This window comes from Sphingobium wenxiniae (assembly GCF_007830065.1).
Classification (GTDB): domain Bacteria; phylum Pseudomonadota; class Alphaproteobacteria; order Sphingomonadales; family Sphingomonadaceae; genus Sphingobium; species Sphingobium wenxiniae.
The window spans coordinates 1-51,595 of record NZ_VLKK01000019.1; the positions used below are offsets into that span (position 1 = coordinate 1).

General features: G+C 63.9%; 50 protein-coding genes and 1 pseudogene. 38 read left to right on the forward strand and 13 right to left on the reverse strand.

From position 1 onward, the window contains the following. Window positions 1–271 (reverse strand): transposase (locus IQ35_RS17005; RefSeq protein WP_145072078.1); only part of this gene is annotated, 271 nt, incomplete at its 3' end. Between the two features lie 113 nt (window positions 272–384). Here IQ35_RS17005 and IQ35_RS17010 point away from each other — a divergent pair. The 5 genes and pseudogenes from IQ35_RS17010 to IQ35_RS17030 form a co-directional block, all read left to right on the forward strand. After that, window positions 385–528, forward strand: a complete 144-nt coding sequence (locus IQ35_RS17010; protein WP_158636696.1) for a hypothetical protein — start codon at window positions 385–387, stop codon at window positions 526–528. A gap of 99 nt (window positions 529–627) precedes the next feature. Continuing rightward, entirely contained in the window at window positions 628–1,215 is a 588-nt protein-coding gene (locus tag IQ35_RS17015; RefSeq protein ID WP_145075233.1) for an SRPBCC family protein, read from the forward strand. Next, on the forward strand, window positions 1,215–2,405 hold the full coding sequence (locus IQ35_RS17020) for a zinc-dependent alcohol dehydrogenase (protein WP_021243135.1): 1,191 nt from the start codon (window positions 1,215–1,217) through the stop codon (window positions 2,403–2,405). Before IQ35_RS17015 ends, IQ35_RS17020 begins: the two co-directional genes overlap by 1 nt. A 15-nt stretch (window positions 2,406–2,420) precedes the next feature. Continuing rightward, the gene (locus tag IQ35_RS17025) at window positions 2,421–2,981 is read left to right on the forward strand and encodes a DUF4142 domain-containing protein (protein WP_021243134.1); all 561 of its coding nucleotides are present in this window, start codon (window positions 2,421–2,423) and stop codon (window positions 2,979–2,981) included. Between the two features lie 68 nt (window positions 2,982–3,049). Then, window positions 3,050–3,169: pseudogene (locus IQ35_RS17030) on the forward strand (SDR family NAD(P)-dependent oxidoreductase); the annotation flags it as partial. A 59-nt stretch (window positions 3,170–3,228) separates the two neighbouring features. On the opposite strand, the gene IQ35_RS17035 reads toward IQ35_RS17030, so the two are convergent. The 3 genes from IQ35_RS17035 to IQ35_RS17045 form a co-directional block, all read right to left on the reverse strand. Further along, entirely contained in the window at window positions 3,229–3,414 is a 186-nt protein-coding gene (locus IQ35_RS17035) for a hypothetical protein (RefSeq protein WP_145075236.1), read from the reverse strand. Continuing rightward, window positions 3,411–3,962 (reverse strand): CinA family protein, encoded by a 552-nt coding sequence (locus IQ35_RS17040; RefSeq protein WP_021243131.1) that lies wholly within the window; start codon window positions 3,960–3,962, stop codon window positions 3,411–3,413. The genes IQ35_RS17035 and IQ35_RS17040 overlap by 4 nt, the downstream gene beginning before the upstream one ends. 149 nt (window positions 3,963–4,111) lie before the next feature. Beyond that, window positions 4,112–4,618, reverse strand: a complete 507-nt coding sequence (locus tag IQ35_RS17045; RefSeq protein ID WP_145075239.1) for a hemerythrin domain-containing protein — start codon at window positions 4,616–4,618, stop codon at window positions 4,112–4,114. A gap of 206 nt (window positions 4,619–4,824) precedes the next feature. Between IQ35_RS17045 and IQ35_RS17050 the strand changes: the two genes are divergently transcribed. From IQ35_RS17050 to ligA, 14 genes are all read left to right on the forward strand, one after another. Further along, complete coding sequence (locus tag IQ35_RS17050; protein ID WP_021243128.1) at window positions 4,825–6,555, forward strand: acyl-CoA dehydrogenase family protein; 1,731 nt, start codon at window positions 4,825–4,827, stop codon at window positions 6,553–6,555. Window positions 6,556–6,693: 138 nt separating this feature from the next. Continuing rightward, window positions 6,694–7,218, forward strand: coding sequence for a ribosome maturation protein RimP (gene rimP, locus IQ35_RS17055; protein ID WP_021243127.1), 525 nt, complete (start codon window positions 6,694–6,696; stop codon window positions 7,216–7,218). A 12-nt stretch (window positions 7,219–7,230) separates the two neighbouring features. Continuing rightward, window positions 7,231–8,802, forward strand: coding sequence for a transcription termination factor NusA (gene nusA / locus IQ35_RS17060; RefSeq protein ID WP_021243126.1), 1,572 nt, complete (start codon window positions 7,231–7,233; stop codon window positions 8,800–8,802). Window positions 8,803–8,808: 6 nt separating this feature from the next. After that, window positions 8,809–9,060, forward strand: coding sequence for a tautomerase family protein (locus IQ35_RS17065; protein WP_021243125.1), 252 nt, complete (start codon window positions 8,809–8,811; stop codon window positions 9,058–9,060). Window positions 9,061–9,153: 93 nt separating this feature from the next. Next, on the forward strand, window positions 9,154–9,810 hold the full coding sequence (locus tag IQ35_RS17070; protein ID WP_021243124.1) for a DUF448 domain-containing protein: 657 nt from the start codon (window positions 9,154–9,156) through the stop codon (window positions 9,808–9,810). Window positions 9,811–9,879: 69 nt separating this feature from the next. Next, window positions 9,880–12,462, forward strand: coding sequence for a translation initiation factor IF-2 (gene infB, locus IQ35_RS17075; RefSeq protein ID WP_145075243.1), 2,583 nt, complete (start codon window positions 9,880–9,882; stop codon window positions 12,460–12,462). 65 nt (window positions 12,463–12,527) lie between these two features. Further along, the gene (gene rbfA / locus IQ35_RS17080; RefSeq protein ID WP_031290592.1) at window positions 12,528–12,923 is read left to right on the forward strand and encodes a 30S ribosome-binding factor RbfA; all 396 of its coding nucleotides are present in this window, start codon (window positions 12,528–12,530) and stop codon (window positions 12,921–12,923) included. Between the two features lie 60 nt (window positions 12,924–12,983). Further along, window positions 12,984–13,928, forward strand: a complete 945-nt coding sequence (truB, locus tag IQ35_RS17085; RefSeq protein WP_145075282.1) for a tRNA pseudouridine(55) synthase TruB — start codon at window positions 12,984–12,986, stop codon at window positions 13,926–13,928. A gap of 17 nt (window positions 13,929–13,945) precedes the next feature. Beyond that, window positions 13,946–14,215, forward strand: coding sequence for a 30S ribosomal protein S15 (rpsO, locus tag IQ35_RS17090; protein ID WP_021243745.1), 270 nt, complete (start codon window positions 13,946–13,948; stop codon window positions 14,213–14,215). Window positions 14,216–14,390: 175 nt separating this feature from the next. Further along, window positions 14,391–16,697: a polyribonucleotide nucleotidyltransferase gene (pnp, locus tag IQ35_RS17095; RefSeq protein ID WP_145075246.1), complete on the forward strand. Its 2,307-nt coding sequence runs from the start codon at window positions 14,391–14,393 to the stop codon at window positions 16,695–16,697. A gap of 201 nt (window positions 16,698–16,898) precedes the next feature. Next, on the forward strand, window positions 16,899–17,927 hold the full coding sequence (locus tag IQ35_RS17100; RefSeq protein ID WP_145075249.1) for a sensor histidine kinase: 1,029 nt from the start codon (window positions 16,899–16,901) through the stop codon (window positions 17,925–17,927). A gap of 48 nt (window positions 17,928–17,975) precedes the next feature. After that, entirely contained in the window at window positions 17,976–18,749 is a 774-nt protein-coding gene (locus IQ35_RS17105; RefSeq protein WP_031290593.1) for an outer membrane protein assembly factor BamD, read from the forward strand. 44 nt (window positions 18,750–18,793) lie between these two features. Then, the gene (gene recN / locus IQ35_RS17110; protein WP_145075252.1) at window positions 18,794–20,455 is read left to right on the forward strand and encodes a DNA repair protein RecN; all 1,662 of its coding nucleotides are present in this window, start codon (window positions 18,794–18,796) and stop codon (window positions 20,453–20,455) included. 43 nt (window positions 20,456–20,498) lie between these two features. After that, entirely contained in the window at window positions 20,499–22,640 is a 2,142-nt protein-coding gene (gene ligA / locus IQ35_RS17115) for an NAD-dependent DNA ligase LigA (RefSeq protein WP_145075255.1), read from the forward strand. Between the two features lie 28 nt (window positions 22,641–22,668). Here the strand turns inward: ligA and yghU are convergent, their stop codons facing one another. Together yghU and IQ35_RS17125 are read right to left on the reverse strand one after the other, a co-directional pair. Continuing rightward, on the reverse strand, window positions 22,669–23,541 hold the full coding sequence (gene yghU / locus IQ35_RS17120; protein ID WP_021243751.1) for a glutathione-dependent disulfide-bond oxidoreductase: 873 nt from the start codon (window positions 23,539–23,541) through the stop codon (window positions 22,669–22,671). Window positions 23,542–23,626: 85 nt separating this feature from the next. Beyond that, window positions 23,627–24,061 carry a universal stress protein gene (locus IQ35_RS17125; protein ID WP_021243752.1) on the reverse strand — a complete coding sequence of 145 codons (435 nt, stop codon included), beginning with the start codon at window positions 24,059–24,061 and terminating at the stop codon, window positions 23,627–23,629. A 364-nt stretch (window positions 24,062–24,425) separates the two neighbouring features. Between IQ35_RS17125 and groES the strand changes: the two genes are divergently transcribed. The 3 genes from groES to IQ35_RS17140 all read left to right on the forward strand — a co-directional run bounded on the left by groES (window position 24,426) and on the right by IQ35_RS17140 (window position 28,606). Then, the gene (gene groES, locus IQ35_RS17130) at window positions 24,426–24,713 is read left to right on the forward strand and encodes a co-chaperone GroES (protein WP_021243753.1); all 288 of its coding nucleotides are present in this window, start codon (window positions 24,426–24,428) and stop codon (window positions 24,711–24,713) included. Window positions 24,714–24,766: 53 nt separating this feature from the next. Beyond that, on the forward strand, window positions 24,767–26,410 hold the full coding sequence (gene groL, locus IQ35_RS17135) for a chaperonin GroEL (RefSeq protein WP_021243754.1): 1,644 nt from the start codon (window positions 24,767–24,769) through the stop codon (window positions 26,408–26,410). Between the two features lie 255 nt (window positions 26,411–26,665). Beyond that, on the forward strand, window positions 26,666–28,606 hold the full coding sequence (locus tag IQ35_RS17140; RefSeq protein ID WP_145075258.1) for a putative bifunctional diguanylate cyclase/phosphodiesterase: 1,941 nt from the start codon (window positions 26,666–26,668) through the stop codon (window positions 28,604–28,606). 13 nt (window positions 28,607–28,619) lie between these two features. On the opposite strand, the gene IQ35_RS17145 is transcribed toward IQ35_RS17140, so the two are convergent. Beyond that, window positions 28,620–29,573 (reverse strand): crotonase/enoyl-CoA hydratase family protein, encoded by a 954-nt coding sequence (locus tag IQ35_RS17145; protein WP_031290595.1) that lies wholly within the window; start codon window positions 29,571–29,573, stop codon window positions 28,620–28,622. 268 nt (window positions 29,574–29,841) lie between these two features. On the opposite strand from IQ35_RS17145, the gene IQ35_RS17150 reads away from it, so the two are divergent. Together IQ35_RS17150 and tgt are read left to right on the forward strand one after the other, a co-directional pair. Continuing rightward, entirely contained in the window at window positions 29,842–29,982 is a 141-nt protein-coding gene (locus tag IQ35_RS17150) for a hypothetical protein (protein ID WP_236614716.1), read from the forward strand. A gap of 59 nt (window positions 29,983–30,041) precedes the next feature. Further along, window positions 30,042–31,172 (forward strand): tRNA guanosine(34) transglycosylase Tgt, encoded by a 1,131-nt coding sequence (tgt, locus tag IQ35_RS17155; RefSeq protein ID WP_145075264.1) that lies wholly within the window; start codon window positions 30,042–30,044, stop codon window positions 31,170–31,172. A 1-nt stretch (window position 31,173) separates the two neighbouring features. Here tgt and IQ35_RS17160 read toward each other — a convergent pair whose 3' ends face one another. Both IQ35_RS17160 and IQ35_RS21760 read right to left on the reverse strand, forming a co-directional pair. Next, window positions 31,174–32,748: a sensor histidine kinase gene (locus IQ35_RS17160; protein ID WP_021243759.1), complete on the reverse strand. Its 1,575-nt coding sequence runs from the start codon at window positions 32,746–32,748 to the stop codon at window positions 31,174–31,176. A 43-nt stretch (window positions 32,749–32,791) separates the two neighbouring features. Next, window positions 32,792–32,944, reverse strand: coding sequence for a NepR family anti-sigma factor (locus IQ35_RS21760; protein WP_021243760.1), 153 nt, complete (start codon window positions 32,942–32,944; stop codon window positions 32,792–32,794). A 374-nt stretch (window positions 32,945–33,318) separates the two neighbouring features. Between IQ35_RS21760 and IQ35_RS17170 the strand changes: the two genes are divergently transcribed. The 8 genes from IQ35_RS17170 (at window position 33,319) to IQ35_RS17200 (ending at window position 42,502) form a co-directional block, all read left to right on the forward strand. Then, window positions 33,319–34,113 carry a response regulator gene (locus IQ35_RS17170; protein ID WP_021243761.1) on the forward strand — a complete coding sequence of 265 codons (795 nt, stop codon included), beginning with the start codon at window positions 33,319–33,321 and terminating at the stop codon, window positions 34,111–34,113. Between the two features lie 74 nt (window positions 34,114–34,187). Beyond that, window positions 34,188–34,319: a hypothetical protein gene (locus IQ35_RS21765; protein ID WP_031290597.1), complete on the forward strand. Its 132-nt coding sequence runs from the start codon at window positions 34,188–34,190 to the stop codon at window positions 34,317–34,319. 57 nt (window positions 34,320–34,376) lie between these two features. Beyond that, a complete protein-coding gene (locus IQ35_RS17175) occupies window positions 34,377–35,069 on the forward strand; it encodes a sigma-70 family RNA polymerase sigma factor (RefSeq protein WP_236614717.1) in 693 nt (230 codons plus the stop codon). A gap of 45 nt (window positions 35,070–35,114) precedes the next feature. Next, entirely contained in the window at window positions 35,115–35,372 is a 258-nt protein-coding gene (locus IQ35_RS17180; protein ID WP_021243764.1) for a hypothetical protein, read from the forward strand. A gap of 303 nt (window positions 35,373–35,675) precedes the next feature. Next, the gene (locus tag IQ35_RS17185) at window positions 35,676–37,064 is read left to right on the forward strand and encodes a TIGR03013 family XrtA/PEP-CTERM system glycosyltransferase (protein WP_031290598.1); all 1,389 of its coding nucleotides are present in this window, start codon (window positions 35,676–35,678) and stop codon (window positions 37,062–37,064) included. 11 nt (window positions 37,065–37,075) lie between these two features. Continuing rightward, entirely contained in the window at window positions 37,076–39,157 is a 2,082-nt protein-coding gene (prsK, locus tag IQ35_RS17190; protein WP_145075267.1) for an XrtA/PEP-CTERM system histidine kinase PrsK, read from the forward strand. Then, window positions 39,157–40,527 (forward strand): PEP-CTERM-box response regulator transcription factor, encoded by a 1,371-nt coding sequence (gene prsR / locus IQ35_RS17195; RefSeq protein WP_145075270.1) that lies wholly within the window; start codon window positions 39,157–39,159, stop codon window positions 40,525–40,527. The genes prsK and prsR overlap by 1 nt, the downstream gene beginning before the upstream one ends. A 4-nt stretch (window positions 40,528–40,531) precedes the next feature. Then, window positions 40,532–42,502 (forward strand): tetratricopeptide repeat protein, encoded by a 1,971-nt coding sequence (locus IQ35_RS17200; protein ID WP_145075273.1) that lies wholly within the window; start codon window positions 40,532–40,534, stop codon window positions 42,500–42,502. Between the two features lie 15 nt (window positions 42,503–42,517). Here the strand turns inward: IQ35_RS17200 and IQ35_RS17205 are convergent, their stop codons facing one another. Then, window positions 42,518–42,862: a GntR family transcriptional regulator gene (locus IQ35_RS17205; protein WP_021243769.1), complete on the reverse strand. Its 345-nt coding sequence runs from the start codon at window positions 42,860–42,862 to the stop codon at window positions 42,518–42,520. A gap of 72 nt (window positions 42,863–42,934) precedes the next feature. Next, a complete protein-coding gene (locus IQ35_RS17210; RefSeq protein ID WP_145075276.1) occupies window positions 42,935–43,528 on the reverse strand; it encodes a nitroreductase family protein in 594 nt (197 codons plus the stop codon). Window positions 43,529–43,643: 115 nt separating this feature from the next. Between IQ35_RS17210 and IQ35_RS17215 the strand changes: the two genes are divergently transcribed. Beyond that, complete coding sequence (locus tag IQ35_RS17215; protein ID WP_145075279.1) at window positions 43,644–45,452, forward strand: peptide MFS transporter; 1,809 nt, start codon at window positions 43,644–43,646, stop codon at window positions 45,450–45,452. A gap of 73 nt (window positions 45,453–45,525) precedes the next feature. Here the strand turns inward: IQ35_RS17215 and IQ35_RS17220 are convergent, their stop codons facing one another. Continuing rightward, window positions 45,526–45,990, reverse strand: a complete 465-nt coding sequence (locus IQ35_RS17220) for an SH3 domain-containing protein (RefSeq protein ID WP_021243772.1) — start codon at window positions 45,988–45,990, stop codon at window positions 45,526–45,528. A gap of 126 nt (window positions 45,991–46,116) precedes the next feature. Here IQ35_RS17220 and IQ35_RS17225 point away from each other — a divergent pair, with 126 nt between their 5' ends. From IQ35_RS17225 to IQ35_RS17235, 3 genes are all read left to right on the forward strand, one after another. Beyond that, a complete protein-coding gene (locus IQ35_RS17225; RefSeq protein ID WP_021243773.1) occupies window positions 46,117–47,115 on the forward strand; it encodes a 2-hydroxyacid dehydrogenase in 999 nt (332 codons plus the stop codon). A 179-nt stretch (window positions 47,116–47,294) separates the two neighbouring features. After that, window positions 47,295–47,480, forward strand: coding sequence for a DUF1328 domain-containing protein (locus IQ35_RS17230; RefSeq protein ID WP_021243774.1), 186 nt, complete (start codon window positions 47,295–47,297; stop codon window positions 47,478–47,480). Window positions 47,481–47,484: 4 nt separating this feature from the next. Further along, complete coding sequence (locus IQ35_RS17235; protein WP_021243775.1) at window positions 47,485–47,688, forward strand: DUF5818 domain-containing protein; 204 nt, start codon at window positions 47,485–47,487, stop codon at window positions 47,686–47,688. Window positions 47,689–47,709: 21 nt separating this feature from the next. Here the strand turns inward: IQ35_RS17235 and IQ35_RS17240 are convergent, their stop codons facing one another. Further along, entirely contained in the window at window positions 47,710–47,979 is a 270-nt protein-coding gene (locus IQ35_RS17240; protein WP_021243776.1) for a hypothetical protein, read from the reverse strand. Window positions 47,980–48,285: 306 nt separating this feature from the next. On the opposite strand from IQ35_RS17240, the gene acnA reads away from it, so the two are divergent. Both acnA and IQ35_RS17250 read left to right on the forward strand, forming a co-directional pair. Beyond that, complete coding sequence (gene acnA, locus IQ35_RS17245; protein ID WP_021243777.1) at window positions 48,286–50,955, forward strand: aconitate hydratase AcnA; 2,670 nt, start codon at window positions 48,286–48,288, stop codon at window positions 50,953–50,955. Between the two features lie 451 nt (window positions 50,956–51,406). After that, on the forward strand, window positions 51,407–51,595 hold a 189-nt coding region (locus IQ35_RS17250; RefSeq protein WP_199739982.1), incomplete at its 3' end, for a transposase.

Sequence of the window (51,595 nt, forward strand, 5' to 3'; positions counted from 1 at the left end):
GCAGGATCTCGTTGGCCTGACGTAACTCCCGGTTCTCGCGTTCCAGGGCTTTGAGGCGGTCAGCCATCTCGGTCGGCACGCCAGCACGCTTGCCGCTGTCCACCTCCGCCTTCTTTACCCACTCAAATAGCGTCTGCGGGACGCAGCCGATCTTCTCTGAGATCGACACGATGGCCGCCCAGCGTGATGAATGCTCGGCTTCGTGATCCTGCACCATCCGCACCGCCCGTGCGCGAACCTCGGGTGCAAACTTGTTCGTCGTCTTGCTCATATCGACTCCACTTACTCAGAAGTTGGAGCCTCCGGCAAACCCGGGGCGGTTCACTTCTATCCAGCTACGTGGCTATTACCCAGGTTAGGAAGATGCACCCAAACGGGGCTTTCTTGCCGGAAAAGGCTGTTAACGCTTCATCGGCGCAAGAGGCGGCCTGGATCGCTTCTGACAACTTCCCCGATACGCGGGAACTTTCAACGACGCCGCGCGATAACCATTATCTTGATTTAATTCCCGGCGCGGCGATGACGTGAACTGCGCTATTTTTCTGTTGAGACGTTGAAGAACACAGGAACGGCCGCCCGCGCGTTCCGTTCGGTTCCTAATCCAATACAGGACAGGAGAGCGCCGTCATGGTTGAACCGCACGACGATGCACCGCCCACGACATCCAAGCGTTCGGGCAAGCGTTCAGGTGCCGGCGAACAGGCGGCGGCGGAACTGGTGGAGCACAAGGGCGATACCCTGATCGGGCGTTCGGTCACGATCAACAGGGCGCGCGACGAACTCTATGCGGTGTGGCGGGACTTCGGCAATCTGCCGCGCTTTCTGGACAATGTCGAACGGGTGGACGTGATCGACGACCGCCGCAGCCATTGGGTCGTGAAGGCGCCGGGCGGAAAGACCGTCGAATGGGACGCCGTCATAACGCAGGAGCAGCCGGGCGAGATGATCGCCTGGGCTTCGACGGAAGGCGCGGAGGTCCCCAACAGCGGACGCATCGACTTTCGCGATGTGGGCGGGCGGGGAACGGTGGTCAGCGCGACCATCGTCTACGATCCGCCCGCTGGGTTTATCGGCAAGGTCATCGCCAAGATGTTTCAGCGCGAACCCGCCATCCAGGCGCGTCGCGATCTCAGGCGCTTCAAGCAACTCATGGAAACCGGCGAAATCGCAACCGCCGCGCGAACCCGCGAAATGCTAGGCAAGGAGAAGGATTGATGCGCGCGCTCACATGGCACGGCAAGCATGACGTCCGCATCGAAACCGTGGACGATCCCGAAATCCTCAATCCGCGCGACGCGATCATCAAGATAAGCTCGACCGCGATCTGCGGGTCCGACCTGCATCTTTACGACGGCTATATCCCGACGATGCAGGCGGGCGACATATTGGGCCACGAGTTCATGGGCGAAGTGGTCGAGGTGGGCGCCGGTTCGACGCTTCGGAAGGGGCAGCGGGTCGTCGTCCCGTTCACGATCGCCTGCGGCAACTGCTACCATTGCGGCAAGCAGCAATATTCGGCCTGCGACAACGGCAATCCGGCGGACAATCAGGACATCGCCCAGACGCTTTACGGCCATCCCATGTCGGGCCTTTTCGGATACAGCCACATGACGGGCGGCTATGCCGGCGGGCAGGCCGAATTTGTACGCGTGCCGTTCAGCGATGTCGGACCCATCGTCGTCCCCGAGGGCGTGGAGGACGACAGGGTGCTCTTCCTTTCCGACATTCTTCCGACCGGGTGGCAGGCCGCCGAATATGCGCAGATCGAGCCAGGCGACACGGTCGCCGTGTGGGGCTGCGGCCCGGTCGGGCTTTTCTCGGTGCAGAGCGCTTTCCTCATGGGCGCGGAACGGGTGATCGCCATCGATCATTTCCCGCATCGGCTGGAACTGGCGAAGCGGTTCGGCGCGGAGACGATCAATTTCGAGGAAAGCCAGACCTATGAGGCGCTGATGGAAATGACGGGCGGAATCGGTCCCGATGCGTGCATCGACGCTGTTGGACTGGAAGCGCATGGCTTTTTCGTCGACAACATCATCGACCAGATCAAGGCGTCGACTTTCCTTGGAACCGACCGGACCCATTCGATCCGTCAGGCCATCATCGCCTGCCGGAAGGGAGGGCGCGTTTCGATGCCCGCCGTCTATGGCGGCTTCGTGGACAAGTTCCCGCTGGGCGCCTTCATGGAGAAGGGGCTGACGCTCAGGACCGGGCAGACCCATGTCCAGCGCTACCTGCCCGCTCTCCTCAACGCCATTATGGAAGGGAAGATCGACACGACCTTCCTCATCAGCCACCGCCTGCCGCTGGAGCAGGCGCCGGAGGGCTACAGGATGTTCCACGACAAGCAGGATGAAGTGACGAAAGTGGTGCTGAAGCCCGGTCTCGACCGGATCGCAGCCTGAGAAAGGAACGAGAGGATGATACGCCATCTACTGATTACGCTGCCCGTCGCGCTGCTCGCGGCCTGCAACAATAATAACCGCGAACCCGTGATGCCGCCGGAGAACAACATCGCGAACGGCATGACGATGACCCCTCCGGCTCCCGCCCCGGCCGACGGGAACGCCGCCTATCTCGCCAAGGCGGGAGCAGGCGACCTGTTCGAGATTGAATCCTCGCGCGCGATCCTTGCCAAGACCGACGACAAGGCGGTCAAGGACTTCGCGAACATGATGATCGATGCCCATGGAAAATCGACCGCAAAGCTCAAGGCGGCGGCGGCCCAGGCTGGCATCGCGGTGGCGCCGCCCAGGCTGGAACCCGATCAGCAGGCGAAACTTGAAAGCATCAAATCGGCTTCGGCGGCAGAGGCGACGCGCGACTATCTGACGGCACAGCGGGAGGCCCATGCGGCCGCGCTCGCCCTGCACCAGGGATATGCGCGCAATGGCCCGACGCCCGCGCTCAAGACCGCCGCCGGTGAAATAGCGGGCGTGGTCCAGCAGCATATCGACAGGCTGGCCAAGCTGCCGAAATAAGGAGGTTCGCAATGGCGGAGAAATTCGGAATCGTCACCGGCGCTTCGACCGGCATCGGCTTCGAACTCGCCCACATCGTCTCCGGCTGGAAGAACAAGGTTCAGGCCGCCGCCGCGCATGTGACGCCGGCCTCGACGCTTGCCGAGCAACACCGCAAGATAGCCGACCCCGGAACCGCGAAGGATTAAAAGCGCATGGTGCCCCTGCCTTCGCAGGAGCACCATGTCGTAACTGGGATAGGAATGCCCTAGCTTCCCGCCTCGATATTGATTGGCGGCGCCAGAGGGTTGGTCTTTTCGGGCTTTCCTTTTTCGACCCGCTTGGCTGTCTTGTCGTCAACCTGCTGTTCGAGTTTCCGGGGAGCTTGTTTCCGGCTTTTTTTCATCGCAGCCTCCTTTCCTGCTTCAACCAACCGGGACGCCGCCTGGTTCACTCAGGCGCTCCCTTCCCGACAACATTCCGCATCATATCCAGCGCCACGCCAAGGGTGCCGATTCGTATCGGCCCCCGGCCGACATCGCCGAAATGCACTGCCTTGTGGATTGTCCCGCCATTCCTGACCGCGCAGGCGAGATGCACCAGTCCTGCCTCCTCGCCCTCCGGCGCTTCACCGGCATAGCCCGTCACCGCCAGCGCTATATCCGCATGGGATCGTTTGATCGCGCCCTCCGCCATCGCGACGGCCACGTCGCGGCTGACGGCGCCGCACGTTTCCACACAGGCGCGGGTGAGGCCCAGAAGCTCGCACTTGGCTTCCTTGCTGTAGACCACGAAGCCCCGTTCGAAGGCATGGCTGGCCCCTTCCACATCCGTAAGCAGGGACGCCAGCAAGCCGCCCGTGCAGCTTTCCGCCGTGGCGATCCGGAGCTTCTTTTCGCAGCAGGTCCGGAGCAGATCCTCCGCCGCCTCCTCGATGGAGGCCGGCAGGGCAGGGGAGAGAGTCTCGGTTGCCCCTTCACCCGTTTTCTTGCCAGGATTCATGCCGCCTTGCCCGCTTTGCCATGACGTGTTTCCGGATATCGATCCTCAACGAGAAGCCGGCCGGCATGTTCCGTCAGGGCCAGTCGATCCCGACTCTGAGGGCCGCAACGGCCGACGCAACCGGGTAAGGCTTCATGGCCAGGCGGCATTCATGCCACGTGGACGGCGCTGGGCTTTGCCATCGGCAATCCCGCAGCCTTGGCCTCGCCCAGCAATTCTTCCTTGCGGGCCAGCATCCGGTCGCGCAGGGCGATGAGGTCTACGTCCGTCCGGCGGCACTGGGCGAACATGCCTTCGGTAGGCATTTCCTCCTCGTGCACATGATGCTTTATCTCTTCGGACAGAACCTTCACCTTGGCATCATAAAAGTCCTCGCCAGGCGTTCCGGCCTCGATATCGTTGACGAGTATTTTCGCGCCGTCATGCTCTACATAGGCTTCGTCCAGCGTACTATCCTTTATCTTGCCCCTGAAAGCCGGATAAAAGATTTCCTCTTCGATGGTCGTGTGAATTTTAAGTTCGTTGCATATCTCATGCGCCAATTTCTGCTTGCGGTCCGCAGATCGCGCTTTCTCGAACTGGGCGAACAGATCCTCGACTGTCCTGTGATCGGCCTTGAGCAGGGCAATCGCGTCGGTAAAATTGGAGGTGGCCATGATTACTCTCCTCGGTTTCGAATGACCTAGGAAGATTCGAACCTCTGGAGAGTTCCTTGCTAACGATTCGCAGCGCGACGAACGGAGAGAAAACCGGACAAGGATCGGGTCCTCAAGCTGTTTCCGACGCGCCTTATTTCGCTTATGCCGTGGCTCATGGGGAGCTGTTTGGTATATTTGCCTCTCCCGCAGAAAAGGCCTGTTCCATGCAGAATTATGTTCCGCCCGTTGACGATTATCGCTTCCTGATGACGCAGGTGCTGGGGTTCGACGGCGCCATGGCGGAAATGGGGCTGGAGGTGGACAGCGACCTTGCGGCGACCGTGCTGGAGGAAGCGGGGCGCCTGTGCGCGGAACGGCTCCACCCGCTCAACCGCACGGGGGATGAGGAGGGCAGCCGCCTGATCGACGGCGTGGTGACGCTGCCGCGGGGTTTTGCCGATGCTTATCGGGAATTTCAGGAGGCGGGCTGGGCATCGCTGTCATCGGACCCGGAACATGGCGGGCAGGGGCTGCCGTTCATCCTGCAACTCTGGCTGGACGAGATGCTGTCGGCGACCAACCTGTCCTTCGGCCTCATCCCCGGCCTGACGCGCGGCGCGTGCGAGGCGATCAAGGCCCATGCGAGCGAGGAACTGAAAGCGGTCTACCTGCCGCCCATGGTGCGCGGCGAATGGACCGGCGCGATGGCGCTGACCGAAAGCGGAGCGGGCACCGACCTTGCCTTGCTCAAGACCAAGGCGGAACCGAGCGGCGAGAACGGCTATGCGGTGACGGGGACCAAGATATTCATCTCATCGGGCGATCACGACATCGGCGGCAATATCGTGCATCTCGTGCTGGCGCGCCTGCCCGACGCGCCCGCGGGCGTGAAGGGCATCAGCCTGTTCCTCGTGCCCAAATTCCTGCCCGATGCATCGGGCGGCTTCACCGTCCGCAACGCCATGTCCGTGGGCGCGCTGGAAAAGAAGATGGGCATCCACGCCCAGCCCACCTGCGTCATGAACTATGACGGCGCGACCGGCTGGCTGGTGGGCGAGCCGCATAAGGGCCTCGCCGCCATGTTCACCATGATGAATGCGGAGCGGCTGATGGTCGGCATTCAGGGGCTGGGCATAGCGGGCGGCGCTTATCAGCAGGCCGCCGCCTATGCCCGCGACCGCTTGCAGGGGCGCAGCGCCGATGGGTCGCGCGGTCCCGTGGCCATCATCGAACATGCCGATGTGCGGCGGATGCTGCTGGGCGTCCGCGCCTTTGTGGAGGCAGGCCGGGCGCTGGCAGGCTGGACCGCGCTGCAACTGGATCGCGCCCATCGCCATCCGGACGGAGCGGAGCGGGCCAGGGCGGATGCCCTCGTCGCGCTGCTTACCCCGGTCGTGAAGGCGGGCTTCACCGATTTCGGCTTCGAAAGCGCGGTGCAGGCGCAGCAGGTGTTCGGCGGCCATGGCTACATCCGCGAATGGGGCATGGAGCAATATGTCCGCGACGCGCGCATCGCCCAGATCTACGAAGGCACCAACGGCGTGCAGGCGATGGACCTTGTGGGCCGCAAGCTGCCGCTGGGTGGTGGCGCGGTGGCGCAGGGCTTTTTCGATATGATCGCCGCCGATCTGGAGGGGCAGGCCACGCCGGTCGCCGCCGGCACATGCGAAGCCCTGCAATTGCTCCGCGACGCCACCGCTGCCCTGCACGGGGCCGATGCGGATAGGCTGGGCGCGGCGGCGGTCGATTATCTGCGCCTCTTCGCGCTCGTCTCGATGGGGTGGATGTGGGCGCGCATGGCTGCTGCCGCGAAGGACGGCACGTCGGCCCATAGCGGCAAACGCGCGGTCGCGGATTTCTTCGCCCGGCGCATGTTGCCGCAGGCCAAGGGGCTGGCGGCGGCGCTTTCCGCCGGGGCGGAGCCGATCATGGCCTTGCCCGCCGACGCTTTCTGATCGCCGGACGAAACTTGTTGCAGGGGCGTCGCAACACGCTTATAGCGCGATTGCTTCCTTACATCGTCAAACATGTCGGGGTCGCGGGCGGGAACGCCTGCGGCGCGGAAGCCGCACATATTTGTTCCTGGAGACACCATGGCGGATATCGCCGAACTGACAGCGCTGATCGAACCGGAGGTGAAGGCCCTCGGCTTCGACCTCGTGCGAATCAAGCTGTTCGGCTCCGGCGACGAACATACGCTTCAGATCATGGCCGAACGGCCCGAAACGAAGCAGCTCGTCATCGAGGATTGCGCTGCCATCTCCCGCCGGCTGTCGGACGTGCTGGACGAAGCCGACCCGATCGAGGAGGCCTATCGCCTCGAAGTCAGCTCGCCGGGCATCGACCGTCCGCTGACCCGCCTGCACGATTTCATCGAATGGGCCGGGCATGAAGCGAAGATCGCGGCGACCGAAACCGTCGCGGGCCGCAAGAGCTTTCGCGGCCTTCTCCAGGGCGTTGACGGCGACAATATCCAGTTCAAGGACGTGAAGGCGGGAGAGGTTTCTATCCCCTTTGCGCTGGTGGGCGACGCGAAGCTGCTGCTGACCGACGCGCTCCTTTCTGCTACCATGCCGCTCTCCTCCGATGGAGCGGACGAGTTCGAAACCGAAGAGTAAGGGTTCACGACCATGGCCAACGCCATTTCCGCCAACAAGGCCGAGCTGCTCGCCATCGCGAACAGCGTTGCCAGCGAGAAGATGATCGACAAGGCGATCGTCATCGAGGCGATGGAAGATGCGATCCAGCGCGCCGCCCGTGCGCGTTACGGCGCCGAAAACGACATCCGCGCGAAGCTGGACCCGGAAAGCGGCGACCTGCGCCTGTGGCGCGTGGTCGAAGTGGTCGAGACGGTCGACGACTATTTCAAGCAGGTCGACCTCAAGCAGGCGCAGAAACTCAAGAAGGATGCCGTGGTCGGCGACTTCATCGTCGATCCTCTGCCCCCGATCGACCTGGGCCGCATCGACGCGCAATCCGCCAAGCAGGTGATCTTCCAGAAGGTCCGCGATGCCGAGCGCGAGCGTCAGCATGAGGAATTCAAGGATCGCGTGGGTGAGATCATCACCGGGGTCGTCAAGTCCGTCGAGTTCGGCCATGTCGTCGTGAACCTGGGCCGCGCCGAGGGCGTCATCCGCCGCGACCAGCAGATTCCTCGCGAAGTCGTCCGCGTCGGCGACCGCATCCGCTCGGTGATCCTGAACGTGCGCCGCGAAAATCGCGGGCCGCAGATTTTCCTCAGCCGCGCGCATCCCGAGTTCATGAAGAAGCTGTTCGCGCAGGAAGTGCCCGAAATCTATGACGGCGTGATCGAGATCAAGGCCGCCGCCCGCGATCCGGGCAGCCGCGCCAAGATCGGCGTCATCAGCCGCGATTCGAGCATCGACCCGGTCGGGGCCTGCGTCGGCATGAAGGGCAGCCGCGTGCAGGCCGTCGTGCAGGAAATGCAGGGCGAGAAGATCGACATAATTCCATGGAGCGAGGATACGGCGACCTTCGTCGTCAACGCGCTCCAGCCCGCGCAGGTCAGCCGCGTCGTCATCGATGAAGAGGAGGAGCGGATCGAGGTCGTCGTGCCCGACGATCAGCTTTCGCTCGCCATCGGCCGTCGCGGCCAGAATGTCCGCCTCGCCAGCCAGCTCACCGGCAAGGCCATCGACATCATGACCGAGGCGGACGCGAGCGAGAAGCGCCAGAAGGAATTCGTCATCCGCTCCGAACTGTTCCAGAACGAACTGGACGTTGACGAGACGCTTTCGCAGCTTCTGGTGGCCGAAGGCTTCGGCGAGCTGGAAGAAGTGGCCTATGTCGGCGTCGACGAATTGGCCGCGATCGAAGGTTTCGACGAGGATCTCGCCGCCGAACTGCAAAGCCGCGCGCAGGAAGCGCTCGACCGCCGCGAAGCCGCCGCCCGCGAAGAGCGTCGCGCTCTGGGCGTCGAGGATGCGCTGGCCGACATGCCGCACCTGACCGAAGCCATGCTGGTGACGCTGGGCAAGGCGGGCATCAAGACGCTTGACGATCTGGCCGACCTCGCCACCGACGAGCTGATCGCGAAGAAGCGCGTCGACCAGCGCCGCCGCCGTAGCGAAACGTCGGAGGACAAGGGCGGCATCCTGGCCGAATATGGCCTGTCCGAAGAGCAGGGCAATGAGATCATCATGGCCGCCCGCGCTCATTGGTTCGAGGGTGAGGAAGCGTAAAGCCTGATGCCCTTTGTCGATATCCGTCTGGCGGGAAACGCCACCCGTGAACAGAAGGCCGCGATCGTGGCTGACGTGACCCGGTCGCTCGTGGAGCGGCTGGGCAAGTCGCCTGCGGCTGTTCAGGTGGTGATTTCCGAAGTCCCGACGGAAAATTATGGAGCCGGCGGTCAATTGATCGCCGACCGAGCGGCTGTCTCGCAAGATATTGGGCCGCCAAGAGGGGAGGACGCCAATGCTGCGGTCACTTCCCGATGAGAGGCTAAGCGCCGACATCGCTGTCCGGGAAATGCGCTCCTGCGAAGGCAGGGGTGCAGCCCTGCCGTCCCATGCTTATGGAGAGGCGCGGGCATGACCGAACGCAAGTGCATAGTGTCGGGCGACCGCGCCGACCCGGACATGCTGGTCCGCCTGGCCCTCGGCCCGGATGGCGAAGTGCTGCCCGACATCCGCGCGAAAGCGCCGGGGCGGGGCGCATGGATAGGCGTCACCCGCGCCGATCTTGAAACCGCGCTGGCCAAGGGCAAGCTGCGGGGCGCGCTCGCCCGCGCGTTCAAGACCGGCGAATTGCAGATTCCGGACACGCTGCCCGACCTCATTGAAACGGGCCTTCGCAAGGCTTTGCTCGACCGGCTGGGGCTGGAGGCGAAGGCGTCGATGGTCCTCACCGGCTCGGAAAAGATCGAGGTTGCCTGCCGCAAAGGCATTGTCAATCTGCTCCTCCACGCCGCCGACGCGGCGGCGGACGGCAACCGGAAACTGGATCAGGCGCTGCGCGTCGGTAGGCAAGCGGAAGGCACGGATTTGGCAGGCATCGTCTTGCCTGTGGACCGCAGCGCCCTATCTATGGCAATGGGGCGGGACAATGTCGTCCATATCGCAGTGACCGACTCGCGAGCCGCGTCGCGTCTGCGTGCGGCTCTTGGCCGCTTGGAAAGCTATCTGGGTTGCGCTACCGGGGCGCCGGTGCATGGGGAGAGGGACTCCGCCAATGCGCTGGGCGCCTGAGCAATATGGAATAATGGCGCCGGCGGGCCTCTCCGGCCGGATTGGAAGTGAAGGGTTAAGTTCAGTCGTATGAGTGACAGCAAGGAAGACAAGCCGGTTCTGGGCCGCAAGCCGCTGGGGATCAAGCGCACGGTCGAGTCCGGTCAGGTGCAGCAGCAGTTCAGCCATGGCCGCAAGAATACGGTCGTGGTTGAGGTGAAGCGGCGCCGCGTCCTGGGCAAGCCGGGCGAAAGCACCGGCGCAGCCGCGCCTGCGCCTCAGCCCGATCCCACGCCCGCGCAGGCCCCCGCCGCGCCCGCGCCGCAGCAGCAGCGTGCGCCGCAACCCGCCGCGCCCGCTCGCCAGGCCCCGCCGCAGAACCTGATGTCGCGTCAGGAATTGCAAGCCAAGCTGCTGCGCGAAGCGGAGGAGGCGCGCATGACCGCGCTGGAGGAAGCGCGCCGCCGCGAGGACGCCCAGCGTCAGGCCGCGAGCGAGGAAGAACGCCGCCGCGCCGAAGAAAACCGCGCCGCCGCGCAGGCTGCCGAAGCGCAGGCCGCGCGCGTTGAAGAAGAGCCGAAGGGCGCACAGGACGCCGCGCAGGCAGCGGCTGCGCCTGCCGCGCCGGAAGAGCCCGCAACGCCCGCCCCGGCTCCTGCCGAAGCGAGCGAGCGTCCGGCGCAGTCCGCGCCGCCGCCGCGCCGTTTCACGCCGGTCACGCCTGCCAAGCGCCCCGAACCGGCCAAGCCCGACCGCGCCAAGCGCGGCGACGACAACCGCCGCCAGTCCGGCAAGCTGACCGTCACCCGCGCTCTGGCGGACGACGACAGCGCGCGCGCCCGCTCGCTCGCCGCGTTGAAGCGCGCCCGCGAAAAGGAACGCCGCGCCCATTATCAGGGCGGCGCGCAGCAGCGTGAAAAGCAGGTCCGCGACGTGGTGGTGCCCGAAAGCATCACCGTGCAGGAACTCGCCAACCGCATGGCCGAAAAGGGCGCGGACCTGGTGAAGGCCCTGTTCAAGATGGGCACCGCCGTCACGCTCAACCAGCCGATCGACCAGGATACGGCGGAACTGCTGGTGGAAGAATTCGGCCACCGCATCCAGCGCGTATCCGAAGCCGACATCGAAATCGGCATGGAAGGCGAAGCGGATGCGCCCGAAACGCTGAAATCCCGTCCTCCCGTGGTCACGATCATGGGCCATGTCGACCATGGCAAGACCAGCCTTCTGGACGCTCTGCGCGGCACGGATGTCGTGGCGGGCGAAAGCGGCGGCATCACCCAGCATATCGGCGCCTATCAGGTGAAGACCAAGGGCGGCGACACGATCACCTTCCTCGATACGCCGGGTCACGAGGCTTTCTCGGAAATGCGCGCGCGCGGCGCGAACGTCACCGATATCGTCATCCTGGTGGTGGCTGCGGACGACGGGCTGATGCCGCAGACGATCGAGGCGATCAACCACACCAAGGCCGCCGGCGTGCCGATGATCGTCGCGATCAACAAGGTCGACAAGCCTGAAGCCAATCCCCAGCGCGTGCGCGAGCGCCTGCTGGAGCATGAGGTCGTGGTCGAGGATATGGGTGGTGAAGTGCAGGACGTCGAAGTGTCCGCGCTCAAGAAGACGGGCCTCGATGAACTGATCGAGAAGATCCTGCTTCAGGCCGAACTGATGGAACTGACCGCCAACCCGGATCGCGCGGCCGAAGGCAATGTGATCGAGGCGCAGCTCGACAAGGGGCGCGGCGCGGTCGCGACCGTTCTGGTCCGCCGCGGCACGCTCAAGGTTGGCGACACTTTCGTCATCGGCGCGGAAAGCGGCAAGGTCCGCGCTCTGGTCAACGACAAGGGGCAGCAGGTGAAGATCGCTGGCCCGTCGACTCCGGTCGAGGTGCTGGGCCTGTCGGGCGTTCCGCTCGCGGGCGATCAGCTGACCGTCGTGGAAAACGAAGCCCGCGCCCGCGAAGTCGCCGCCTATCGTCAGGAACAGGCGACGCGCAAGCGGACGACTGCGGCTCCGACCAGCTTTGAACATATGTTCTCGGCGCTCAACACGACCGTCATCGAATATCCGGTGGTGGTGAAGGGCGACGTGCAGGGATCGGTCGAAGCCATCGTGTCCTCGCTCAACCGCATCTCGACCGACGAGATCAAGGTCCGCATCCTCCATTCGGGCGTGGGCGCGATCACCGAAAGCGACGTCACGCTGGCCGCGGCCAGCCGCGCGCCGCTGATCGGCTTCAACGTCCGTCCCAATGCGAAGGCGCGCCAGTTGGCGGAGCGCGAAAAGATATCGCTGCGCTATTATGACGTGATCTACGACCTCTTGGAGGAAGTGCGCGGCGAAATGGCGGGGCAGCTTGCGCCTGAACGTATCGAAACGATCGTCGGCCGCGCCGAGGTGCTTCAGGTCTTCCCGGCGGGCAAGAAGGACAAGGCGGCGGGTCTGCTGGTGCTCGACGGCATCATCCGCAAGGGGCTGTCCGCGCGTCTCACCCGCGACGATGTCATCGTTTCGCGCACGCACATAGCGTCGCTGCGCCGCTTCAAGGACGATGTGTCCGAAGTCCGCGCGGGCATGGAGTGCGGCGCCGTGCTCCAGGACACGAACGACATCAAGCCCGGCGATACGCTGGAGCTGTTCGAGGTCGAGGAACGCGCTCGCACATTGTAAAACATGAAGTGCGTCATCCCGGCGGCGCGAGCCAAGGCCTGCCGCCGGGATGACGAGGATTTGCTATGGCTCAACAACCAGAAGGCCCCTCCGTCCGCCTGCTTCGCGTGGGTGAACAGGTGCGTCATGTCTTGTCCGAAATCCTGACGCGCGGCGACGTGCATGACGATGTGCTGGCCAGCCATGTGGTCAGCGTCACCGAAGTCCGTATGTCCCCGGACTTGCGCCATGCGACGGTGTTCGTGAAATCCCTGCTGGGGACGGATGAGGAAGCGGTGCTCAAGGCGCTGCGGACCAACACCGCCTATCTCCAGCGGGAAGTCGCGCATCGCATCCGCCTCAAATATGCGGCGAAGCTCAAATTCCTCGCGGATGAGAGCTTCGACGAAGGCAGCCATATCGACCGGCTGCTGCGCGATCCCAAGGTTGCCCGCGATCTGGAAACGCCCGAAGAGGATTGATCCGTCCGCGCGTGAGGCCGGGGGCTGACAGCGCCGCTCATGCACGATAGAGGCGCGCGGATGCACGGCTGGATCATCCTCGACAAACCCCATGGTCTCGGTTCGACGCAGGCGGTGAGCGCTGTCAAGCGCGCCTTGCGCCAAAGCGGCTCGGGCAAGATGAAGGTCGGCCATGGCGGCACGCTCGATCCGCTGGCGACGGGCGTGCTGCCGGTCGCCATCGGGGAAGCGACCAAGCTCGCCGGGCGGATGCTCGACAGCGACAAGATCTACGATTTCACGGTGGCGTTCGGCGCGCAGACCGACACGCTCGATCTGGAAGGGCAGGCGATCGCGACCAGCGCCATTCGCCCGACGCTGGCGCAGGTGGAGGCGATCCTTCCCCGCTTCACCGGTCCCATCGAACAGGCCCCGCCCGCTTACTCCGCGATCCTGATCGACGGCCGGCGCGCCTATGACCTCGCCCGCGCGGGACGGGATGTGGAGATGAAGACGCGGGCGGTGACGATCCATTCCCTGCTTGTTTCAGCATCCATCGCGCCTTCAGGAGCGGAATTGCGCGAGGAGGAATGGACCCTGAACCAGGGTCAGGGTGACGATCCGATTGAGGCGATCACTCTCACCGCCCATGTCTCCAAGGGCACCTATATCCGCAGCCTCGCGCGGGACATTGCGCTGGCGCTGGGCACGGTGGGGCATGTCACGATGCTGCGCCGGGTCAAGGCGGGGCCGTTCACCCTCGCAACCGCGATTTCGCTGGACAAGTTGGACGAAGCTGCTAGGGGCGGCGGCATCGGCGGGCTTATGCTGCCGTTGACGGCGGGGCTGGACGACATCCCGGCTCTCCCCGTCTCTCCCGATGAAGCGCTGATGCTCCGGCAGGGGCGGGTGCTGATCGGGAAACCGCATACCGGCTTGTTACTGGCGATGGAGGGCGGCACGCCCGTCGCGCTGGTGGAGGCCAGTGGCCCGGAGATCCGGGTGGTGCGCGGCTTTAATCTCTAGTTGAAGAAAGGAAGCCGATGTCGATCACTGCGGAGCGCAAGGAAGCGCTCATCAAGGAACATGCCCGCGCCGAAGGCGATACGGGTTCGCCCGAAGTCCAGGTCGCGATCCTCTCCGAGCGTATCGCCAACCTGACCGAGCACTTCAAGGGTCATCACAAGGATAACCACAGCCGTCGCGGCCTGCTGATGCTGGTCAACAAGCGCCGTTCGCTGCTGGATTACCTCAAGAAGAAGGATGAGGGCCGCTATACCGACCTCATCTCCAAGCTGGGCCTGCGCAAGTAAGCCTGCTATAGAAGGGACGGCCCCCCAGCGGGGCCGTTTCCGATTCCGGGGCCATTGCAATCCGGCAATGGTGCCGATCAAGGGGCCAGACGATGCTCCGAAACCGCCGCGGGCCGGCTTTGTCCGCATATGAGGCCCCGCCGGGCAATAGGGCCAGGCGGGCGAAGGAAATCACATGTTCGACGTAAAGAAAGTATCCATCGAGCTGGCGGGCAAGACCCTGACTCTCGAAACCGGCCGCATTGCGCGTCAGGCCGACGCCGCCGTGCTGGCGACCTATGGCGAGACCGTGGTGCTGTGCGCCGTGACCGCCGCCAAGTCGGTGAAGGACGGGCAGGACTTCTTCCCGCTCACCGTCCATTATCAGGAAAAATATTCGGCCGCCGGTCGCATACCGGGCGGCTTCTTCAAGCGTGAGCGCGGCGCGACGGAAAAGGAAACGCTGGTTTCCCGCCTGATCGACCGTCCGATCCGCCCGCTCTTCCCCGAAGGCTTCTACAACGAGATCAACGTCATCGCCCAGGTGCTGTCATTCGATGGCGATAGCGAGCCGGACATCGTGGCGATGATCGCCGCTTCGGCTGCGCTGACCCTGTCGGGCGTGCCCTTCATGGGTCCGATCGGCGCGGCGCGCGTCGGTTACAAGGATGGCGAATATCAGCTCAACCCGTCGCTGGACGAAGTGAAGTCCGGCGATCTCGATCTGGTCGTCGCCGCCACGCAGGATGCCGTGATGATGGTCGAATCCGAAGCCAAGGAGCTTTCGGAAGAGGTCATGCTCGGCGCCGTCCTGTTCGCCCATGAAGCGAGCAAGAAGGTTGTCGGCGCGATCATCGAGCTGGCCGAGAAGGCTGCCAAGGACCCGTGGGAAATGGCCGCGCAGGACGATCTGGGCGACCTCAAGGCGAAGCTCAAGAAGCTGATCGGCAAGGATATCGCCGCCGCCTACAAGCTGACCGACAAGTCGGCCCGCTCCAGCGCCCTGAACGAAGCGCGCGCCAAGGCGAAGGCGATGTTCGAGGCCGACGGTCTTGCGCCGCAGATGGTGATGGCCGGCATCAAGCTGACCAAGAAGCTGGAAGCCGAAATCGTTCGCACCGCCATTCTCAAGGACGGCCAGCGCATCGACGGCCGCACCACCACGCAGATCCGCCCGATCGAGGCGATGGTGGGCTTCCTGCCGCGCACCCATGGTTCGGCGCTGTTCACGCGCGGTGAAACGCAGGCGATCTGCACCACTACGCTGGGCACCAAGGACGCCGAGCAGATGATCGACGGCCTTGTCGGCGTTCATTATGAAAGCTTCATGCTGCACTATAACTTCCCGCCCTATTCGGTCGGCGAAGTGGGCCGCTTCGGCGCGCCGGGCCGCCGCGAAGTCGGCCATGGCAAGCTGGCATGGCGCGCCCTGCATCCCGTGCTGCCGAGCAAGGAAGAGTTCCCCTATACCATCCGCGTCCTGTCGGACATCACCGAGTCCAACGGCTCGTCGTCGATGGCGACGGTCTGCGGCGGTTCGCTCTCGATGATGGACGCGGGTGTTCCGCTCAAGCGTCCGGTGTCGGGCATCGCCATGGGTCTGATCCTGGAGGGCAAGGACTTCGCGGTCATCAGCGATATCCTGGGCGACGAGGATCATCTGGGCGACATGGACTTCAAGGTGGCCGGCACGGAAGCAGGCATCACCACGATGCAGATGGACATCAAGATCGCCGGCATCACGAAGGAGATCTTCGAAACCGCGCTGCATCAGGCCAAGGAAGGCCGCGCCCACATATTGGGTGAGATGAACAAGGCGCTGTCCTCGACCCGCACCGAGCTGTCGGCGCACGCTCCGCGCATCGAGACGATCCAGATCGACAAGTCGAAGATCCGCGACGTCATCGGCACCGGCGGCAAGGTCATCCGCGAGATCGTCGCGGAAACCGGTGCGAAGGTCGATATCGACGACGAAGGCATCATCAAGATCAGCTCGTCCGACATCGATCAGATCGAAGCCGCCAAGAAGTGGATTCTCGGCATCGTCGAGGAAGCGGAAGTCGGCAAGATCTACAACGGCAAGGTCGTCAACATCGTCGACTTCGGTGCGTTCGTGAACTTCATGGGCGGCAAGGACGGGCTCGTCCACGTCTCCGAAATGAAGAATGAGCGCGTGGAAAAGCCCACCGACGTCGTGTCGGAAGGCCAGGAAGTGAAGGTCAAGGTCCTGGAGATCGACCCGCGCGGCAAGGTTCGCCTGTCGATGCGCGTCGTCGACCAGGAAACTGGCGAGGAACTGGAGGACACGCGTCCTGCGCGCGAACCCCGCGAACCTCGTGGTGAACGCGGTGATCGCGGCGACAGGGGCCGCGGCCCGCGTCGTGATGGCGGTGGACGTGGCGGCGATCGCGGGCCGCGCCGTGACCGTGGTCCCCGTGACGACAAGGGCGGCGACGATGACGGCTCCAGCGCAGGCCTGCCCGACTTCCTGACGCAGGACTGATCGGCGCATCGAACCCGCCGCAACGGCAAAAGAAAGGCGTCCGGATTTTCCGGGCGCCTTTTTTGTCGCAATCAATCCTCGCGCGACGATGGCTTGCAGGCGTCATATGCCTCCCTTCACCGAAATGAGACGGAACTGATCTCGATCAATGAATCCTCGAAAAGTTATGTTAGTGTAACAAAGGGCTAGCCGAGGATTTTCATGCAGCGCAGGAACGAGCGATTCGTGGAACGACTGCCGCTTGTGCTTGAGCAGCGGTGGCAGGGCTATTTCTGGGCGACTTTATTTTGCCTTGCGGCGTTCGGCCTGCGCCGCGCCATGTCTCCCCTGCTGATCAATAGTGCGCCTTTCATCACCTTTTTCCCGACGGTGATCCTGTCCGCTTTCCTGTTCGGCGCGCGGTCGGGCATATGGGCGGCGATGCTGGGGCTTGCCCTGGGCGGCTATTTTTTCCTGCTTGGGCCATCGGGATTTGAGGTCACGCCCCGCGTCGCAGTGATCATATGCCTTTACATAGTGGTCATGGGGGTGACCATCGCCCTCATCCACTTCATGCAGCGGGTGAATTTCCGGCTGGCGGTGGAGCGCGAACGCAGCAGGGAACTGGCCGCGACCAAGGATCTTCTGTTTCGCGAATTGCAGCATCGCGTGTCGAACAACCTTCAGGTGGTCGCGGCCATGCTGTCCCTGCAGCGCCGTCATATCGATCATGACGCCGCGCGCCGGGCGCTGGATGACGCATCGGCCCGGCTGGCGCTGATCGGCAAGATCAGCCGCGCCATGTATCATCCATCCGGAGAGGGGCAGGATGTCGGCACGTTCCTCACGGCATTGTGCCGCGACATCGTGGAAGCCAGCGGGCGGCAGGATGTCGTCGTCAGGGTTTCGGCCCCCGGACAATTGCTGCTGGCGTCGCATGTCAGCGTTCCGCTGGCGCTGATCGTGGCCGAAGCCGTGAGCAATGCTATCGAACATGGCCTGCCCGACCGCGCGGGGACGGTTCTCGTTTCCCTCGATGCCTCCGAGGAAGGGTTCTCCTTGCGGGTCGTCGACGACGGCAAGGGTATAGCGCAAGGCACGGAGATCGGCGCGGCGAACAGCCTTGGTCTTCGTATCGCGGCGGCCCTGGCTTCCCAGCTTGGAGGACGTTTCCTGCTTGAACCGGGCCCCAATGGCGGAGCGGTGGCGCGGCTCGATCTTCCGCCGTCGGCGAACGGAACGCCCGACTGACCATTCTGCCGCTTGGCGGCGGCCATTCGCTCGGCTATGACCCGGCCCATGCTGACGAAAACCATGACGCGCCTTGGCGCTGCCGCCGCTCTGGTCCTGCTCGCGGGATGTGCGACATCGAAGAACAAGGCCGACACCCAATATGTCGCCCGCGACGTGTCCACGCTCTATAATGCAGGCAAATACCGGCTGGATCGCGGGCAATACAAGCTGGCGGCGGCGTTGTTCGACGAAGTGGAACGTCAGCATCCCTATTCGCCCTGGGCGCGCCGGGCGCAGCTCATGTCGGCCTTCAGCTATTACATGAATCGCAATTATAATGAATCGATCGGCGCGGCGCAGCGCTTCCTGTCGATTCATACGGGCAACAAGGATGCCCCTTACGCCTATTATCTGATCGCGCTGTGCTATTATGAGCAGATCGCCGACGTGACGCGCGACCAGAAGATCACCAGTCAGGCGCTGGATGCGCTGGGCGAATTGATCCGCCGCTATCCCGATACGCGCTATGCCTCCGACGCCCGGCTGAAGATCGACCTCGTCAACGACCATCTGGCCGGCAAGGAAATGGAGATCGGCCGTTTTTATCAGCGTCGCGGGCAATGGCTGGCCGCCACGCTGCGTTTCCGCACCGTGATCGACAAATTTCAGACCACGACTCATACGCCTGAAGCGCTGGAGCGTCTGGTCGAAAGCTATCTCTCCCTGGGCATTCCCGAGGAGGCGAAGAAAGCCGCCGCCGTGCTGGGCGCCAATTATCCGGGCACCAAATGGTATGACCGGTCCTACAAGCTGATCCGGGAATATGCGCCCAAGGCATAGGATCGTTTGTTCCCCTTTTGTGCATTGAAGGGTAGAAGCACGCCATGCTGACCGCCCTGTCCATCCGCAATGTCGTGCTGATCGAGGCGCTGGACCTGGAGTTCGGGCCGGGGCTGGGCGTGCTGACGGGGGAGACCGGGGCAGGCAAGTCGATCCTGCTCGATTCCCTGGGGCTGGCGCTGGGCGCGCGCGCCGACAGCGGACTGGTGCGGAACGGCGAATCGCAGGCGAGCGTGACCGCGACGTTCGATCCGCCCGCGCCGGGCCATAGGGCCTTTACCCTCCTCACCGGAAACATGATCGACCTGGAGCCGGGCGAACCGCTCATCATCCGGCGGACGCTCAAGGTCGATGGCGGCAGTCGCGCGTTTATCAATGACCAGCCCTGTTCCGCCGCGCTGTTGCGGGAACTGGGCGGGGCGTTGGTTGAAATCCATGGCCAGCATGACGACCGGGGCTTGCTGAACCCGCGGGGGCATCGGACGCTGCTGGATGCCTATGGGCGCTGCGACGTCGCTCAGGTCGCCGCGGCCTATGCGGCGTGGCGAACGGCCGCCGATGCGCTGGGCGATGCACGGGAAACGGTCCGGGATGCGGCCCGCGACCGCGACTATCTGACCCATGCGGTGGAGGAACTGACGCAATTCGCGCCGCAGCCGGGGGAAGAAGCCGCCTTGGCCGGGGAACGGGCGACGATGCAGAAGGGCGCGCGCCTGACCGACGATCTTGCCGTCGTGACGGGATGCCTGACGGGATCGGACGGCGGGCTGGCGCAGTTGCGGCAGGCGGCGCGGCGGCTGGACCGGATCGCGGCGGAATATGAGCCGCTGGCCGATGTGCTGGCGGCGCTCGACCGCGCGGTGATAGAAGCGGGGGAGGCGGAGGACCGGCTGAACGAAGCGGCCGATGCATTGAGCTTCGATCCGGCAAGGCTGGACGCGATCGAAACGCGATTGTTCGACCTGCGCGGCCTTGCCCGCAAGCATCAGGTGCAGCCCGATGAACTGGCCGCCTTGCGGGAGGAGATGGCCGCCAGACTGTCCGCTATCGAAGGGGGCGAGGAGCATCTCGCCGCGCTGGAAGCAGCCGTGGCGGTCAGGGCGGATGCCTATCGGCAGGCGGCGCAGGCGCTTTCGGCGGAGCGGCAGGCGGCGGCGCGGCGGCTCGACGGGGCCGTTGCGGCGGAACTGGCGCCGCTCAAACTGGATGCCGCGCGTTTCCGCACGGTCGTTGCGCCGCTGGACGAGGGGCAGTGGAGCGCGCAGGGCATGGACCGGGTCGAATTTGAAATCTCGACCAATCCCGGCGCGCCCTTCGCCCCGCTGGTGAAGATCGCATCGGGCGGCGAACTCTCGCGCTTCATCCTGGCGCTCAAAGTGGCGCTGGCGGAACGCGGCGGCGCCGATACGCTGATCTTCGACGAGATCGACCGGGGGGTGGGAGGCGCGGTGGCCTCCGCCATCGGCGACCGTTTGGCCCGGCTGGCGCAAAGCAGTCAGATTCTGGTCGTCACCCACAGCCCGCAAGTCGCGGCGCGTGGGACAGGGCATATGCTGATCGCCAAATCCAGCGACGGAACGGTCACGCGCACCGGCGTCCATGCGCTTGACGAGGGCGAGCGTCGGGAGGAGATCGCGCGCATGTTGTCCGGCGCGGAAATCACGGCGGAAGCGCGCGCGCAGGCGGAACGGCTATTGGAGGTTTGAGAGGGCGCTTCCCGCCTGGGAGGCGCAACGCTATGGAAGGCGCATGACCGATCCCGCCGCCATGACCGAAGCCGAAGCCGCCAACCGCCTGATGCGCCTTGCGAAGGAAATCGCGCGGCATAACCGGCTTTACCACGATCAGGATCAGCCGGAGATCACGGATGCCCAATATGACGCGCTGATGCGGGAGAACAATGCGCTGGAGGCGGCATTTCCCCAACTGGTGCGTTCGGATTCCCCCAACCGGCAGGTGGGGGCGGCGCCGACTTCCGCCCTGAAAAAGGTCCGGCACGCCATCCGCATGATGAGCCTCGACAACGGCTTTGCGGATGAGGACATCGCGGAGTTCCTTGCGCGGGTCCGGCGGTTTCTGGCGCTGCCGGGGGATGCTCCGGTCGCGCTGACGGCGGAACCGAAGATCGATGGCCTCTCCTGCTCGCTGCGCTATGAAAAGGGCGGACTGGTGCTGGCGGCTACGCGCGGCGACGGGACGACGGGCGAGGACGTGACCGCCAATGCCCGCACCATCGCCGATATCCCCGAGCGGCTGGCGGGGGCTGACGTCCCGGAGGTTTTCGAGGTCCGGGGCGAAGTCTATATGGCCAAGGCGGATTTCGTCGCCCTCAATGAACGCCTTCTGGCCGAGGCGGACGATCCGGCAAAGGCGCGGCAGTTCGCCAATCCGCGCAACGCCGCCGCCGGTTCCCTGCGGCAGAAGGACGCCCATGTCACCGCCAGCCGCCCGCTGCGCTTTCTGGCGCATGGATGGGGAGAATGTTCGGCGCTGCCCGGCGCGACGCAATGGGAGGTGATGCAGGCCATCGCCGCATGGGGCCTGCCCGTTTCCGATCTGCTGACCTGTGTGGACACGCTGGAAGCCATATTGGCCCATTATCGCCGGATCGAGGCGGAGCGCGCCGAACTGCCCTTCGACATCGACGGCGTCGTCTACAAGGTGGACCGGCTGGACTGGCAGCAACGGCTGGGCTTCGTCGCGAAAGCGCCGCGCTGGGCCATCGCGCATAAATTCCCGGCGGAACGGGCGCAGACCACTTTGGAAGCCATCGATATCCAGGTCGGCCGCACCGGCAAGCTGACCCCGGTGGGCCGCTTGACCCCCGTGACCGTCGGCGGGGTCGTGGTGTCCAATGTCACGCTCCACAATGCCGATGAGATCGCGCGGCTGGGCGTTCGTCCGGGCGACCGGGTCATCGTCCAGCGCGCGGGCGACGTGATCCCGCAGGTGGTGGACAATCTGACCCGCGAGGATGCGCGCCCGCCCTTCCTCTTTCCCGATCATTGCCCCGTCTGCGGCTCGGAAGCCGTGCGGGAGGAGGGAGAGGTGGACATACGCTGCACCGGCGGGCTGGTCTGCGCGGCGCAGCGTTTCGAGCGCCTTCGCCATTTCGTCAGCCGCGGGGCGCTCGATATCGAAGGACTGGGCGAGAAGACGATTCAGGAATTCCTCGACCTTGGCTGGATATCGGAGCCTGCGGATATCTTCCGCCTGCCGGCCCATCGCGCGGACCTGCTGGGACGGGAAGGGTGGAAGGAGAAGTCCGTCGACAACCTGTTCGCCGCGATCAAGGCGAAGCGGGAGCCGGATGCGGGGCGGCTGCTCTTCGGGCTGGGCATCCGCCATGTCGGCGCGGTGACGGCGCGCGATCTGCTCAAGCGCTATACGCGCCTTCCCGCGATCCGGACGCTGGCGCAGGAGATCATTGCGTTGCGCGAGAGCATGGCGCCTGTTGAGGGCGAGGAGGAGAGCCGTTTCCTCAACCGGCGGGACAAGGCCATCGCCGAACTGATCGGGGTGGAGAATGTCGGCGCGGCGGTCGGCCATGCGCTCGCGGACTTCTTCCACGAACCGCATAATGTGGAGGTCTGGAATGACCTGCTCCGTGAAGTGTCGCCGCCCGACTATGTAGTGGAAACGACCGCGAGCGTGGTGACGGGCAAGACGGTCGTTTTCACCGGCAAGCTGGAAACGATGAGCCGCGACGAGGCCAAGGCGCAGGCCGAAAGACTGGGCGCGAAAGCGGCGGGGTCGGTAAGCGCCAGGACCGACCTTGTCGTCGCCGGTCCCGGTGCGGGGTCGAAGCTCAAGCAGGCCGCCGCGCTCGGCATCGAAGTGATCGACGAGGCCGCATGGGCGGAGATCGTGAAGGCGGCGGGGCAGGGGTAGAGCGTTTCCTGAAACCCCGCCGTGCCTCTCAGGCCGTCTGTTCCAGCTTGTCCTGCGTCTTCGTGTCGAAGTCACCGGCGTCGTGGCGTTCGTGAAGCTGCTCCTCCAGCGGGCCGGAGGTCTTGTTGACGATGCGGCCGCGCTTCACCGCCGGGCGCGAGTCGATCTGCCTCGCCCAGCGGTTGACATGCTTGTAGCTCGCCCCATCCAGGAACTCCGCCGCCCCTTCATAGGTGCGATCGAGGACGACGCCGCCATACCAGGGCCAGATCGCCATGTCCGCGATCGTATATTCGTCGCCCGCCATATACTCGTTGTCGGCCAGATGGCGGTCGAGCACATCGAACTGCCGCTTCACCTCCATGGTGAAGCGATTGATCGGATATTCATATTTTTCCGGCGCATAGGCGAAGAAATGGCCAAAGCCGCCGCCCAGCAGGGGCGCGCTGCCCATCTGCCAGAACAGCCAGGACAGCGCCGCCGCGCGTCCGGCGGGGTCGGTGGGCAGGAAAGCGCCGAACTTCTCCGCCAGATAGAGCAGGATCGCGCCCGATTCGAACACGCGCTGTGGCGGCGAGACGCTGCGGTCCATCAGCGCGGGAATCTTGCTGTTGGGATTGACCGAGACGAAGCCGCTCGAAAACTGATCGCCATCCCCAATGCGGATCAGCCAGGCGTCATATTCCGCGCCGCTATGTCCCGCGGCCAGCAGTTCCTCCAGCATGATCGTCACCTTCTGCCCATTGGGCGTCGCGAGCGAGTAAAGCTGAAGCGGGTGCTTGCCGACCGGCAGATCCCTGTCGTGCGTGGGGCCTGCGATGGGCCGGTTGATAGTGGCGAAGGCGCCGCCATTCGCCTTGTCCCAGGTCCAGACGCGGGGCGGGGTATAGCTTTCGGTCATGTGGGGTGCTCCCTTGGATGGCAGTTACCCCCGCAGGTAGGAAGCGGCCCCCGACCCGGCAACCGCTCCTGCCGCAATGGCGGACTTATTTCTTGTCTGTCCGCGCGATAAGAACGCTCACCGGGGAATGATGCACAATGGCCGACGCGTTCGACCCGAGCAGCTTTGAGGAGAGGGACGGCTGATGCGAGCCGAGGACGATGAGGTCGGCCGACTGCGCTTGTGCATAGGAAACCGTCTCATCGCGCACCGGGCCGCGTTTGGTGATGAAATCGACGCGGCTTTCGTCGATGTTCAGGTCCGCGCACCATTGGCGCATGGCGGCCATGGCATCCCGCTGTTCGTGCAGGTCGAAATCCTCTGCGAGCAGTTCGGCGTAGCGGGACGGCAAATGGTAGCGGACATAGAGAAGATGGAGCCGCCCCTCATTCCCGGCGATGGCGGCGGCGCGCGCAAGAGCCGCGCGGCCATTGTCCGGATCATTGACGTCCACCGCGACGATGATGTTCGAAAAGCGCATTCTTCTTCTCCTTTGCCTTCCCGCTATTGTTCGCGTCCCGTGAGGAGATGAAAGCAGGGAACGGGCGCGACATGAAATAATGCCGGCGGGCAACGGCGTGGCGACGGCCGCAACAATCCCGCAACGCGATGGTGGCAGGAGGGGCTTGGAGAGAGACCTGACTGCCCTGCGGAGAAAAAATGACGCCCGCCTCTTGACCGGAAAAATCCTCCTTCCATATTCACGCCTGCTAGCACTCCCAAAAGAAGAGTGCTAACAAGTGAAGGTTCATTGGGAGAAGGGTCAAGACGCATCGTTCCGGGGATATCCTCCCCGTGCGTCTTTCCGGATCCCGTCAACGTCCGTAGAGGGAAAGGCACACAACATGGCATTTCGTCCGTTGCATGACCGCGTTCTCGTCCGCCGCGTAGAGGCGGAAGAGAAGACAGCCGGCGGCATCATCATCCCCGATTCCGCCAAGGAAAAGCCGCAGGAAGGTGAGATCGTCGCTGTGGGCACCGGCTCCAAGGCGGAAGACGGCAAGGTGACGCCGCTGGACGTCAAGGCCGGCGACCGCATCCTGTTCGGCAAATGGTCGGGCACCGAAGTCAAGGTCGACGGTGAAGACCTGCTCATCATGAAGGAATCGGACATTCTGGGCGTCGTCGCCTGAAATCGCTGATTTCCCCCGCACTCTAATTTGCAAGAAAGCAGAGGTTTTTACCCATGGCTGCAAAAGAAGTAAAATTCTCCCGCGACGCCCGTGAGCGCATCCTGCGCGGCGTCGACATCCTGGCCGACGCGGTCAAGGTGACGCTCGGTCCCAAGGGCCGCAACGTCGTCATCGACAAGAGCTTCGGCGCGCCCCGCATCACCAAGGACGGTGTTTCGGTCGCCAAGGAAATCGAACTGAAGGACAAGTTCGAGAATATGGGCGCCCAGATGGTCCGCGAAGTCGCTTCGAAGACCAATGACGTCGCCGGTGACGGCACCACCACCGCGACCGTCCTGGCCCAGGCGATCGTGCGCGAAGGCATGAAGTCGGTTGCCGCCGGCATGAACCCGATGGACCTGAAGCGCGGCATCGACCTCGCCGTCACGAAGGTCGTCGAAGACCTCAAGGCCCGTTCCAAGCCGGTTTCCGGCACCAAGGAAATCCAGCAGGTCGGCATCATCTCGGCCAATGGCGACACGGTCGTCGGCGAGAAGATCGGCGAAGCGATGGAGCGCGTCGGCAAGGAAGGCGTGATCACCGTCGAGGAAGCCAAGGGTCTCGAATTCGAGCTGGACGTCGTGGAAGGCATGCAGTTCGATCGCGGCTACCTGTCGCCCTACTTCGTCACCAACCCGGAAAAGATGCAGGTCGAACTCGCTGACCCCTACATCCTGATCCACGAGAAGAAGCTGTCGAACCTTCAGTCGATCCTGCCGATCCTCGAAGCGGTCGTGCAGTCGGGCCGTCCGCTGCTCATCATCGCGGAAGACATTGAAGGCGAAGCGCTGGCGACCCTGGTCGTCAACAAGCTGCGCGGCGGCCTGAAGGTCGCTGCGGTCAAGGCTCCGGGCTTCGGCGACCGCCGCAAGGCCATGCTGGAAGACATCGCCGTCCTGACCAAGGGCGAAGTTGTTTCCGAAGACCTCGGCATCAAGCTCGAAAACGTCACCCTGGGCATGCTCGGCACCGCCAAGCGCGTCACGATCGACAAGGACAACACCACCATCGTCGATGGCGCCGGTGATGCCGAAGCGATCAAGGGCCGCACCGAGCAGATCCGCGCTCAGATCGAGACGACCACGTCCGACTACGACCGCGAAAAGCTGCAGGAGCGTCTCGCCAAGCTGGCTGGCGGCGTGGCCGTCATCAAGGTCGGCGGCGCATCGGAAGTCGAGGTCAAGGAGCGCAAGGACCGCGTCGACGACGCGCTGCACGCGACCCGCGCGGCCGTTGAAGAAGGCATCGTCCCCGGTGGCGGCACGGCGCTTCTCTACGCGACCAAGGCCCTGAGCGGCCTCAAGGGCGCCAATGACGACCAGACCCGCGGTATCGACATCATCCGCAAGGCCATCGAAGCGCCGCTGCGCCAGATCGCCCAGAATGCGGGCGTCGACGGCGCCGTCGTCGCCGGCAACCTGCTGCGCGAAAATGACGAGACGAAGGGCTTCAACGCCGCGACCGACACCTATGAGAATCTGGTCGCCGCCGGCGTCATCGACCCGACCAAGGTCGTTCGCGCCGCGTTGCAGGACGCTGCTTCGGTCGCCGGTCTGCTCATCACCACGGAAGCGACCATCGCCGAACTGCCGGACGACAAGTCCGCGATGCCCGCCATGCCCGGCGGCATGGGCGGCATGGGCGGCATGGACTTCTAAAGCGATCGCCGGGGGCGGATATATATCCGCCCCCGGTCCGATCGTGGCAGTCGGAAGGCCGCGTTCAAGCGACAAGAGGCCGGTGGAGCAATCCGCCGGCCTTTTTCCTGTGGCGGCGCGCCAGTTCCGGGACATGCTATTTTCGCGAGGTTAACCAAAAAATAAACCAACGGCCCCATTGTGCGGACGGGGAACCGGAGACCCGCCGATTTGCGCGCTATAAGAACTTTTCTGACCAGCCGATCCGCCCGGCACATGGCGCAGGACGCGGAGGTACGCCGCAGCCTGGTGGAAACGCTCTATGCGTCACCCGCATCCCTGACCATTGGCGCCGTGACCGGGGCCGCCGTGGGCATCGTTATCAGCGGTCTCAGCCAGGATGCCACCACCGACGCCGTCGTCATCACGCTATGCATCGTAGCGGCGCTGCGCGTCATCACGGCGATCTTCTTTCACCGGCAGTTCGTGCGCGGCGCGGCGGTGGCTTCGCGCCTGTGGGAACTGGTTTATGAACTGGGGGCGTGGGCTTATGCCGGGCTTCTGGGACTCATGAGCTTTGCGACCCTTGTCGCATCGAGCAATTCGGTCATGCACATGCTCAGCGTGTCGATGGCGGCGGGCTATGCCGGGGGCATTTCAGGCCGCAATGCCGGGCGGGTCCACATCGCCATCGGGCAGGTCTGCCTTGCCCTGCTGCCGACCGCGACCGGCCTGTGGCTGGAGGGGTCAACCGGCTATCGTGTGCTCGCCGTCGCCATGGTGATGATGGTCCTGGGCCTGGCGGAGATCAGCTCCACGACGCACCGCATCGTTGTCCAGGCGCTGAAGGGCAAGCGGGATCAATCCGTCCTTGCCGAAAAATTCGAGCGCCTGGCCCGCTATGACAGTTTGACGGGTCTGGAAAACCGCATGGCGATGCAGATGCGGTTGCAGGACATATTCGACAACCGCATGAGTTCGCATGACGCGGTCGCGATCCTCTGGATGGATATCGACAGGTTCAAGGAAATCAACGACTCGCTGGGCCATATCGTCGGCGACCAGCTGCTTCGCGGCGTTGCCCGACGATTGATCGAAGTCGTCCAGGACCGGGGCCGGGTCGCGCGCTTCGGCGGGGACGAATTCGTCATCATCTGTCCTGATACGGACCGGCTGACCGCGCAAACCATAGCCCGCGAAATCCTCGAATATCTCGCGCATGGATTCGGGATCGGCGATCACCATCTCCAGGCGACCGCATCGATCGGCTATGCGGTGGCGCCGCAGGATGGCCGTCACATGGACGAGCTGATGCAGCATGCGGACATCGCCCTCTACGAAGCCAAGCGGGAAGGGCGCAACCGCGCGGCCAGTTTCAGCTGGCTGTTCAAGGAACGCTTCAATCGCATTCACGAGATCGAAACGGGGCTGCGCCGCGCCATCGAGGGGCAGGAACTGCGGCTGGTGTTCCAGCCCATCGTCGATCTGGAAAGGATGCACATCGACGCCTGCGAGGCGCTGCTGCGCTGGGAGCATCCCATCCTGGGCATGATACCGCCATCGGAGTTCATTCCGATTGCCGAGGGCATGGGAATGATCGAGGAAATCACGTCCTGGGTGTTGCGCAACGCCTGTCTGGCCGCCGCATCCTGGCCCAGCGACGCGCGGGTGGCGGTGAACATATCGCCCGCATCGCTCAAATCCGCCGAACTGCCGGGAAGCGTCATCGCCGCCTTGCTGGAATCGGGATTGCCCGCGCGCCGGCTGGAACTGGAGGTGACGGAATCCATCTTTCTGGACGATAGCGGTCAGGCCAATGCGATTCTGCTGGAATTGCAGCGCATCGGTTTACGGCTGGCGCTCGATGATTTCGGGACGGGTTATTCCTCCCTTTCCTATCTGCGCTCCTACCGTTTCGACACGCTGAAGGTGGACCAGAGCTTCATGGCGGGCGTGAGCGCCAACGCGGAGGATCGCGCCATCGTCAGGGCCATCGGCGCCCTGGCCCGCGATCTGGCGATGGATACGGTGGCCGAAGGCATAGAAACCGTGGACCAGCTTGAACATGCCCGTGACGCCGGCTTCACCAACGTCCAGGGCTATCTGTTCAGCAGGCCGGTGCCGTGCGATGTCGTCACCGCCCTGATCGCCCATGGCGCGTTGGCCCCGATCCAGGAGCCGCCGCCTCTCAACCATTCGCGTCGCCGCCTGGGCTGATAAGGCGGCGATTTCAACGCAGGCGGGTCTGGGCCGCTGCCAGCCTGCGCATCATCCGCAAGTCCCGATCCGAAAGCATCAACGCCGTGTCGGTCCAGGTGGTGACGATGTCGGTCAATTCTTCCAAAGTCATGGGATCGACGCGGCGTCCCGCGCGCGCGACCCCGACATAGCCCGCATGGCGTGGACTGTGATCGGCAATCCACTGACGGGTGGCTTCTTCACCCTCTCCCGTCTCGACGACCTGAGAGACGATGCCCATGTCGTACATCTCTTCGGCGCTGTAGACATGGCCTTCCATGATCATCCGCCGGGCCAGCACGGGACCCACGCGCCGGGACAGGATCGAATAGGCGCCCATGCCGGGGAACAGGCCGAACAGGATTTCGGGCAGGCCGAAGCGCGCCTGCCGCTCCGCTATGATGACATCGAAGCACATGAGCGCTTCCAGGCCGCCGCCCAGCGCGTCTCCCTGCGCAAGGCCGATGTTGATGATGTTCATGTCGTTGCTGTGCCAGATGCGGTCCACGATCTCGACGCAGGATATGCCATATTTCAGCAAGGCGTCGCGATTGCGGGTCTGGATGCATTCCGCGAACATCTCCAGATCGCCGCCGAGATTGAAAACCCCCGGAAAGCGCGATCCCAGCACCATGAACTTGAGGGATTCCGGATTGGCGCTGAACAACCGCTTGGTTTCGCTGAGCCAGGCCATCGTGTCGCGAATCAGGCTCTGATTCGAATTGGGCCGTTCATGCGGCGTCATGAAGGCCCACAGCGTCGCCAGCTCCGCGTCCCAGCGCACGTCGATCTGTCCCAGATCGAACAGCATGGATTGGCGGAAGTCCTCCGAAACCCTGTTTTCCGTAGCGGCGAGATACTCATTGTCGAGAGGAAGAGCGGTGACTTCCTCATGCGATGTCCGCATATCCACATGGGTCGGATTAAATCGACCTGAATCAATCATCTGCGCCCCCGAATTCCCATTTTCCATTAACAGAACAGGGTTGCAGGTTTGATGCAATGCTTGCAGGTCGTTAGAAAGGGATATTAACCAATTTTTTAGAAACTGTTGCCCGGAAGCCCCATATATGACCCCCAAGAACCCCGTTTCCGTTGCGTTTATGCAACGAGATGTTTTCGATTTCCCGACGCAATCCGCCTTTTATTAACCTTTACAGGCTAGATAGGCGTTCATGTATCGGCGCTCGTCCCATTCCAAAAGCGTGACCTTGATGCTTCACGACGCCGCGGGCGGGGCGTGGCACTTGCGATTGTCCGACGATTGCCTGCGCTTCATCGGCCGGTATCGGCGGGTGGAGGGCTTCCACGTCGACGCAATGATGCTGTTCGAAGGGCTGCGCAAGTCGGGCTGATCGCAGAGGACCGCCATGGCGCACTTGTGCGCGCCATCGTTCGATCCTAGACGGCGCACGTGACCCAGCCCCGTTTCTCCTTTTCTGTCTCGGCCACGGACGGCAAAGCCCGCACCGGCGTCATTTCCATGCGCCGGGGCGAAATCCGCACGCCGGCTTTCATGCCGGTCGGCACGGCCGCCACCGTCAAGGCCATGCGGCCGGCGGAGGTGCGCGCGGCCGGTGCCGATATCATATTGGGCAATACCTATCACCTGATGCTGCGTCCCGGCGCGGAACGCATGGCCCGGCTGGGCGGGTTGCACGGGTTCATGGGCTGGGACAGGCCCATCCTGACCGACAGCGGCGGCTATCAGGTGATGAGTCTGTCCGCGCTCACCAGGATGAGCGAGGAAGGCGTGGCCTTTTCCAGCCATATCGACGGATCGAAGCATATGCTCAGCCCGGAGCGCTCGATGGAAATCCAGCGCCTGCTCGATAGCGATATCGTCATGGCGTTCGACGAATGCACCAGAAACGGCTGCACCCATGACGAAGCGGCGCAGTCGATGGAAAGATCGATGCGCTGGGCGAAGCGTTCCCGCGATGCCTTCGACGCGGGCGGCGCCCATGCGGATCGCGCCGCGCTGTTCGGCATCCAGCAGGGATCGCTGGATGAAGGATTGCGGCGGGTTTCCGCCGACAGGCTGATCGACATCGGGTTCGATGGATATGCCGTCGGCGGTCTTGCGGTGGGGGAAGGGCAGGAAGCCATGTTCGGCTGCCTCGATTTCGCGCCGGACATGCTGCCGCCGGACCGGCCCCGCTATCTGATGGGCGTGGGCAAGCCGGACGACATCGTGGGCGCGGTGGAACGGGGCATCGACATGTTCGATTGCGTGCTGCCCACGCGCAGCGGCCGCAACGGCCAGGCCTTTACCTGGAACGGACCGCTCAATATCCGCAACGCCCGTTTCGCGGAAGATCGCGAGCCGCTCGATCCGCGCTGCGCCTGCCCGGTCTGTTCGACATGGAGCCGCGCTTATCTGCATCATCTCGTCAAGGCCGGCGAGATGCTGGGGGCGATGCTGATGACCCAGCATAACATCCATTTCTACCAGGATCTGATGCGGAATATCCGTGACAGCATCGCGCAGGGCCGTTTCGCCGTTTTCGCCGCCGGTTTCCGGAACGAATATAAACGCGCCTGAGTCAGGCCAGCGTGGTGATCGCTATCGAATAGAGTCCCGCCGCCATATCATGGTCGAGCGGTGAGCGCAGTTGCCGGGAAAGGCCGGTGAGAATGCGCCCATAGCGCTCCTCAAGGCGGATCGTCATGTCGGGTGAGGCGCGCAGGGCGGTTGAATGGATTTCCAGCCTGGCGCGATCCCGCGATCCGGCATCCGCCTGGATGGATATCCGCATGGAAGCGTCGGGATCGGAAAGCATCGCCAGTTCGATCAGTTCCGTGAGGAGGAAGGCGACGGGCACCGCGACGTCCTGGCTGATATGCAGATTGTCGCTGTCGATCTGGATGGCGAAGCGGCGCGCCTCCGCGGGAGCACCGCCCCGCAGGCTGGCGGACAGTTCGCTGACGAGCGAACGCACGCCCACGCCATGATTTTCTTCCAGTTCCGCATAGTGATTGCGGTGGACGACCGACAGCGCATCCACGCGGCGCTGGATGGAGGCATAGGCTTCGGCCGCTTCGGGCGTGATCGCCGATCTGGCGTGCAGGTTGATCAGGCTGGCAATGATCTGAAGATTGTTCTTGACGCGGTGATGCACCTCACGCGTGAGTTTCCGCTGCGTTTCCAGCGCGTCGGCCATTTCGGTCTCATGCGTGGCGACATCTTCGCTGATGGCCCGGAATGTCTGGCCCAGCGCCACGATTTCCTGGGCGGGGGTGCGCATGCGGCGCAGGGGTTCCAGAACCTCCCCCGGATGATAGGCCGCGACGGAACGGCGCAGCAGCACCAGGGGACGGATCAGCAGCCGGTTGACGACGAACCAGCCGATCGCGGCGGCGGCGAACCACATGACGAGCGGCAGGAAGAGCGAGAGAAGCCGGGCGGCGGTCGCGGGCGGGTCCTGAACCGTCATGGTCAGGAATATGTCGGACGGAACCACCCGCGCGGACAGGCTGGTGCTGCGATATCTCGACCGCTGGCGATCGGGTTGCCGGGTAACGACAAGCGTCTTGGCTCCCTGCCGAAGGCTTAGCTGGCGATTTTGCAGCGCCGTGGCCGGATCGGCCACTCTTTCCAGATAGGCGCGGGGATAATAGGCCAGGGCCACGACCCTGCCGTCGCGGCTGATTTCGCGGCTGACGAGGAGGCCGGCCTGGGGCAGCAGCTCCGCTTTGGCGGACGCGAACCGCTGTGCCGGCGATATTCCGGCCGGTTCGTCCTTGCGCGATCCGCACAGGCGCCGTCCTGCCCGGTCATAAATGTAGAAATTGCCTTCGCTGTCGGCATGGGACCGCAGAAAGAAAGACAGGCGCCCGCACATGTCCGAATCCGCCGTCCCCGCGGCGATGGCGTTGACCGTCAGGGTTATGGCTGTCCGGTCCGATGCAAGATCGGCCGTCAGCTTGCGGGCGCTCTGCGTCACCGCAACCCTCAGCAGGGCTTCCTTTTCAAGATCGGCGGACCGGATCGCCTGAAGCGAAGCCACCAGGGCCAGTATGCCCAGAGGCAGCAGCGCCAATGTCAGGATGAGGAACATCTTGACGCCGGTCGAACGGAAATATGTGTTCGCTATGGCAGAGGGGGTATGTGCGGGCATTTCAGGGTCTGGCGGAGGATGGCTGCCCCCGATCACGGTGCTGTCAATCCAGCTTGCCGAGAAGGTCTAGCATTTCCGGGGGAATATCCTCGTCGACGGCGCGTTGATAAACCGATCGCAAGGCGTCGGCGACATGCTCCTTGCTCTTGGAACGGGACGCTCGTTTGCCGCGCGGGCGTGATGGCGCACCTTTCATATCCGTAACGGAGACGTCTGCATTGATGTCGCCTGCCTCCGTCGCGTTTCGTTCCGTTGTTGAAGCAACCAAAATTCAGCCCCTCTGAAACAATCCTGCCATGCCCGCCGATCTGTTTTTTCGCGGGTTTCCGGGGCCGCGTCAATTCGCGGATGCCGTAAAATCCGTAACCCTGGCTTTGCCATCTAAAAAAACGAACGGCAGTGAAACAAATCCACCGCTCGATGGTTCCCCCATCCAAGGCGTTTTTTGTATATCGGGTTGCCGGTGACGAGGGGGCTGGCCTTGCCATGGGGGCATTGTCGATCCATCCTCCCTTGTCCGAACAGATTTCGCAGCATTGAGCCCATGAAGGGCAGGGAGAAGACGAACACATGTCGCTTGGACAGCAGCTGCACCCCCATCTTCCATTTCTGCGCCGTTACGCGCGCGCCCTTACCGGTGACCAGATCCACGGCGATGCCTATGTGCGCGCCACGCTGGAAGCGATCGTCGCCGCGCCTGAAGAATTTCCCGCGGGCGTCGATCCGCGGCTGGGCCTTTACAAGATATTCCATGCGATTTGGTCGTCATCGCATCTGGACGATGGGCCGGCCGTCATCGGGCCCGACGGACAGGAAGCGATTGCGCAGGCCCGGCTCGGGCGGTTGACGCCCCTGCCTCGCCAGGCTTTGCTCCTGACCGCGTTGGAGGGCTTTACCATTGAAGACGTGGCTTATCTCATCAGCATGGACGCGGACGAGGTTGAGGCGCTGGTGGAAGAGGCGCTGAGCGCGATCGAATCGCAGACCAGGGCCAAAGTCCTGATTATCGAGGATGAACCGATCATCGCGATGGATATCGAAACCATCGTCCGCGATCTGGGCCATGAAGTGACGGCGATAGCGGTGACGCGGGAAGACGCCGTGCGCGAAGCGATGGCGCAGCGTCCGGGGCTGGTGCTGGCGGACATTCAACTCGCGGACGACTCCAGCGGCATCGACGCCGTGAAGGACATCCTCGGGGAATTTTCAGTGCCGGTGATCTTCATCACCGCTTTCCCGGAGCGATTGCTGACCGGGGAAAGGCCCGAACCGACCTTCCTCATCACCAAGCCCTTTCAACGGTCCACGGTCAAGGCGGCAATCTCCCAGGCGCTTTTCTTTGACGAAGCCACCGCACCGGCTTGACCGGACGGATCGACGGCATGTCGGAACCCCCGCCCGCTCGTTGCGTTATTGATGCGTAACGATGGGAGATGGACATGGCCGAGGAGAACCCGCATATTTCGACCGAGGATGCCCGCGCCGGATCGACGCCCCATATCGTGCGGTATGTGCTGGGAATTTCCCTGGCCTTGGTGGTCATCGCCATGCTGCTGGTTCTATGGCGTTGAAGTCTGGAAGATGGATTTTCGGTCGGCTGACCTCAGTATAAGGCGCAAGCGATTTATATGGCTTTGACCACTTCGGTTCACGCGGCAGGAGCGACAGGCGGCTCGGGGACTGCTCCTGCACAGGCGGGGGCAGTGGAGCGCGCCACATTGTCCGACACGGATTTCAAGCGCGAACTGGCTGCGGTCATTCCGCACCTTCGCGCATTCGGCCGCTCTCTTTCAGGCAATCGCGACGTGGCGGACGATCTGGTCCAGGAAACGCTGTTGAAGGCATGGGCCGCGCGCAGCCGCTTCCAGGCCGGCACCAATATGAGGGCGTGGACCTTCATCATCCTGCGCAATCATTATCTGTCGCAAATGCGCCGGTCGCGGTTCCGGGGGGACTGGGACGACCTGACGGCGGACCGCCTGCTGGCGGCCCCGGCGGGGCAGGACAAGCATGTGGAGCTTTCCGACATGCAAAGGGCGCTGCTGCAATTGCCCCAGCCCCAGCGCGAGGCGTTGATATTGGTGGGCGCGGGCGGTTTCGCCTATGAAGAAGCCGCTGAAATCTGCGGCGTTGCCGTGGGGACGATCAAAAGCCGCGTGGCGCGTGGCCGCGCGGCGCTGGAGCAGATCCTGGAGAATGGCGATCTGCCTTCACGCCGGACCCAGGAAACCACGGACTCCGCTGTTCTCGATGAGATCATGGAAGATGTCGAACGCCTCAGCCGCGGGCGGGAAGCCGCACCGGGGGACCGGACAGGCTGAACGAAACGGACGAATATCGTCCGTTCCTGTCGAAGGAGCAGGAAGATGGAAGAGGAACGCCCGCAAGGTGATCCGCCGGAAACGGGGCGGCAGCATGGCAGCGGCCTTGTTTTCCTGCTCGTTACGCTCGCTCTGATCCTGGCCATCGGTTTCTTCTATCTCTCCAAGGATCGTCCGGACCGGCAGGCAGACCGGGTGACGGAAGCGGCCAATTCAGCCGACGATGCCGCACGGATGGTGGGCGACGCGGCGAGAAACGCCGCCGACGCTTTTCGCAAGGATGATGGCGCCGGGGCGAAGTGAACGATCTTATTCACGCGAAGACGCGGAGTGTCCGGTAAGTCGGCGACGCATCCATTGGGGCAGCACATCGATGATCGTCAGAATGCGGATGCGCCTTTAGGGTATTCATATCCCCCCGTCTCCGCGTGAATCCGGCGGATCGGCCGGCTGCATGTCGATCTGCCTTCCGTCTCATTTTCCGTTCAGAAATTATTTGCCATTTTCGGGCATTCTCCCCGCAGTGTCGGATTTCCTTACAGCACATGTAAGATAAATCCGGCGTGACAGAGCCGCGCTACGGCGGCCCGGAGAATGCGCGGGATCATGATCAGGCTTTTCAAACATTATGTGCCGTACGCGGTGTTGCTGTTGGGCCTTCTGGATTTCCTGCTGCTTTTGGGGGCGGCGGAAGGCGGCTGGGTGTTGCGGGCGCGGCAGATCGGCATGGACGTCGAGCATGTCATGACCCGGCTCTGGCCGTTGCTCAGCTTCGTTCTTGCGATCCAGACGGCCATGATCGCGGTCGGCGTCTATGGGACCGAAGCGTTGCAGTCGATCCGTTTCGCCTTTGCCCGGTTGCTGGTCGCCGTATCGCTGGGCGTCATCTTCCTGTCGGTGATGCATTTCGTGGGGCCTGACATGACCTTGTGGCGTTCCAATTCGCTTTACGCGATGGGACTGGCGATGGGATTGCTGATCCTGGTCCGCCTGCTGCTCGGGTCCATGCTCGGCGGGGAAGCGTTCAAGCGCCGTCTGATCGTTCTGGGCGCCGGGAGCCGCGCCAACCGCATCCGCGAACTGGAACGGAAAAAGGGCGCCGGTTTCCTGGTTGTGGGATATATCGCCATGAACGACGGTCCCCAGACCGTTGCCGAAGCGATCAATCGCAGCGCGATCTACAATCTGGCGGATTTCGTCGTCCGCCTGGGCGCGAGCGAGGTCGTGCTGGCGCTCGAAGAGCGCCGCAACGCGCTGCCCCTGACCGATCTGTTGCGGGTCAAGACAACGGGCGTCCACGTCAATGAGATTTCCACCTTCCTGGAACGGGAAACGGGCCGGGTGGACCTGGACAGCGTCAATCCAAGCTGGCTCATCTTTTCCGATGGCTTTTCCGCCGGCCGAAGGCTGTCCAGCATCGCCAAGCGGGTTTTCGATATTGTCGCCAGCCTGATCCTGCTCCTCCTCACCGGGCCGGTCATCCTGCTCGCGGCGGTGCTGGTGAAGCTCGACAGCCGGGGTCCGGCCTTCTATCGGCAGCAGCGGGTGGGCCTGTTCGGCCAGGAATTCTGGATCGTCAAACTGCGCACCATGCGCCAGGACGCCGAAGTCGCCGGACAGGCGGTCTGGGCGGAAAAGGACGATCCGCGCATCACGCGCCTGGGCTATTGGCTGCGCAAGCTGCGCATCGATGAATTGCCGCAGACATGGACCGTCCTCAAGGGGGAAATGAGTTTCGTCGGGCCTCGTCCCGAACGCCGCCAGTTCGTCGAGGATCTGGAACAGCATCTGCGCTATTATGCGGAACGCCATATGGTGAAGCCGGGGATCACGGGCTGGGCGCAGATCAACTATCCCTATGGCGCGTCCATCGAGGATGCCCGGCACAAGTTGGAATACGACCTCTATTATGCCAAGAATTACACGCCCTTCCTCGACCTGCTGATCCTGGTCCAGACGGTGCGCGTCATCCTTTGGCCCGACGGCGCGCGCTGAAGGCCGGGGCGATGAGCATCCTGCTGCAATTCATCGGCAACTGGGGCCATGCGCTGGCAGCGGCGCTGTTTGCGGCATTGGGCATATTCATCCTGCGCCGGCGCGACGGGGAAATCGAGCCGCGCCTGCTGGCGGGCGCGTTGCTGATGACATCCTGCTGGGCGCTCTATGTGTCGTTCGGCGGGGTCGGGCAGTCGCTGTCGGGCCTGGGCGAAAGTCTGCGCAACGCGGCCTGGCTGCTCCTGATGTTCGTCATGTTGAGGCGCGGTCCCGCCGGGCGCACGGGGCCGATCCTTGCGATCGGCCTGGTCTATGCGGCGGTGATGGGCCTGCTGCTGCTTCAGAGCTTCACGGATTTCGTGGCGCGGCAATTGCTGAACGAAAGCGAATTGCATCGCGCGCTGGTCCTGCTTTCGCTGATATTGCGCATGATGACGGCGATCGGCAGCCTCGTGCTGGTTCATCAGCTTTATACGGCCTGGCCGGTGCGGGACAGGGGAAGGGTCGTCCTGCTGCTCGCCACGCTCGCCGCCATGTGGACCTATGATTGCAGCCTCTATGCGGTCGGCTATTTCGCGCCGGACCATATGAACGCGCTTTATGCCCTGCGCGGCCTGATGATGGCGCTGCTTGCGCCCATCGTCGCGGTCGGCCTGCGCAAGGAACTGTCCGGCCGCATTCAGTTGTCGCGCAGCCTGACTTTCCAGTCGCTCTCCGTCGCGGCGGTGGCGCTGTACATCATCCTGTTCACCGCCGCGACCGTCCTGATCGAGTTGATCGCCGGACCCTATGCGCGGTTCATGGAGATCGGCGGCGTTTTCTTCATGGCGGTGACGGCGCTGATCCTCCTGCCTTCGCCCCAGTTGCGCGCGCTCTGGAAAGTGCAGGTCGCCAAGCATTTCTTCCAGCATCGCTACGATTACCGGACCGAATGGATGCGTTTCGGCGAAACCATCGGCAGGCCGGGCAGCGACGCGCCCGCATTGGGGAAGCGCGTGGCGAAGGCGGTGGCCGACATCACGGACTCCTCGGGCGCCATGCTGCTGCTGCGGGGGGACGATGGCCGGCTGGTTTTCGAAACGCAATGGAACTGGGACACCGACTTTCCCCAAACGCCTTCGCTTTCCAGGGAACTGGCGGTCCGCCTGGAGCAGACGGGGTGGATCATCGATCTCGAAGGGATGCAGGGCGATGCGGGCGTTGTGCCCTTGCCCGATTGGGTGAAGGGCGACGGACGGGGCTGGGCGCTGGTGCCGCTCATCCATTTCGGCAAGCTGATCGGCGCGATCCTGCTCGCGCGTCCGCCCATCGACCGGCGGCTCGACTGGGAGGATCTGGACATGCTCCGCGCCGCCGGGCGGCAGGCCGCGACCTATATCAGCGAAGCGCAGGGGCAGGAGGCGCTGAACGACGCGCAACGCTTCGATGAGTTCAACCGCCGTTTCGCGTTCATCATGCACGACGTCAAGAATCTGGTGAGCCAGCTTTCGCTCCTCGCGCGCAACGCCGAGCGCCACGCCGACAATCCGGATTTCCGGACGGACATGATCCTGACGCTCAAGGAATCGGTGGGCAAGATGAACGACCTTCTGGCGCGGCTGTCCCAGCACAACAAGGGACGGATGGAAGAACCCCGCCCGATGATGCTGCGGGAAATGGCCGACGGCGTGGCGCGCTCGCGTTCGCGCCAGCATCCCGTGCGCGTGACCGGCGATGCGCCGCCGGTCATGGCCGATCCGGTCCGGGTCGAGCAGATACTGGTGCACCTGCTCCAGAACGCCATCGACGCCAGCGGACCCGGCAGCCCTGTGGAGCTTCGCCTGTCCACCGATGGAGAGGAAGCCTGCGTGGAGATCGTGGATAGCGGGACGGGAATGACCGCCGAATTCGTCCGGCGGGAGCTTTTCAAGCCGTTTTCGAGCAGCAAGACCGGCGGCTTCGGCATCGGCGCTTTCGAGGCGCGCGAACTGGCGGCCGCCATGGGGGGAAGGATCGAGGTGGAAAGCAAACCGGGGGTTGGCAGCCGTTTCACCCTGCGCCTGCCGCGGGCGCCTGAAGCGGCGCGGATCATGAGGAAAGGGGAGGCTGCCTGATGAGCGACACGCGGCCCAAATTGCTGATCGTGGAAGACGATCCCGGATTGCAGCGTCAATTGCGCTGGGCCTATGAGGAATATCGGCTCTTCATCGCGGGCGACCGGGAGGAGGCGATCGACCTGCTCCGCGCCGAAGCGCCCGATGTCGTGACGCTGGACCTCGGCCTGCCGCCGGACCCGGACGGCACGAGCGAAGGCTTCGCGACGCTTGCGGACATGCTGCGGATCAAGCCCGATACGAAGATCATCGTGGCGTCGGGCCATGGCGCGCGGGAAAGCGCGCTCAACGCCATTTCCGGCGGGGCCTATGATTTCTACCAGAAGCCCGTCGACATCGACGAACTGGGCCTGATCGTCCGCCGCGCCTTCCACGTCCATGCGCTGGAAAGGGAAAATGCCCGGCTGGCGGAGATCGCGCCGGAGGGCGCGCCCGTCCTCGGCAAGCTCATCACCAGCGCGCCGGAGATGATGAAGGTCGCCCGCACGATCGAGCGGGTCGCCAGCGCGCAGGTGTCCGTGCTCCTGCTCGGCGCGAGCGGCACGGGCAAGGAATTGCTGGCGCAGGGGCTTCACGACGCCAGCCCGCGCAAGTCGGGTCATTTCGTGGCGATCAATTGCGCCGCGATCCCGGAAACCCTGCTGGAATCGGAACTGTTCGGGCATGAGAAGGGCGCTTTCACCGGCGCGGTCAAGACGACGCCGGGCAAGATCGAACAGGCGCAGGGCGGCACGCTCTTTCTGGATGAAGTCGGCGACATCCCGCTACCGCTTCAGGTCAAATTGCTGCGTTTCCTGCAAGAAAGGGTGATCGAGCGGATCGGCGGGCGGCAAGCCATCGCCGTCGATACGCGGATCGTCTGCGCCACCCATCAGAATCTGGAGGCAATGATCGCGGCGGGCACGTTCCGCGAGGATCTTTATTATCGCCTCGCCGAAATCGTCGTGCGGATTCCCGCGCTTCGGGACAGGCCGGGCGATCCGGCGCTGCTGGCCCGCCATTTCCTCAACCGCTTCGCCAAGGACATGAACCCGCAGGTCAAGGGACTGGCTCCGGACGCGCTGGCCGCGCTCGACGCCTGGCATTGGCCGGGCAATGTGCGCGAACTGGAGAACAGGATGAAGCGCGCGGTCATCATGGCCGACGGCAAGCATGTGACGGCGGCCGACCTCGATCTGGACGGCGAGCGGGAGGAAGGGGGCGACCTCGTCAACTTGAAGGCCGCCCGCGAAATGGCGGACCGGCGCGCCATCCGCCGCGCCATCGCCAGGACGGACGGCAATATCTCCGGCGCGGCCAAGATGCTGGGGATCAGCCGCCCCACGCTCTATGACCTGCTGAAGCAATATCAGATGCAGGGGCAGGGGTGAGCGCATGAACCGCAAGCGCCTGTTCCTGCTGGCGGGCGTCGCCGCCCTGCTGCTGTCGGCGGCGGCTTGGTGGCAATGGCGCCTGCATGAGGCGGACGGGACCGCCCCGCTGGCGCGCGGGATCGCCGCGCTGGTCAAGGGCGATGCGCGCACGGCCCGCGTCGAGCTTTTGAACGCCATCCGCGCCGATCCGCGCTCCATTCCCGCCCGCATCGCACAGGCGCGGGCATTGGTGGATCTGGGCGACGGGGGTGGAGCGCAGGGCGAAATCGAAAAGGCGCGCGCTCTGGGCGGCAGGCCGGGCGATACGCGGGTGCTGATGGCGCAGGCCCTGCTTTTGCAGGGCAATGCGGACGCCGCGCTCACGGAGATGGAGGCGAACGATATTCCTGCCTCCTTCGCCGCGGCCGCGATGCGCGTGAGCGGAAACATCCACATGGCGCGCGGCGATATGGCGGCGGCGGGAGCGGCGCTGGACCGGGCAAGGGAGATGGCCGGGAACGATCCGGAAAACTGGATCGACACGGGCCGTTACCGGTGGATGCAGGGCGATCAGGCGGGCGCCATCGTCGCGGCGGACCGGGCGGTCGCTCTGGCGCCGGAAAATGGCAAGGCCCTGCTTCTTCGCGGCGAATTGACGCGAAGCCAATATGGATTGATCGCGGCGCTGCCATGGTTCGAGCGGGCGCTTGCCGTCAATCCCGACTCCGTGCCGGTGCTGGATCAATATGCCGCAACGCTCGCGGATGCGGGAGAAGCGCGCCGGATGCTCAGTGTCACGCGCCGCCTGCTGGCGCTGGAGCCGGGCAATGCGCGGGCCTGGTTCATGCAGGCGGTCATGGCGGCGCGCGCGGGCAGGGCCGACCTTGCCCGGTCGCTGCTGGCGCGGACACAGGGGCGGCTCGACGGTGAACCCGCCGTCATGCTCCTGCGCGGCGTGCTTCATCTCGAAGATGGCAATGCGACGCTTGCCATACAGGCCCTTGCGCCGCTGGTCGGGCAACAGCCCGATAACGGCATCGCGCGCACCCTGCTGGGACGTGCCTATTATCTGGCCGCCGATTTCCCCTCCGCCGCGACGACCCTTGCGCCGCTCGTCGCGCAAAGGGATGCGGAACCCTATGTCCTGACGCTGGCCGCGCGCGCGCAGGAGGCGTTGGGCGACAGGATCATGGCGGACGACATGCTCGCCCGCGCGTCCTGGCCCGACCGTCTCTCGGCCGATCTCTTTGCCGGCGCGGATGATGCGGCCCTGGCCGGTTCCGCCCCTTCCGGCACGGCCGCCGCGCAGGACAACATTCCCTATATCCGGGCGCTGCTCGGCACCGGGCAGGCGGAACGGGCCGTGGCGCGCGCGCGCCTGCTCAGCGAAGCCAATCCCGGTGCGCCCGACGCCTATGTCATATGGGGCGATGCGCTCGGCGCGGCGGGGCGGCCGGGGCAGGCGGTGAAGGTTTATGAAAAGGCGGCCAATCTGCGTTTCAGCCGCGATATAGCCCTGCGCCTGATCGCCGCGCTTCAGCGGGCGGGCGATCCCGCCCGGTCCTTGCAGGTGGTGCGTCTGTTCCTGTCGCAAAACCCCGACGATCCGCAAATCCAAAGGCTCGCCGCCGCCGGCTATATGGCGGGCGGACAATGGCGGGAGGCGCTGCGGATGCTGAAGGCGGTGGAAGCGCGCGTCGGGCCTCATGACGCGCTGCTGATGGCCGATCTGGCCCGTGCGTCGCTGGAGGTTGGCGCTGCGGATGCGGCGCGCGCCTATGCGTCCTTTGCCTATCGCCTGATGCCGGCCAGCCCCGTCACCGCGCACATCTATGGCTGGACCCTGCTCAGGACCGGCGCAAACGGGCAGGCCGCCATCGATCTGCTGGAAAAGGCGGACGCGCTCGCGCCGGGACAGCCCGGGGTGCGGGCGCATCTTGCGCAGGCCCGCGCGGCCTTGAGGAAAGGGACGGGCCGGCTCGCGGCCCGGTGAGGCGCGCCGGGCTTTTCAGGCCTGTTGCAGATCCAGTTCCTCGAGCCGCAATCCCAGCCGACGGATTTGCGCGGCCACGGGGGGCCACACATCTTCGAGGAAGCGTTTGTGCTCGGCTTCGCGCAGGCGGCGAGTCGCACCCTCCGCGACGAACATGCCGACGCCCCGCTTCACCACGACCAGGCCGTCGTCCTGAAAGCTCTGATAGGCTTTCGCCACGGTGAGAGGATTGGCGCCCTGCTGCCCGGCGAAGGCGCGGACGGACGGAAGCAGGTCGCCGTCGCGATACTCGCCATCCAATATGGATGCGGCGATGGTGTCGCGAAGGCGCAGGTAAACGGGCTTGCTGTCATCGGCCATAGTGCATCAGTGCCATAATACAGCATTGCGGGTCAAGCCATGGCGTTACGACATCATGGGTTTCCGGTATATTTATCTGTCCCAGACCGAAACGATCTTGTCATAATCTGGCCGGGGCCGTTCTTCGAGCGGCTTGCCGGGCGTGCCCAGGAAGACGAAACCGGCGATATGTTCGCCTTCATGCCCGAAAGCGGCCCGCACATCGTCATTATAGGCGGCCCAGCCCGTCAGCCATCCTCCGGCAAAGCCCAGCGCGTGCGCGGCGTGCAGCAGGTTCATGATGGCTGCCCCGGCGGACAGTTCCTGTTCCCACACGGGAATCTTGCTGCCCGCAACGGGTGAAGACAGCGCGGCCACCAGAGCCGGCGCCTGATGCGCGAACTGGTGCATCGCCTCGATCTCCAGCCGTCCCGCGTCGGGCTTTTCCTTCCGATACGCGGCTTCCAGCAGGTGGGCGAGGGCCGGACGGCTTTCCTGCGGCACGATGACGAAACGCCACGGGAAAAGCTTTCCATGATCGGGCGTTCGGGACGCGATCTCCAGAATCTGCCGGAGTTGATCAGCGTCCGGGCCGGGCGCCGTCAAGTCGCGCGGCTTGCCGGAACGGCGCGTGCGGAGCAGCGAAAGCGGGGTGGAAAGGTCGTTGAAGGTCACATCATTTCCCATTGGTTGCTGGTCCGCTTTGTAATGATATTCTTCACACGCGCAATTTTTTCGCTAGGGTCGAGGCCATGCGAACAGCTCTGCAAGGGGCGGGAAAGCATAGCAAGGGAGTTATAATATGGCCAATCCAACCGCCGGCGTCGACGCCGGCGCGGATGCGGCCCGTCAGCCCGTGGACGACCGGCCGCAATGGTTCGGCCATCCGCGGCAGTTGGCGCGGCTTTTCACGACCGAAATGTGGGAGCGGTTCGGTTTTTACGGAATGCGGGCGCTGCTGACGCTCTACCTGACCAAGCATTTCCTTTTCGACGACCAGACGACCAATGGAATCTACGGGGGGTTCACCGCGCTCGTCTATCTGACGCCGCTCGCCGGCGGGCTGATCGCCGACCGTTATCTGGGCGCGAAACGCTCGGTCAAGTTCGGCGCGCTGCTGATGGCGGCTGGCTACTTCATCCTCTGCTTCGGCGGGGAGACGGCCAGGCCCCACGCCACGATCGGCGGCCAGCGCTATGAAGTGCAGGTCGAAAATGCCGTCGATCGCCCCACCAGCACGGGGGCGGAAAAGCGTTTCGTCGTGGACGGCGCGCGGCGTTTCGAAATCCGGGGCAATGAAGATGGCACCGTGTCGCTGCTGGACGGCGAGGGCCATGTCGCGCGCACGGTCGAAAAGGGCGGTTTCAAGGCCGATGGCGAGCGCGCGACCTTCTATACGATGCTGCTGCTGATCGGCCTTTCGATGGTCACGGTGGGCAATGGCTTCTTCAAGCCCAACATCTCCACCATCGTCGGCGAGCTTTATGAGAAAGGCGACCGGCGCAGGGATGCGGGCTTCACCATATTCTATATGGGCATCAACCTGGGATCGCTGTTCTCGCAGCTTCTGTGTCCGCTGCTGGCCGACACGGTCGGATGGTGGGCCGGCTTCGGCCTCGCGGCGCTGGGCATGGTGTTCAGCTGGAGCCTGATCCGGTTCGATGGCGGCAAGCTCGCCGGCTATGGCGAAACGCCCGAACGGTCCGGCCCCGACCGCAGCCTGCTGATCTATGCGGGCGCGATCCTGACGGTGCCCCTTGCCTGGTTCCTCTTCATCAACCTGATGCATAATGCCGAAGCGACGGCGGGTGAGGGGATCATCGCCTATCTCCTGTCGCTGCCGATCATGGGCAAGGTGCTGTTCGCCACATTCCTTCTGTCGATCCCCGGCATCCTCCTGTGGTCCTGGTTCGAAGGGAGTCGGGCGGAGTTTCAGATGATGCTGGCGGCCATGGTGCTGGTGGTCTTCAACGTCGTCTTCTGGACCCTGTTCGAACAGGCCGGATCGTCGCTGACCCTGTTCGCGGATCGCAATACGGACCTGTCGTTCTTCGGGCTGTTTTCCATCAGCGCGGGGCAGACGCAATTCTTCAACGCCTTCTTCATCGTCGCGCTCGCGCCCGTGTTCGGCATCATGTGGAACGCACTGGCGAAGAGGGGGCTGGAACCGTCCATCCCGGTCAAGTTCGCCATCGCCCTGGTCGGCGTCGGCGTGGGTTTCCTGTTCCTGGTCTGGGGCGCGCAATATGCGGGCGCGGATTTCAAGGTCGCGATCTGGTGGCTTGCCGGATTGTATCTCATCCATTCCGCCGCTGAACTGTGCATTTCGCCGGTCGGCCTTTCCATGATTACCAAGCTGTCGCTGGCGCGCGTCGTGGGGCTGATGATGGGCGTGTGGTTTCTGTCGATTTCCGTCGCGCAATATGTGGCGGGCATGGTCGCCCAGGTCGCCAGCGTCGAAACCGTGGGCGGTCAGGTGACGAACCTCAAGCTCAGCCTCGACACCTATGTCGGCGTGTTCTGGACCATCGGCGTCGCGGCGGCGGTGGTCGGCGCGGTGCTGCTGGTTCTGGCGCCGCTTATCAAAAGGTGGATGCATGGGGTGCAATGATGGACGGAAACGGGGGAAGGGGGGGGGCATATCTTCCCTTCTCCCTCGGAATCGTGCGCCTGGAACCAACCGATCAGGTCGCTCCCCAGATATCGCCTGCCCTGATGAAGCCCTTCTGCCCATGGACGTCGAACGCGCACCATCCATCCGAACAGGAGGAAAGACGACCCACCACGCCCTTTTCCGCACGATACAGCACCGATGCGCCGTCACGCGGCGACTGCCGCATGGGCGCGATGGGGGCGGTCACGATCGCCGTGGGCGTGTCGCTGAGCAGCCGGACATGCATCCATCCCTGCGTGCCGGACGAATCCTCGACCTTGCGCCACAGGCCCAGTACCTGCACCACCTTCACCGGCAGATCGCGGCGGCGGTACACCCAGTTGGACGGATAATCGAGGCTGGGGCCGACCCGCATCCGCGCCTCATCTTGTGAAAGCGACGCCCAATAGGGCACTGGCTTGTTCGGTGCGGCATTGCCGGCGCCCGCGACCGATAAGGCCCCGATCATAGCGGCGGCCAACGGAAACCCCTTCATGTCTCGACCTGTTCCTTTGTCGTGAGAGCGCAATCATAGCCGCTCCTCCCCGGTCGCGACAACCGCTGTCTTGCGCGGCGGCATAAGCGCTTGACCCGCGCGCTGGGGGAGAATAGCGCCCACGCCATGGCCAAGAAACCGCGCCCCGCCAGACCGCGTGTCATCGTCACGCGCCGACTGCCTCCCAATGTGGAAGCGCGCATGGCCGAACTGTTCGATGTGAGCTTCAACGCCGGCGACGTGCCGATGGACCGTCCGGGGCTGGCCCGCGCCATGGCGCAGTGCGACGTGCTGGTCCCCTGCATCAGCGACCATATCGACGGCGCGCTGATCGAGGGCGCTCCCGAACGGCTGCAACTGATCGCCAGCTTCGGCAGCGGGGTCGACCATATCGATCTGGGCGCTGCCCGGCAGAAGGGCATCATCGTCACCAACACGCCGGGCGTGTTGACCGAAGACACCGCCGACATGACCATGGCCCTGATCCTGTCCGTCCCGCGCCGCCTGGCCGAGGGGGAAAAACTGGTCCGCTCGGGCGAGTGGCAGGGGTGGAGTCCCTCGGGCATGTTGGGCCATCGCATTCGCGGCAAGAAGCTGGGGATCATCGGCATGGGCCGGATCGGCCGGGCCGTGGCGCGCCGGGCCAGGGCCTTCGGCCTCACCATCGCCTATCATAATCGCCACCGCCTGCCCTTCGAGGTGGAGCAGGAACTGGAGGCCGGCTGGTGCGCCGACCTGGACAGCCTGCTGGGAAGCTCCGACATCATTTCGATCAATTGCCCCCTGAACGCGGATAGCAGGGGGATGATCGACGCGCGGCGGATCGCGTTGCTCATGCCGGACGCCTATCTCATTAATACCTCGCGCGCTGAAATCGTGGACGAACAGGCTTTGATCGCGGCGCTGAGCGGAGGCCGGATCGCGGGTGCGGGGCTGGACGTCTATACGCATGAGCCCGCCGTGGACCCTGGCCTGCTCTTGCTGTCCAACGTCGTGCTTCTGCCCCATATGGGATCGGCGACGTTCGAGGGGCGTGACGCGACCGGCGCGCTTGTGATCGCCAATATCCGCAGCTGGGTAGACGGGCATCGCCCGCCCAATCAGGTGCTCGAAGGCTGGATCTAGGGCGAACCGCCGCTTCCTTGTCAAACCGGAAGCGCACCCAACGCCAGCCGCACGGTGGGAGGATTGCCTTCCTCGCTCCTGTTCCGTGCCATTATGTTGATGATCCTCCACCCGATTGCCGGAACAAGTCACTGCGCGGCTCGTTGGCAGTTTATCCTCTTATCGAAAGGATGGTCTTCATGATCCGGCTCGCGCTTATCTCGCTTGTCATTGCCGCGGTTCTTGCCCTGTTGGGCTTTGGCGGCGCGGCAGGCACGTTCGTGGGTATCGCCAAACTGCTATTTGGTGTCGCCATTATATTGTTCCTGATTTTCCTCGTGCTCGGCATCATGGCTGGCAAGGGCGTCAAGGACGCTGTAGATTGACCTCATGAAACGGCATGAGGCGCAAGTGGATGAGACCGGCCGCCTTCTGAGGGATGCGGCCGGCTTCCTGCTTCAGCGGGACGGCGGCGGCGCCTATAGATTGGTGCTGCTGCGCGTGCCTGTCGATCATGTCGAAAAGCGTGTCAGGATAAAGGGTTGGCATATCGGCGACGACATCGTCGAAGTGGAGGGCGTCGCCGCCGCCTGATCCTCGTCGACAAAGCCGGGACTAGTTCTCAAGCAAAGGGCTGTTGAAAAGGGCGTCCGCGTCCGTTTCCCGACGTCCATTGATGAAGCGCGGCGCGTAACCCACGCCATGCACTTCATCGAGAGGAAGCGCGGTATCGCAGCGCGCGCACTGTGCCATCATCCGGCCGATGATCCAATGGCGCTGGCCGCAGCCGGGGCAGTGGTTTGTTTCTCCCGAATGATAAAGCAGCGCATAGCCGCGCGGAAACCAGGAAGCGGCCGGTGTGGCGGAACGATCGCGCGCGGGCATGTGAGGCATGGTAGAAACTCCGTTCGTCGCTCTCAAGGAACGTCCCGTGAGTCGTGAAAGTTCCGATGCCTTGCACCGCGATGCGATCAATGGAGCGTGAAGGAACGGATGTCCGCCAAAGGCTCGTTTCACGCTTTGCGCATTTGACTCCGGGGCGACAAGCGCTATGGCGCTCCAACATCGGGACATACCCGCTTCGACCGTCGGTTGGGGCGCATCCCTCGGCCTTGCCTTTGGCGAGCCTCTGGTGGAATCGCGTCATCCTCCCCGCCGTGGCCGGAGCAATTGCGAGGAGACGCACGACTCATGACCGCCATCGGACAGGACACACTAGGCACCCGCGACACTTTGAAGGTCGGCGGCAAGGACGTTGCTTATTATTCGTTGAAGAAGGCCGCCGCCAGGCTCGGCGATGTTTCGCGCCTGCCTTTTTCGATGAAGGTGCTGCTGGAAAACCTGCTCCGCTTCGAAGACGGCGTGACGGTCACGGTGGAGGATATCCAGGCCATCGTCGATTGGCAGAAGGAACGCAGGTCCGACCGCGAAATCCAGTATCGCCCCGCCCGCGTGCTGATGCAGGACTTTACCGGCGTGCCCTGTGTCGTCGATCTTGCCGCGATGCGCGACGCGATGAACAATCTGGGCGCCGACGCCAGCAAGATCAATCCGCAGGTGCCTGTGCACCTCGTCATCGACCACTCGGTCATGGTGGACGAATTCGGCACGCCCCAGGCGTTCGAAGATAATGTCGAACTCGAATATCAGCGGAACATGGAACGCTACGACTTCCTGAAATGGGGTTCCAAGAGCCTCAATAATTTCAAGGTCGTGCCCCCCGGCACCGGCATCTGCCATCAGGTGAACCTGGAAAACATCGCGCAGGCCGTCTGGTCGTCGGTCGATGCCGACGGCAACACTGTCGCCTACCCCGACACCTGTGTCGGCACGGACAGCCATACCACCATGATCAACGGCCTGGGCGTGCTCGGCTGGGGCGTGGGCGGCATCGAGGCGGAAGCGGCGATGCTGGGCCAGCCCGTCTCCATGCTCATCCCCGAAGTCGTCGGCTTCAAGCTGACCGGCGCGCTGGCCGAAGGCATCACCGCCACCGATCTGGTGCTGACCGCCACGCAGATGCTGCGCGCCAAGGGCGTCGTCGGCCGCTTCGTCGAATATTTCGGCCCCGGCCTCGCTTCGCTCAGCCTCGCCGACCGCGCGACGCTGGCCAACATGGCGCCGGAATATGGCGCGACCTGCGGCTTCTTCGGCATCGATGACAAGACGCTGGATTACATGCGCCTCACCGGCCGCAGCGAAGAAAATATCGCGCTGGTCGAAGCCTATGCCAAGGAACAGGGCTTCTGGCTCGATGCCTCGGTCGATCCGGTCTTCACCGACATTCTCGAACTCGACATGTCGACCGTCGTCCCGTCGCTCGCCGGTCCCAAGCGCCCGCAGGACAAGGTGATCCTGACGCAGGTCGATGACGTGTTCAACGCCGACCTCGAAAAGGTCTACAAGAAGGCCGCGCCCGCCCGCGTCGCTGTCGAAGGGCGTACCCACGACATCGGCGACGGCGACGTCGTCATCGCCGCGATCACGAGCTGCACCAACACGTCGAACCCCGGCGTCCTCGTCGCCGCCGGCCTCGTCGCCAAGAAGGCGGTCGAAAAGGGCCTGAAGCCCAAGCCCTGGGTCAAGACCTCGCTCGCCCCCGGCAGCCAAGTCGTTACCGACTATCTGGAGAAGGCTGGCCTCCAGTCCTATCTCGATCAGGTCGGCTTCAACCTCGTCGGCTATGGCTGCACCACCTGCATCGGCAATAGCGGCCCGCTGGCCGAGCCGATCAGCAAGGCGATCAACGGCAACGACATCGTCGCCGCGTCCGTCTTGTCGGGCAATCGCAACTTCGAAGGCCGCGTGTCGCCCGACGTGCGCGCCAATTTTCTCGCGTCGCCGCCGCTGGTGGTCGCCTATGCGCTCAAGGGCACCGTCACCACCGACTTCGTCGCTACACCCATCGGTCAGGGCAGCGACGGGCAGGACGTCTATCTCAAGGATATCTGGCCGACCAATGACGAGGTCCGCTCGGTCATGGACGGCGCGCTCACCCGCGACATGTTCACGAGCCGCTACGCCACCGTCTTCACCGGCGACTCCCGCTGGCAGGCGATCGAGGTCACGGGATCGGACACCTATAGCTGGCGCGCCGGTTCAACCTATGTCGCCAACCCGCCCTATTTCGAAGGGCTGACCATGACCCCGGCGCCCGTCACCGACATCGTGGACGCCAAGCCGCTCGCCATCTTCGGCGATTCGATCACCACCGACCATATCTCGCCGGCCGGCTCGATCAAGGCCAGCAGCCCGGCAGGTCAGTGGCTCTCCGAGCATCAGGTTGCCCAGGCCGACTTCAACAGCTATGGCGCGCGCCGTGGCCATCATGAAGTCATGATGCGCGGCACCTTCGCCAATATCCGCATCAAGAACCTGATGCTGGACGGCGTCGAAGGCGGCATGACCCGCTATAATGGCGAAGTGATGCCGATCTACGACGCGGCGATGAAGCACAAGGCGGACGGCACGCCGCTGGTCGTCATCGGCGGCAAGGAGTATGGCACCGGATCGTCGCGCGACTGGGCGGCGAAGGGCACCAACCTGCTGGGCGTCCGCTCGGTCATCGTCGAAAGTTTTGAGCGCATCCACCGCTCGAATCTGGTTGGCATGGGTGTGCTGCCGCTCCAGTTCAAGGACGGTCAGAACCGTGACACGCTGGGCCTGACGGGCGATGAAAGTTTCACCATCACCGGCGTCGCGGGCTTGAAGCCGCGTCAGGATGTCGACGTGAAGGTGACGCGCGCCGACGGTTCGACCTTCACCTTCACCGCGCTCTGCCGCATCGATACCGTCAACGAACTGGATTACTTCCTGAACGGCGGCATCCTGCAATATGTGCTGCGCAAGCTCGCCGCCTGATCGCGACATATGCGAAGATGAAAAAGGCCCTTTCCGCTGGAGAGGGCCTTTTTTCTTGGCGTTTATGGCGCTTGCAGACCGCCTTCGCCTGATGGCCGCTTTTCGGCCGAAGCGGACATTCAATGTCCGTTATCCCAGCGAAAGCAGGGATATCCCCTTAGGCTTGGTTGGCCTAAGAAAGAGAGATGCCAGCTTTCGCTGTCATGACGACGGAAACTTTCCGACAGGATCGCCGTCATGAAAAATGTCCCATCCCGCATGAACTCTGCAAAGTTGAGCCGCGCTGCTCCTGCGCTAGTCCCGCCGATAGAAGGATTTTGGCTCGGAAAAGATTGGCTCTCTAGCCCGCCTTATTCACCAAAAGTGTCCTGAAGGGTTGGCGGGAGTGGCGTAAGCCTCTGATCTGAATTAGGAACTGGGTGTCTAAGCCGAACCTGCCGCAGGGCAGAAAATGCCACGGGCCACACCCGCCATGAACGATGATATCGCAAGCTCATTTGGATTCCCAGCAGTCGGCCGCAAGAAAATCACAGCTGCGTTCGACGGTGGCCGGCTTACCTCGGATGGCGGTGTTCTACTGCTTGCACAGGCCGAGCGCGCGATGGGGATTTGCCAGCGCCTGGCGGCTTGTATTGCCGAT

Coding starts and splice junctions, on each gene's coding strand:
- IQ35_RS17015 (WP_145075233.1), top strand. CDS start 628: ATGGTTGAACCGCACGACGATGCACCGCCCACGACATCCAAGCGTTCG.
- IQ35_RS17020 (WP_021243135.1), top strand. CDS start 1,215: ATGCGCGCGCTCACATGGCACGGCAAGCATGACGTCCGCATCGAAACC.
- IQ35_RS17025 (WP_021243134.1), top strand. CDS start 2,421: ATGATACGCCATCTACTGATTACGCTGCCCGTCGCGCTGCTCGCGGCC.
- IQ35_RS17040 (WP_021243131.1), bottom strand. CDS start 3,962: ATGAATCCTGGCAAGAAAACGGGTGAAGGGGCAACCGAGACTCTCTCC.
- IQ35_RS17045 (WP_145075239.1), bottom strand. CDS start 4,618: ATGGCCACCTCCAATTTTACCGACGCGATTGCCCTGCTCAAGGCCGAT.
- IQ35_RS17050 (WP_021243128.1), top strand. CDS start 4,825: ATGCAGAATTATGTTCCGCCCGTTGACGATTATCGCTTCCTGATGACG.
- rimP (WP_021243127.1), top strand. CDS start 6,694: ATGGCGGATATCGCCGAACTGACAGCGCTGATCGAACCGGAGGTGAAG.
- nusA (WP_021243126.1), top strand. CDS start 7,231: ATGGCCAACGCCATTTCCGCCAACAAGGCCGAGCTGCTCGCCATCGCG.
- IQ35_RS17065 (WP_021243125.1), top strand. CDS start 8,809: ATGCCCTTTGTCGATATCCGTCTGGCGGGAAACGCCACCCGTGAACAG.
- IQ35_RS17070 (WP_021243124.1), top strand. CDS start 9,154: ATGACCGAACGCAAGTGCATAGTGTCGGGCGACCGCGCCGACCCGGAC.
- infB (WP_145075243.1), top strand. CDS start 9,880: ATGAGTGACAGCAAGGAAGACAAGCCGGTTCTGGGCCGCAAGCCGCTG.
- rbfA (WP_031290592.1), top strand. CDS start 12,528: ATGGCTCAACAACCAGAAGGCCCCTCCGTCCGCCTGCTTCGCGTGGGT.
- truB (WP_145075282.1), top strand. CDS start 12,984: ATGCACGGCTGGATCATCCTCGACAAACCCCATGGTCTCGGTTCGACG.
- rpsO (WP_021243745.1), top strand. CDS start 13,946: ATGTCGATCACTGCGGAGCGCAAGGAAGCGCTCATCAAGGAACATGCC.
- pnp (WP_145075246.1), top strand. CDS start 14,391: ATGTTCGACGTAAAGAAAGTATCCATCGAGCTGGCGGGCAAGACCCTG.
- IQ35_RS17100 (WP_145075249.1), top strand. CDS start 16,899: ATGCAGCGCAGGAACGAGCGATTCGTGGAACGACTGCCGCTTGTGCTT.
- IQ35_RS17105 (WP_031290593.1), top strand. CDS start 17,976: ATGCTGACGAAAACCATGACGCGCCTTGGCGCTGCCGCCGCTCTGGTC.
- recN (WP_145075252.1), top strand. CDS start 18,794: ATGCTGACCGCCCTGTCCATCCGCAATGTCGTGCTGATCGAGGCGCTG.
- ligA (WP_145075255.1), top strand. CDS start 20,499: ATGACCGATCCCGCCGCCATGACCGAAGCCGAAGCCGCCAACCGCCTG.
- yghU (WP_021243751.1), bottom strand. CDS start 23,541: ATGACCGAAAGCTATACCCCGCCCCGCGTCTGGACCTGGGACAAGGCG.
- IQ35_RS17125 (WP_021243752.1), bottom strand. CDS start 24,061: ATGCGCTTTTCGAACATCATCGTCGCGGTGGACGTCAATGATCCGGAC.
- groES (WP_021243753.1), top strand. CDS start 24,426: ATGGCATTTCGTCCGTTGCATGACCGCGTTCTCGTCCGCCGCGTAGAG.
- groL (WP_021243754.1), top strand. CDS start 24,767: ATGGCTGCAAAAGAAGTAAAATTCTCCCGCGACGCCCGTGAGCGCATC.
- IQ35_RS17140 (WP_145075258.1), top strand. CDS start 26,666: ATGGCGCAGGACGCGGAGGTACGCCGCAGCCTGGTGGAAACGCTCTAT.
- IQ35_RS17145 (WP_031290595.1), bottom strand. CDS start 29,573: ATGATTGATTCAGGTCGATTTAATCCGACCCATGTGGATATGCGGACA.
- IQ35_RS17150 (WP_236614716.1), top strand. CDS start 29,842: ATGCTTCACGACGCCGCGGGCGGGGCGTGGCACTTGCGATTGTCCGAC.
- IQ35_RS17160 (WP_021243759.1), bottom strand. CDS start 32,748: ATGCCCGCACATACCCCCTCTGCCATAGCGAACACATATTTCCGTTCG.
- IQ35_RS21760 (WP_021243760.1), bottom strand. CDS start 32,944: ATGAAAGGTGCGCCATCACGCCCGCGCGGCAAACGAGCGTCCCGTTCC.
- IQ35_RS17170 (WP_021243761.1), top strand. CDS start 33,319: ATGTCGCTTGGACAGCAGCTGCACCCCCATCTTCCATTTCTGCGCCGT.
- IQ35_RS21765 (WP_031290597.1), top strand. CDS start 34,188: ATGGCCGAGGAGAACCCGCATATTTCGACCGAGGATGCCCGCGCCGGA.
- IQ35_RS17175 (WP_236614717.1), top strand. CDS start 34,377: ATGGCTTTGACCACTTCGGTTCACGCGGCAGGAGCGACAGGCGGCTCG.
- IQ35_RS17180 (WP_021243764.1), top strand. CDS start 35,115: ATGGAAGAGGAACGCCCGCAAGGTGATCCGCCGGAAACGGGGCGGCAG.
- IQ35_RS17185 (WP_031290598.1), top strand. CDS start 35,676: ATGATCAGGCTTTTCAAACATTATGTGCCGTACGCGGTGTTGCTGTTG.
- prsK (WP_145075267.1), top strand. CDS start 37,076: ATGAGCATCCTGCTGCAATTCATCGGCAACTGGGGCCATGCGCTGGCA.
- prsR (WP_145075270.1), top strand. CDS start 39,157: ATGAGCGACACGCGGCCCAAATTGCTGATCGTGGAAGACGATCCCGGA.
- IQ35_RS17200 (WP_145075273.1), top strand. CDS start 40,532: ATGAACCGCAAGCGCCTGTTCCTGCTGGCGGGCGTCGCCGCCCTGCTG.
- IQ35_RS17205 (WP_021243769.1), bottom strand. CDS start 42,862: ATGGCCGATGACAGCAAGCCCGTTTACCTGCGCCTTCGCGACACCATC.
- IQ35_RS17210 (WP_145075276.1), bottom strand. CDS start 43,528: ATGGGAAATGATGTGACCTTCAACGACCTTTCCACCCCGCTTTCGCTG.
- IQ35_RS17215 (WP_145075279.1), top strand. CDS start 43,644: ATGGCCAATCCAACCGCCGGCGTCGACGCCGGCGCGGATGCGGCCCGT.
- IQ35_RS17220 (WP_021243772.1), bottom strand. CDS start 45,990: ATGAAGGGGTTTCCGTTGGCCGCCGCTATGATCGGGGCCTTATCGGTC.
- IQ35_RS17225 (WP_021243773.1), top strand. CDS start 46,117: ATGGCCAAGAAACCGCGCCCCGCCAGACCGCGTGTCATCGTCACGCGC.
- IQ35_RS17230 (WP_021243774.1), top strand. CDS start 47,295: ATGATCCGGCTCGCGCTTATCTCGCTTGTCATTGCCGCGGTTCTTGCC.
- IQ35_RS17235 (WP_021243775.1), top strand. CDS start 47,485: ATGAAACGGCATGAGGCGCAAGTGGATGAGACCGGCCGCCTTCTGAGG.
- IQ35_RS17240 (WP_021243776.1), bottom strand. CDS start 47,979: ATGCCCGCGCGCGATCGTTCCGCCACACCGGCCGCTTCCTGGTTTCCG.
- acnA (WP_021243777.1), top strand. CDS start 48,286: ATGACCGCCATCGGACAGGACACACTAGGCACCCGCGACACTTTGAAG.